We start from the raw sequence: 57,671 nt of genomic DNA, 5'->3' as shown, positions 1-57,671 counted from the left end.
AAAAGTGTAAATTAAAAAGGGCCGTAAAACGGCCCAAGGGGGTTTATCTGTGTTGTAACGTCCTTGTAGCATCCTTGCTAACACTACCTCCTTGTAGTGTAGACATCCTTATCTATTCCACATAACATAAGGATTTTCTAATTAATTTTCAAATAAATAATCACTTTAAGATCTTTATTGAAAACTAAGTCCTTGATCAGATCATTAACAACACACATTACATAGATTAACAAAGTTAGAATTTATTACAATGGGCGTTTGACGGCTTCAGTTTTAACTTACACGCTTTTGAGTAAAGACTTACAGGCGCTAAGAGATGAATTGAGCAGGCGACGCTTAAAAGAAATTAATAAATAGAATTATCTTTTAATTGAGCTAAAAAAATTTCCTTATGTTTGTATTTATTTAAAATACAATGGAATAGGATTCATGGTTTAATAACCATTTTTTTATAGATATTTCTTTTCCTTTATAGCCACCTAAGTTTTTTTGGGCAACAACTCGGTGACAAGGAATCAATATCGGAAGAGGATTCGCTCGGCAAGCATTACCAATAGCCCGCGCCCCCGTGTTTAAATTTTTGGCGAGCGTTCCATAACTAACAGTTTTTTGTATAGGGATTTTACTCAAGGTTTGCCAAACTCGTTTCTGAAAAGGGGTTCCTTGTAATTGACAGGATATATTAAATTGAAAGCTGGGATGTTTAAAATATTGATTAAGCTGATTGACGATGTCGCACAGAACTTCTTCGTTAGGTTGAATTAATGCCTTATCATCAGTTAAGAAATCAAGCTGTGTAAGTAATTGACAGGTAGTGGATATCCCTAGTTTACCAAGGGGGGTTTGGATAATAGCTTTATAAAACATTTATCTTATTATTCTCTTCGTGCTTGAATTTTTGTCTGTGTTGCCGCGTTCGCAATCCTTATGTATCTTAGTGAATAAACGAAAGCTATTTCATTATTGCGGCACTTGCCAAAAATCCCCTTGGTGTGAGTATATTTATGTAGAGATTAAAGCTTTTGGTATGCCAACAATAAAAATATAGTTGGCATAGGTTATGGGCATCTATTCTATAGAATTGTTATTACTAACTTCCTCTTTTGAAGTTTGCATAGTGGTTATTAATTTTTCTTTAATACGCGCTGCTTTACCGCGAAGGTTACGTAAGTGATATAGTTTTGCTTTTCGAACGTCACCACGTCTTTTAATTTCTATGCTAGCCGTTAAAGGACTATAAAGAGGAAAAACTCGTTCCACCCCTTCACCATGTGAGATCTTTCTTACTGTAAAGGCAGAGTTGAACCCACGATTACGTCGAGCAATAACAACTCCCTCAAAGGATTGTAATCGTTCACGTGTGCCTTCTTTGACTTTAATTTTAACTGCAACTGTATCTCCAGCACGAAAGTCGGGAATGTCCTTTTTTGATTGCATTTGTTCTTTTTCAATAGTCTGTATGAGATTGCTCATCACTAACTCCAAATTTTATTCGCTATTTTCACGGATGAATTCGGCCAATAATACCTGCTCTTGCTTGCTAAGTATATGCTTTTTTAATAAATCAGGTCGGCGTTGCCAGGTTCTTCCCAAAGCTTGTTTTAAACGCCAACGAGCAATGGCGGTGTGGTCTCCCTGTAGCAAAACATCAGGAACCTGCTGTTGTCCATCTATCTTTGCAGGGCGGGTATAGTGTGGATAATCTAATAGAGCCGAACTAAAGGAATCTTGTGAGGCGGATTCCATATGGCCTAATGCCCCTGGTTGTAGGCGGACTATCGTATCAATAAGGCACATCGCGGCGAGCTCGCCGCCACTCAAAATAAAATCCCCTAAAGACCATTCCTCGTCGACTTCACTGTTTATAAGACGTTGATCGATGCCTTCATAACGACCCGCAATTAAAATAAGTCCTTTACGTTGACTTAATTCTTGAGCCGCTACTTGATCGAATCGCTTTCCTTGAGGGGATAAATAGCTAACTAGAGGAGCCGAGTGTAAGGTCTGTTGGCGTGATTTTGCCATTTTTATTGCAGCAAGTAATGGCTCAAACTTCATCACCATGCCAGGTCCGCCTCCGTAAGGACGGTCATCGACAGTATTATGTTTATCTTCTGTAAAATCCCGGGGATTCAAATGGGATATTTTTATCAACCCTTTTTTTTGCGCGCGCCCAGGTATGCTTAAATTCAAAGGGCTAAACATTTCAGGAAATAGGCTAATAATTTGGATATCCATCAAAATTCCGCATCCCAATCGACAATCATAGTTTTATTCTCTAAATCGATAGACTTAATGGTTTGATCTAATAAAAAGGGAATTAAATGCCTTTTTTTATCAGTGATTACCAATACATCGTTAGCACCCGTAGCAAAGATAGCTGAGATTGTGCCGAGATAAATGTTTTCACAGGTATAGACTTTTAAGCCTTCTAAATCTATCCAGTAGTATTCACGCGCTGTTAAGGGAAAGAATTTTTGTCTATCAACATAGATTTTATAATTTGTATAAAGACATGCTGATTCAGGTGTTGTACAGTTGGCGAGTAGTGCTAATATCTGTTGACCATGAAGACGGCAATCTATTATTTCAATTAGAATAGCTGGGGAAGAGGATTTATTAGGTGCTTCTAAATACCAGGGTTGATAATCGATAATATTACTAACAGGTTCTGTATAAGAATTAATTTTAACCCACCCTTTGACACCGTAAGGTTTTCCTATAGTACCTACTAAGACCTTTTTTTTCGTCATTTTTACCTCTTTTACTCAATGATAGGCATTTTATTAAGCATCTAATGCAGAGAGGTAGTCTTGATTTAAGGAGATGGTAATATATTACTCACACAGCAGTGGAATTTTTGTCAAGTGCCGCGCCCATGTGGGGCCGGGTATATAACCAACCATGATTTCGAGTTGATTGGCGACACAGACAAAAATTCAAGCGCGAAGACTATATTAAGCAGCTATCGCCTGGTTGTTAGTTTGCTTAGTATTAGCTACTTTTCTAGCCTTTTTCAGAAGACTTTGGACTTGCTCTGAAGGCTGAGCCCCTTGGGATAACCAATAGTTAACCCTATCTTCTGTAATCTTTAGCTCTATTTCTTTACCTGCAGCAACAGGATTATAAAAACCTAAACGCTCAATGTAGCGTCCATCACGGGGTTTTCGGCTATCTGTTACAACAATGTGATAGAAGGGGCGCTCTGTACGGCCTCCTCGTGCTAAACGAATGGTAACCATGGAATAAATTTTCCTCTCTATTTATACTGTCTATTTAAACGCTCAATTGAGTGAGATTACGTTAATAGCAAGTATTTTAATAAGCTTGCCAGATTGAAACCTCACCGAATTCTACGCAAATTTTATTAATTTGGGAAGGCTTTTATTCGGGTTTCTGCTATCGAGGGTAATGGTTCTGTAGTCCTTGTAGAAGTTTCGTCATTGAGCCAGGCTTAGACAAACGCTTCATCATTTTTTGCATTTGGTTGAACTGCTTTAATAGTTGATTAACATCTTGAATTTGGGTTCCTGAGCCAGAGGCGATACGACGTTTTCTGGATCCCTGGATAATGTCTGGGAAAAACCTTTCTTTTTTAGTCATAGAGTATATGATTGCTTGCATTTTTGAGGTTAATTTTTTATTCAGTGTATTTTTAGCGTTAGCCAATAAAGCAGCATTATTGCCATCAGGAAGCTTTCCTAAGAGTTTCTCCATTCCTCCCATATTGTCCATTTGTATGAGCTGATTTAAAAAATCCTGCAGATCAAATTTTTTACCTTTTTGTAATTTTTGATTGAGTTTTTGTACTGCTTTCTGATCGCTATGACGTTGTACTTCTTCAACTAAGGAAAGGACATCACCCATACCGAGTATGCGCGAAGCAATTCTATCAGGGTAAAAAGGCTCTAGAGCCGTTACTTTTTCGCCTGAGCCGATAAATTTAATCGGTTTACCTAAAATAAATTTTATAGATAAAGCAGCCCCTCCGCGCGCATCACCGTCCATTTTACTCAGAATAATCCCAGAGAGGGGGATTATTTCATCAAAACCTTTTGCTGTTTTTACAGCATCTTGACCCATCATGCTATCGAGTACAAATAAGGTTTCTACGGGATTACTAATAGTATGGATAGTGTGCACTTCATCCATCATGCCGGTATCAATATGCAAACGACCGGCTGTATCGATAATAACAACATCTACCCCTTTATTACGGGCGGCTTGAATAGCAGTTTGAACGATATAAGTAGGGGTTTGTGAGGCGTTACTCGTATGAAAAAATATACCGATACTTTCGGCCAAGCTTTCAAGTTGTAAAATAGCGGCAGGGCGATGAATGTCGGTGCTAGTCACTAAAACCGATTTATTTTTTTGTTCTTTTAACCAATAAGCTAATTTTGCAACCGTTGTTGTCTTTCCCGAACCTTGTAATCCGACCACCATAATTACAACCGGTGCTTGTGTGGAAAGATTTAATTCGGATAAATCATTACCCATTATATTAGTTAAGGTATCACTGACAATTTTTATAAAGGCTTGACCAGGCGCTAAGCTTTCTGTGACTTTTTGTCCAATGGCGCCTTGGCGTACTTGTTCGATGATTGTTTTAACAACAGGGTAGGCGACATCTGCTTCTATTAAAGCTTTTTTTACTTCACGTAGACTTTCCTTAATGTTATGTTCACTTAAGCGGCCTTGGCCACGAATGTTTTTAAAAGATTGTTTTAATCGAGCTGTTAAGTTGTCAAACATGATTTTATAGTGATCCTGGATTTATCATAATTTTTAAAAAAGGCTAAGCCTACGCGAAGTAGTACAGTAGAGAGCCTGAGTAATAAGAGGCATGATGAATGACCAAAAAAATTCTGCTATTGTTATTGTACCAGTTTAGCTGAGGAGTGAGCGAGTTTCATTATGGCGCCCTATGCTGATTTAATTCATATTTTTCTTTCGACTCTTGCACTGATTGTTTTGGTTACCGCGTCACTCCAAGCATTGTTATTGGCTAGCCAAGAATGGATGCTTAAGCATAAACAAGCGGTTGGATTTATTCAATATTTCCCACCTTTAGAAGTGATGGAAACCTACCTTTTTAAGCTAATTGCTATCGCTATCATTTTACTGACTTTAGTTTTGGCAACGAGCATGATTTTATTCCATCCTGTTTTTGAGCATCGCTTGTGGCAAAAAATACTTATATCATTGCTAGCCTGGGGGGTACTTTTAATGCTATTAATCGGGAGAAGTTATTTTGGCTGGAGAGGAAAAATTGCGATTAGCTGGACACTAATTGGCGCTAGTTTGATTGGAATTGTTTATTTAGGAGCAATTTTTTTCATGCCTAATGTTTAAAGGATGAGACCTAACGCATGCATTATTCATTTGCATTTCTTGTTGGTTTATTAGTTTTTTTATTACTAGCGGCTGTATTTTTTTCATTGGCAGAAGCAGCCATGTTATCTATAAATAGGTACCGATTGCGCCATTTAGTGAGGCATCATAACCTGCTTGCTAAACGTGTACAGGACTTATTAAAAAGACCGGATCGTTTGCTTGGGGTTATCCTTTTATGCGGAACTTTTGCTGATATTCTTGCTTCTGCTGTCGTTACGTTGCTTGCATTACATTATTTTTCGACATCCGGTGTTTTTTTAGCAACCTTAGCACTTACTTTTGTGGTTTTAATTTTTTGTGAAGTAGCGCCAAAAACTTTAGCAACCTTATATCCCCAACCGATAGCGTTGTTTGCCGTTTGGCCTTTAATTATTTTATTACATATTCTATATCCTTTTGTTTGGCTAACCAATTTATTAGCGAATACTACCTTACAACTACTTGGAGTAAAAATTCCGAAATTGACGGTTGAACAATTATCTCGCGAAGAATTAGCGAGTTTATTACGCGAGGGTACTGGGCATATGCCTAATGATTATAAAAATATGTTACTCAAAGTACTTGAGTTAGGCAAAGTAACCGTAGAAGATATTATGATTCCTAGACAGGAAATTATTGGTATTGATATTAATCAGTCTTGGGAATCGATTTTAAAGCAATTAATTAAGAGTGAATATACACGGTTACCGATTTATCGAAATTCTGTTGATGAGATAATAGGTATTTTACATTTTCGAAAAGTTTTAAATAGTTTAAGTAAACAACAATTAAGTAAGGAAGTATTAATCGAGGCGGCAGAAGAAGTTCATTTTATACCTGAAGCAACGGCTTTAAATAGTCAATTGTTAAATTTTCGTCGTGAGAAGCATCGTATTGGTTTGGTTGTCAATGAATATGGTGAAATTCAGGGACTGATTACCTTAGAAGACATACTAGAAGAAATTGTTGGTGAATTTACTACTGATATGGCTTTAATGCGCCGTGCCGTTTCATTACAAGCAGATGGAAGTTATTTGATAGACGGAGGAATTGCATTACGCGATTTAAATCGTCAATTAAATTTAAATCTACCATTACGAGGCCCTAAAACTTTAAGCGGATTAATTATTGAGACACTTGAAGTGATTCCCAAAGTAGGGACTATCTTTCAGTTTGAAAATAAAACGATGGAAGTTATTTTGATTAAAGATAATATGATTAAAACTGTTAAAATATTTCCAAGTCACCCTGTTTTATCTAAAAATATTTAAAATATTTTCTATTAAATTTATTTTTTTGAAAAAAAATAAATAGTTGATATAATTACTTACGGATATTTTTATTGAATTAATTTTTTTAGAAGGCTATGAAATGATTCGAAAAGTTACAGGGATATATGCTACTTATTGTACAAGAAATTCAACTCCATTAGGGCTGGCGAAAAAAGCTTTGTATTGGCAAAAAACGAAAGAATTAGGATCAACCACATTAACTTCAACTCCTTTTGATAATAGTGAAAAGTCTTTATCAGATATGAACCAAGGCTTAACAGGAAATCAAGATAACGTAGGAAAAAATTTAAATTTTTTCTTGAAAAGTTTGTCAAAAGCAACGGTAACAGAAAACTCTATAGAAAATCCTATGTCTAAATCGCCCGTGCCTACGAAATAATTCTTTTTCGAAGAGTAAAATTAAACTAGATAACGTATAAATACCCTTTATTTTAGAGAAAGAAAAATTAACACACTTTGAGGTTAAGGTAAGTTTATCCAAATGAGGCTTAGCATACGCCCTGTTATTTGGTCTCTGCGATAAGAAAAAAAACGAAGCTTGTCGGAATAAGTACAGGAATTACCTCCATAGATGGAGGTAATTCCTAGTTTCAGCAAACGTTGTTGGGCCAATTTATATAGATTGGCTTGCCATCTTTTGTTCTTTACAGGCTGAAAAGCTGTTTCAGCAGCCTGATCTTTGTCTATGAAAGACTGAAAAACTTCTTCTCCGACTGTAAAAGCTTGAGGGCCGATAGCAGGTCCTAACCAAACTAATATCTCTCTGGGTGGTAAATCTAATGCACGGATAGTATTTTCGATAATACCACTACTTAAGCCTTTCCAGCCTGCGTGAATGGCTGCGACACAATAACTGTTGGAACTACAAATCAATAGAGGTAAGCAGTCGGCGGTTTGTACGGCGCAAACCGTTTGTCCTGTTCTTGAATAAATAGCATCAGCTGCAAGGCTATCGATGGGATCATCAGCTGAAATAGCAGTGTTCCCATGTATTTGTTCTAACCAGATAATGGATTTTTTTAGATATAAGTACTTTTGTAGTAATTGGCGATTTTTAGTGACATCATCTAAATTGTCACCTACATGCATGGCAATATTTAAACTAATATAGGGGCTTTGGCTAACACCGCCTAGTCGAGTGGTAGTGTAGGCTTTGATCCAGCTTGGAGCGGGCCAATCAGGAATGATTAGATCAAGCATTGAATTTATCTTCTCGTAGACAGTTAATTAATTGCTTCATATCTTCAGGTAAAGGACTTTGCCATTCCATGGGTTGTAAGGTAATAGGATGTATAATACCTAAACATTGCGCATGTAAAGCTTGGCGAGGAAACTGATGTAAGCAATTTATCAGTAATTCACTGGCTTTTTTTGGTAAGTGAAAACGACCCGCATAGGTTTTATCACCTACCAAAGGATGATGAATGTGTGCCATATGCACACGAATTTGATGAGTACGGCCGGTTTCTAATTTTACTTTAATAAGTGTGTGATGATTAAAACGCTCCATGACTCGATAATGAGAGACCGCTGGTTTTCCGCTCAACAACTCAGTAACGGCCATTTTTTTTCTTAATTTTGGGTGGCGACCAATAGGTGCATTAATAGTTCCTCCAGCGATTAACAGACCTTGAATAACAGCGATATATTCACGTTTCATAGTTCGTGCTTGTAGTTGTTTGACCAATTTATCGTAGGCATTTAAAATTTTTGGAATGATTAATAGACCAGAGGTGTCTTTATCCAGGCGATGTATGATTCCTGCTCGGGGAAGTTTTTTGAGTTCAGGTAAATAATGCAATAAAGCATTAACAAGTGTTTTATGAGTATTTCCTACCGCAGGGTGGACAACTAAGCCCGCAGGCTTATTCACTACGAGTATCGCCTCATCTTCATAGATAATATCCAATGGGAGCTCTTCCGCATCCCAACTGACCTCCTCATTTAAGCTAGCCAAAATAGTAATTTTAGCACCCGCTTTTATTTTATCCCGTGGTCGTTTGAGTTCATCATCAACCCAAACTTGTTGACAACGAATCCATTGTTGTAAACGTGTACGAGAATAAGCAGGAAATAACTGACTCAAAATTTGGTCGAGACGCTTTTCTGCTAAATGTTCGGGGACAATTGCTTGGCAATTTATTACTTGAGCTGTGTTTTTCATAGAATATCGCTATAATGCTGACGGGAGCGATGCCTTTTTATTATGTCTTAATAGAGGATACTATCTATGTTCAATGTAGCAAGCAATCTTGAATCTAACGAACGCCTTTCACGTTTAGTGATTGGTATCGTTTTGCTGATTGGTGTGTTATTGGGTCTAGGCAAATTATTTGCATTTTTAGTAGGGGTTATTCTTATTATAGAAGCCATCATAGGTTGGTGTGGGATCCCTATTTTGGCAGAAAAATTTAAGCTAAATGAGATTTTCCGTAAAAAAGATAAAATGTAGAATTCTTAGTCAAATTAATAATAATAAATTAATTTGACTTTTTGGATGTTAGATAAAAGAATAGAAAGTTATTTCGCTTATTCCTTCCTTCACTTTAAAAAAGGGAATAAAGCACAGCTTTATTGAAAAGTATTGTGAAACTATTTAAATTTATTTTAGTGAGTTTTATATTGGCTATGCTGAGCGCATGCGCCAGCCACTCTAACGATCCATTTATCGCTTTTAAAGGACAAACCGTTAATCAAATCTATCAAAATGCAAAAGAATCATTACTCGATCGGAATTTTAGTCAAGCGATTAAATCTTATGAAGCATTAGATGTATTATATCCTTTTAATCGTTACGCCGAAAAAGCTCAACTAGAATTGATATATGCATATTATAAAGATGGAGATGCACCCTCAGCGAAAGCCGCAGCAGAACGTTTTATTCATTTATACCCCCATAGTCAACATATTGACTATGCATACTATATGCAAGCTATGGCGGATATGGATCAAGATAGAGGTTGGTATTTACGTTATGTGCCTATTGATCTTTCTTTGCGAGATCCAGGTACTATGCGTTTAGGATATCAAGAGTTTGCTGAGTTGATTCGTCTTTTTCCAGATAGTCGATATGTTCCTGATGCCCGTCAGCGCATGATTTACTTGCGCAATTTATTTGCAAGTTACGAATTACATATTGCTGATTATTACTTCCAAAGAAAAGCCTACGTTGCTGCAGCAAATCGTGCCAATGAGATTATACAACGTTATCAGGGGGCGCCAGAAGTTAAAAAAGCTTTAATTATTATGATTAAGTCTTATCGTATTTTGGGTTTAGAAGGATTAGCGAGCGAGAGTTTAGCGGTGTTTAGGCTCAATTACCCGGATGCAGATTATGTGAATATTTAAGTGTTTGAATATTCACATCCTTTAGCTAGATAAAAATCCTGAAGTAATCGGATAGCGACGTTCTCTACCAAAAGCTCGTGGCGTGATGCGCGGACCCAGTGCTAATTGTCGGCGTTTATATTCATTCTTGTTAACTAAATTGATAACTTTTTGTGCTACTTCTCTAGTGAATCCTGCTTTAACAATGTCATCTACACTTTTATCTTGCTCGACATAGAGTTCCAAAATAGGATCAAGTTGATCATAGGGGGGTAGAGTGTCTTCATCTTTTTGATTTTCGAAGAGCTCAGCAGAGGGTGGGCGTGTCATTAATGAGCTAGGAAAAATATGCTCACTATTACGATAAGTAGCCAGTTGATAAACGCGAGTTTTAGATACATCCTTAAGGACTGAAAATCCGCCGACCATATCTCCATATAAAGTACCATAACCGACTGCTAGCTCACTTTTATTCGTACAATTTAATAGGAGGTGTCCTTGTTGATTAGATAGAGCCATCAGTAATATAGCACGACAACGTGCTTGGATATTTTCAATGGCAAGTCCTACAGGAGGATGTTTCGGATCTAAATTTAATGTAGTTAAAAAAGCTGAAAAACTCGGTTCAATGGATAATGTATTAACATGCACGCCTAATTTATTAACAAGGGCTTGTACAATATGTTGACTTAGTTTAGATGTGTAACGAGAGGGTAAAAATACGGCGTGAACACGATCTTTTCCTAAAGCATCCACTGCAATAGCTAATACTAAAGCAGAATCGATACCACCGGAAAGACCGATTAAAACCCCCGGAAAATGATTCTTATTAACATAATCACGCACTCCAAGGATTAAGGCTTTATAGATAATTTCATTCGTTAATGGTTGGGATAAAAGAGTTTGTGGTACAAATTGAGCCAATGAATTAATTTTGAGATCGACTAACCATAAGGTTTCTTTAAAAAAACCGGCTTCGGCGACAAGATGTCCCTTAGCATCAAGTGCTTGAGAACCACCATCAAATATTAAATCGTCTTGTCCGCCTATCCCATGCACATAAAGTATAGGCAAGTTTGTTTCTTTTATACGGTCGGTGGTTACTTTTAAACGTTGCTTGGCTTTTATATAATCAAAAGGAGAAGCGTTAATGCATATTAATAATTGTGCACCATTTTCTTTGAGTATTGAAGCAGGTTGGCTATACCATAGATCTTCACAAATTAAAATACCTATATGTAAACCTTTTATTGTGAATAAACCACCTGCATTTCCAGGTATGAAATAACGATATTCATCAAAGATACCGTAGTTGGGTAAACATTGTTTGTGGTAGGTACTAACAATTTTTTTATTTTCAATTAGGCTTGCTGCATTATAAATTCCTTTAGAACTAAAATCGGGATGACCTAATAAAATAGCGATATCTATTGATTTTTTTTGAATAATTTTTAAAGCGTGTTGGATTTGATTTTTAAAATCTTCACGTAAGAGTAAATCTTCAGAAGGATAACCACTTAATGCGAGCTCAGGAAAAATCAACAGATCAGCTGAAACTTGCTTGGCTTTTTGTATACTATCTAAAATTATTTGTGTATTTCCTTTAATATCACCTACTAAGAAATTTAATTGTGCAACGGCAATGCGGAATATTGTTGACATAATCACCTCGAGCTTATTTTGCCCAACGCATTAATATAATAGCGATGAACATAAAAATGAGTATAGGAAGTAGTGCCGCTAAAAAGGGCGGCCATTGATAGACAATAGCGAATGGACCAAAAAAATTATTTAAGAGATAGAAACCAAATCCTACTGCAATTCCTGCAATAGTCCTCAAACTGGTCGCTAAAGTTCTTAAATGTTTAAAAGTAAAAGGAATAGCCAAACAAAGCATAACCCATATGGCAGCAGGCTGTAGTATACGTTGCCAAAAAGCTAAAGAATATTGACTAGTATTTAGAAGATTTTTTTTACGATAACGAATATAATCATTAAGTTGTCTTAAAGACATTTCTTGTGGTTGAATAATAGAGATATTTAAAAGTTTTGGACTAAAAGAAAATGGCCAAATTTCATGTGCAATATGTCTGGCTTTAATTTTTTTTAGGCTAATGAGACTGGTTGCAATATCATAGGCATGCCATTCATTTTTTTCATAATTAACCTGCTTGGCAAAGCTTGCTTTCAGTAGATTATTATTATCATCAAATTGGTAACGGCTCACTTTATTTAAATGAGTTGGATCCAAAATTGATTGAATATATATATAATTATGTCCATCTCGAATCCAAACAGCCCCTTGTTGGGTCATTAGGGTTTGTCCATTTGTGGTAAGAAAGGATTTATGATTTTCTGCTAGCCGAGCAGCGCGTGGCGCTAAACCTTCCCCAATCAAAACCGTTAGGAAAACCATCAGCAAAGTCGCTTTAATTAAACTCCAAGCCATTTGATAAAGAGAAACGCCACTGGAATGTAATATCATTAACTCACTATGCTTTGCTAAAACGCTTAAACCAAGAATACTACCCAGCAAAATAGCTACTGGGAAAAAGCTGTAAAATTGGGATGGTAGAGTGAGTAATACATAATAAAAAGCACTGGCTAAAGTATAGTGGCCATATCCAATATCACGTGTTTCAGCAATTAATTTAATAAGCGAAAACAGGATTAACAATATCCCAAGTACAGAAAGGGTGGTACTGATAATGGTTCTGCCTAAATAGCGATCGATGATTTTCATTGTCTTAGCTTAAATAAACGGAATAAGTGATATCTGACCCTATTCCATCCCAAAGCATAACACCAGGCAAATATTATGGTAAGAATGAGCAGACCATGTATCCACCAAAGACCCCAATCATAAGAAATATCTCCATTTTCTATCCAATTACGCCCTACCAGTAATAAATTAAGGTACATAATATAAATGACTATAGCGGGTAATATATGAAGATATTTTCCTTGTCTTGGGTTAACTCGGCTTAGTGGTATCGCTAATAAAGCGAGAAGTAAAATTGAAATAGGGGCTGAAAGTCGCCATTGTAGTTCAGAAAAATAGCTGGCTTTATGAGCTTGACTCGCATTCCATAAAGTAATACTCGACAAGGCATCATCTTGTTGTTTATTAGCTGCGGTAGTTTTTAAGTCGATACGTATTCCGTATTTTAGAAACTGCGTAATATAATATTCTGTTTGGCCAGGTATTCCTTGGTACCGTTTTCCATTTACCGCGACAAAAAAAGGTTCTTTGGTGATAGGAGTGATCATTTGATAACCGCTATTAGCACTAATTATAGTCCAAGGTGTTATCTCTGAAGATAATTTTTGTGAATTTGTTTGTGCTAGGAAAATGTTTTTTACTGATTTGTGATCAGCGGAGACACTTTCCACATAAATGATGCGATGACCTCCATTAGTTTGTTGAAAACTGCCGGGTTGCACGGTCTGTAATTCTACGGCTGTCCCAGTTTGAGTCAGCAATTTATTTCGATAACTTAATAAAAACGGGTTTAGCCAAAGATTTAAACCAGCGACCATAAAAGTTAGTAAGAAAATAAAGGGTAAGCTTAAGCGAGTTAATTGGCCCAAACTAAACCCACAGGCATTCAGCACAGTCATCTCATAATCGGCATAAAGGCGACCATAGGTGAACAGTATGGAAAGAAATAGGCTAAAAGGAAGAAGTATTGCTAAAAATCGAGGAGACTCCAAAATTATCAGCTTCCATAAGATACTTGCCGCAAATTTTCCGCCGGCTACTTGATTAAGATAATGAACAAATTCATTGCTCATTAAAATAAGGAATAAAAGGCTAGTAATGAGAGAAAGGCTAGCCAGTAACTCTCGAGTTAAATAACGAAAAAGAATCATTTTGTAGGTTAAAGGTAGAAGAATTTAAATTATTTCACAAAGAAGATATTGAATCTAGCAAATAAGTGTAATTTAGGTAAACTGGTCTATTAATAAAATAATTTGAGGTGGCTATGCAATATTCTATCAACTCAGTTGATCTCATTAAACAAAAGAGTGATTGTTTAATCGTCAATATTTTTGAAGGTAAGCGACTCTCTCGATCGGCGCAGTTATTAGATAACCATAGCCAGGGCTATATCCAAAAAATTTTAGAAAAAGGTGATTTAATAGAAGAGTGTGGTAAAAGCCTCATGCTTTATAATGTCCCTGGAATTTCTGCACCTCGAGTACTTCTGGTTTATTGTGGAAAAGAATCCGATTTGTCCTTAGCGGATTTTCGTAAAGTGATCAGTTGCATGGCATGTATACTTAAGTCTATGCAAATTGATGAAATAACAAGTTTTTTAACTGATATTTCCATTGAAGCGTGTGATCTTGATAGACAAATCCGCCAAAGTATCGAGCTTATTGAAGATTGTTTTTATTGCTTTGACGAATTAAAAACAGATAAGAAAAATAAAATCTCTCCACCTAAGCGATTTATTTTTAATCTTCCAAATTCTGCAGAACGGGTGAATGTTTCAGAAACAATAAAACAGGCTACAGCAATTACGCAAGGAATAAAATTAACTAAAGATCTAGCCAATCTACCCGCTAATTTATGTACACCCCATATTATGGCTGAGCAAGCCAAAAAATTGGCAAATGATGCAGGACTTACGATAAACATATTAGATGAAGCGGCGATAAAAAAAGAAGGTATGGGGGGGTTATTAGCCGTTGCGCAGGGTTCAGAAGAACCTGTCCAGTTTATTACTTTAGAATATCTTGGAACCTCAGAGCAAAAGCCGGTTGTATTAGTCGGTAAAGGGGTCACTTTTGATTCGGGTGGAATTTGCTTAAAGCCTGCTGTTGGTATGGAAGAAATGAAATATGATATGTCGGGTGCCGCTAGCGTCATGGGGATATTAAAAACCATTGCTCAACTTAAGTTACCTATTCATGTGGTGGGTATAATGCCATTAACTGAAAATTTACCCAGTGGTACTGCAGTGAAACCTGGAGATGTGATAAAAACATTATCAGGACTTAGCGTAGAGGTTATTAACACGGATGCAGAAGGCCGTCTAATTTTGGCGGATGCCTTAACTTATAGTGAACGTTTTAATCCAGATGTCGTTATTGATATGGCTACATTGACGGGTGCGATTATTGTCGCATTAGGTGCAGTAGCGACAGGTATGATGAGTAATAATATGGAACTTGCTCTGGAAATCGAAAAAGCAGGCCAACAAAGTCAAGATAGAGTATGGTCATTACCTTTATGGGATGACTACCAACAACAAATCGACAGCAATATAGCAGATATTTCTAATGTGGGTGTGGGTGGTGGCAAGAGTATTACTGCAGCTTGTTTTTTATCTCGATTTACTAAAAAATTACACTGGGCACATTTAGATATTGCTGGAACAGCTTGGAAAAGTGGGCCAGAAAAAACGGCGACGGGTCGACCAGTCACTTTAATAGTTCAATTTTTATTGAATCGGTGTAAAAAATAACAAGAAATAAATGTTCTTCTTAAGAGTTTTTTTAACCCATTACAGAATTAATTAGGATAGGGTGAACTATAAAATGGTGCCTTTCCTTTTTTAGATTAATGGGTTTATAAATTACTCATTGCATAATCATTTTATTATTAATATAATAATTTAAAAGGAAATGCCAAGTTAGAGTAGAAATGAAAAACTTTGTGCTATTAAGATCTCAGCAAGGATTTAGCCTAATCGAAGTAATGGTTGCTGCGACAATATTAAGTATTAGCCTAATAGGTTTTGCTCAAGCTCAATTATTGGCTTTACAGGCTGCCGAACATGCTTACTTAATCAATTTGGCTAATTTAAAGAATATAGAATTGGCTGAGGGTTTTAAAATTTGTCGATCTCGGCGATTTTGTTTCCAGCCAGTATTAACACTATGGAAAAATGAGATCCAAGAAAATTTTCCAAAAGGAATGGGACTGATTTCAAAATGTAATTTATCTAACTATCAAAGCAAAATTCAATGGTTCTCTAGTTTTTCTAAATTTCCATTGTCTCTCGATTTATTATTCAGTGCATGAATAGGATAGAGCAAGGGTATAGCTTGCTTGAATTAATGGTAGCAATAAGTTTATCTTTATTTCTTAGTATGGGAATGATAAATATTTTTATTCATAATAAAAATATTTATCATTTAACCCAGGGTTTAAATACTATCTCAACCAAAGCACGAATGGCGTTTCACTTACTTAGTCATGACATTCGTATGGCCGGTTTTATTGGTTGTGTCCGTTTAATCGATAATCTACCATTAATAAATATCCATTTAACAGCCGATACTAGCTTAGTTGTTTGGCATAAAGGATATACTACAGCAAAGTTAGTCTTACCTAACCTCGCGCGGTATCAAAAGGACAGTGATGCTATTTTAATTCAATTTCTGGATCCTAATACCTTTCCGGTAAAGGAAGCTAAATCTAGTCATATTGTTTTGGCACATAGAGTGGTTTTTCAACCTAAAGATGTTTTACTCATCAGCGATTGTCAACATGCAGAATTTACTCATTGGAGTAATATTCATCTGACGTATAGCTACCAAGTAGATAGTGAAATTGGGGTTTTTAATAAAATTATTTATTATATTGCCGATACAGGACGTAAGAGTGAAACTGGACAGAAAATTTATGCTTTATATCGGCGTAATTTAAATCAATCTTTTTACAAACCCATAGAATTAATAGAAGGGATAAAAAGAATGACAATACGATTAGGCATGCAAAATAATGATGGAACTTTGTATTACAGAAATGCAAATGAGGTAAAACATTGGGCAGATGCACGTAGTGTAGAAATTAGACTATTATTAACAAATGGTAAACAGCTCGAAAAGGAATGGAAGCAAATAATAGGCCTACGTGAACGATTAAACGATAATTAAGTTGGTTTGGATTCCAGAGAAACTAAGGGATATAAAATTTTACTATTCGATGTTAATAAAAGTACTAAGCAACAAGGATTTATATTAGTGACAGTATTATTTTTTCTTTTTATCACGTCGTTAATGACGGTATCTATATTAAGTCATTCTTATTTAGAATTAGGTATAAGTCGAAATCTGCTTATTGCTTCACAGCAGTTCCAGGCGGCAGAAGCAGGATTAAAATTGACCGAAAGTTGGCTAAAAAGTCGTTCAACACCTATTTTCGCGCTGCATAAGCGCTTTAATTATGCAGGTTTTCAAATTAGCTCAGAGCTTAGACGACATAGAACCTCCTATTGTATTAACCAAAGTCAAGCTTATATTTATGACGTTATTGTGCAGGCAAAACAAACTACCTCAGGTGCGTTGAGTTTACAAACTACGTACGCAATTAAAACAAAAAACCGTTGTCAGTCGGGAGACCTAGCATTAACAAAAACTGGACGTAGCTCTTGGCGAGAATTAAACAGTTTATCTTAAAGTTATCAAGTAAGTGGATGTTTTCAATTCTGTTAGGCTGAGACGAAAAGCGCTGTTTTTTGAGAGTAGCGTAACGGAGCATACATGCAGTATGTGAGTAACGAGACGCAGAAAAACAGGTTTTTTAGACAGCATCATGCAATTGAAGATACCCTCTAAGTTTGCTACCTAAATTAAGGGGTAACTATGTGGCTAATGATTAGCATAATTTTTTTTATCTTTGCCTTGATAATAATAGTCCTTAGCTTACGCTCATTGAGACAAGCTTTCCTAGTAAAACCTTTTCTAGCTTACTTAAACACGATTCTTCCTCCCATTAGCGCAACAGAAAAAATTGTTCTAGAAGCAGGTGATATGTGGTGGGAAAAAGATTTGTTTCGTGGGCATCCAAATTGGATAGCTTTGCATGATATTCCTTTATCCAATCTAAGCAATGATGAACAAGCTTTTATCCATAATCAAACAGAAATACTTTGTAGCATGCTTGATGATTTTAATATTTTAACAGTGGAGCATGATTTACCATTTTCTGTTTGGGAATTTTTAAAAAAACAAAAATTTTTTGGTATGGTCATTCCGAAAAAATATGGAGGATTAGGTTTTTCTGCGTTAGCACACTCTTCAGTAGTATTAAAGATAGCTACTCGATCGGTTAGTGCGGCTGTTAATACACTCGTCCCCAATTCTCTCGGACCTGCTGAATTATTACTTCATTATGGAACAGAAGATCAAAAAGATTATTACTTGCCTAGGCTTGCTAAAGGAGAAGAAATTCCTTGTTTTGCATTAACTTCGGTGGATGCGGGTAGTGATGCAGCAGCACTTAAAGATAAAGGGATAGTCTGTAAGGGAATCTATCAAGGTAAAGAAATGCTAGGTATACGGCTCAATTTTAATAAACGCTACATTACTTTATCGCCTATCGCTACGGTTATAGGTGTTGCTTTTAAACTAATGGATCCCGATCAATTGCTGGGAGAAAAAAAACAAATAGGGATTACGGTTGCTTTAGTGCCTTCCTCATTAATGGGGATAGAAATAGGTAAACGCCATTCGCCCATGGGTTTAGCCTTTATGAATGGCCCTATAGTAGGTAAAGATGTTTTTATTCCCATTAGTTTTGTTATTGGTGGCGAGAAAATGCTGGGTCAAGGTTGGCGGATGTTAATGGAATGTTTATCTATAGGTCGTGGTATTTCATTGCCGGCTGTCAGTGCTGCACAGGCCCAGTTAGCTTATCGCATGACAGGGGCTTATAGTGTATTAAGGGAACAATTTCATTTATCGATTGCTCATTTTGAGGGAGTCGCTGCGGCTTTAGCGAGAATAGCAGGGTTAACTTATTTAATTGAAGCGGCACGTCGATTTACGGTGACTGCAGTTGACGCTTCGTTAAAGCCCGCATTAGCATCATCAATAGCAAAATATCACATGACTGAATTTGCACGCATCATTATTAATGATGCAATGGATATTCATGGTGGGAGGGCTATCCAAATGGGGCCTCGTAACTATTTAGCACAAGGATATATTGCAATACCGATATCGATTACGGTGGAAGGTGCGAATATTTTAACTCGAAATCTTATTTTATTTGGACAAGGGGCAATACGTTGTCATCCTTATTTAAGAGATGAAATGCAAGCGATAGAAAAAAAAGATATTGCTAGTTTAGATAAGTTATTAATTCATCATGTTTTTTATAATATAAAAAATTTATTAAAAACATTTTTATTTGCTTTCGGCTTAGGTCGATTTTTTGTGCAGACACCTATAAAAAAACTCGGTTATTATTATCGACAAGTTTCACGTTTATCAACAGCTTTAGCGTTAGTGACTGATTTCACCTTAATAATTTTGGGTGGAAATTTAAAACGTAAAGAACGTTTATCGGCGCGCTTGGGTGATGTGTTAAGTTATCTTTATATCGCATCTAGTGTCATGCGTTATGTACAAGAATATCCACTATCAAAAGAAGACGATGTTTATGCGAGTTGGGGATTAGATTATTGTCTTTATCATGCTCAGTATTCATTTGATAAATTTTTTAATAATTTCCCTAAACCGTTTCTAGCTAAACTATTAAAGTTTATTATTTTTCCTTTAGGGCGACCTTATCAATTACCTACTGACAAACAAGATATGCAGTTAGTTTCTGTGATGACACAAACGAGTACATTTCGCGATCGTATGACTCAAGATTGTTATTTAGGAAAAAAACCAGAAGACCCAACAGGACGTATGGAAATTGCTTTTAATGAATTTAATAAGACGCAGGCAATTCGTGAAAAATTAAAAAAAGGTCGATTTAATCGAAAATTGGATAGTGACCTACAGTTAGAAAATGCTTTAAAAGAAAAAATTCTCACCCATGCGGAAGTAGAACAATTTCGAGTAGCTAAAAAATTTCAGCAAGATGCTATGCAAGTGGATGCTTTTTAATAGCTATTTTTTTGAAGGCATAAATGATTAGCTTACTTGCACATTCGATTACACTCGGTATATTAAAATAAAACTAAGCTTAACTACTTAAAAAATGCTTTAGGAAAATGTTTATGCAAGCACTAGATCGATCAAATTTTGCACGATCAGTTTATATTGTGGATGGCATGCGTACCCCCTGGTTGAAAGTACGGAGAGGTCCTGGAAATTTTTCGGCTTCTGATTTAGCGGTACAAGCAGGAAGATATTTATTAGCACGTCAAACCTTTACACCTGATCAATTGGACGAAGTAGTTACTGGTTGTGTTATACCAAGCTCGGATGAGACTAATATTAGTCGTGTCATTGCATTACGCTTGAGTTGTGGTAAAGCCGTACCTGCTTATACAGTACAGCGGAATTGTGCTTCAGGTATGCAAGCTTTAGATAGTGCAGCTTTAGATATCGCTTGTGGGAGGTACGATTTAGTATTAGCAGGTGGTACAGAGGCGATGAGTCAAGCTCCTCTACTACTAAGTCGAGAAATGACCGCTTGGTTTGCTGAATGGAATTTAGCCACATCTTTTTTAGCTCGTTTCAAGCTACTCACTCAATTTAAATTAAAATATTTAAATCCAGTTATAGCCTTATTACATGGTTTAACGGATCCTATTGTGGGTTTATCCATGGGGCAAACTGCTGAGGTTATTGCACATCGTTTTGGGATTACTCGTGAAGAAATGGATAAATTTGCTTTACAAAGTCACCAACGCTTAGCAGCGGCGCAAGATGCTGAAATTTTTAAAGATGAAATCAATCCGATTTATGATAAACAAAGTCTTTATTATTCTTTTGATAATGGTTTGCGCCGTGATACGAATCTAGAAAAATTAGCATCACTGACTCCTTTTTTTGACAAGCCTTTTGGATTAGTAACAGCTGGAAATAGTTCTCAAGTTACTGATGGTGCCGCTTTTTTAATTTTGGCGAGTGAAGAGGCAGTAAAGAAATATCAATTGCCAATTTTAGCGCGCATTGTTGATGTGGCATGGGCAGGTGTCGATCCGAGTGAAATGGGTTTAGGTCCTGTACATGCTGTAGCAACACTTTTAAAAAAACAAGCACTCACTTTTGAAAATATCGATTTTTGGGAAATTAATGAAGCATTTGCAGGTCAGGTTTTAGCTTGTTTGGCTGCCTGGCAGGATACTCAATATTGTAAAAAACAACTGGGTTTAACTGAAGCTTTAGGCAAAGTAGATCAAGCAAAACTTAATATAGACGGCGGAGCCGTTGCTATGGGTCATCCCGTGGGGGCTAGTGGTGCACGACTAGTTTTACATTTGGCACATATTTTAAAAAGAAAACAAGCACATTTTGGTGTGGCAACACTTTGTATTGGTGGTGGGCAGGGTGGTGCACTGTTACTTGAAAATATCGATAAAGCTAAAACGGGAGTATTCTAATGGAAGTAAGCTATTTAAATTGGCGATTGCAGCAAAAAGAGCATGTTCTTTGGCTGTATTTCGATAAAAAAAATAGCTCTAGCAATAACTTAGATAAAAACGTATTAACGGAATTAAGTTCGATCATTAAAGATATAACTCATAATGAATCAGTGCGAGGGTTGATCATTATATCGGCTAAACCAAATGGTTTTATTGTAGGTGCTGATATTCAAACAATTAGCCAATTAAAAACCAAAGAAGAGATTTTTGCGTTTATTCGGCAAGGACAAAAGGTGTTTGATGCATTAGCGGCACTTAATATCCCTACAGTAGCCTTAATTAATGGGTTATGTTTAGGAGGAGGCTTAGAACTTGCTTTAGCTTGCGATTATCGCATTGCTATAAATGACAATAAAACACGTTTAGGTTTGCCTGAAGTGCTGCTCGGAATTCATCCAGGTTGGGGAGGGACAGTACGTTTGCCACGCTTATTAGGGGGACCTTCTGCATTAGAATTAATTTTAACGGGAAAAACAATTTCACCTTATGTGGCAGCTAAATTAGGTTTAATCAATAATGCTGTTCCATTACGACAAGCTGAACGAGCGGCTTCCTATTACGTTTCAGTAAAAAGTAAAAAAAAGAATCATTTTTTTGCATTAAATTGGAAGAAAATAACTAATTATCATTGGATGAGAAATATTATAAGCAAAATTGTGCAACGTCGTTTAAGTATCAAAGTTAATCCTAAACATTACCCTGCGCCTTACGCTGCACTTCATCTTTGGCAGAAATACGGTGTCAATAAACAAGCATTTTTACATGAAGCAGTCTCTTTAAGTGAGTTAGCGTTGACTCCTACAGCGAATCATTTAATTAGAGTCTTTTTTTTAAAAGAGCGCTTAAAGAAATTAGGAAAAAAAGATACTACATCTTTCAAACAGGTTCATGTCATAGGCGCAGGAACAATGGGAGGAGATATTGCTGCTTGGTGTGCTTTGCAAGGATTGCAGGTAACTTTACAGGATAGAGAAGCGAAATATATTGCTCCGGCTATGGCAAGAGCTTACGCATTATTCCGAAAACGATTAAAGTCACCACGCGCTATCCAAGCTGCAATGGATAGATTAGTCCCTGATCTAGCAGGTTATGGTATACGCCGTGCGGATATTATTATTGAAGCAATATTTGAGGACTTAATAGTAAAACAAAATTTGTTTCGCCAATTAGAGAATCAAATTAAATCAGATACATTATTGGCAACCAATACATCGAGTATTATTTTAGAAGATATCCAACAAGGGTTACAACGTCCAGAACGTTTAATTGGTTTACATTTTTTTAATCCTGTAGCCAAAATGCCTTTGATAGAGGTGGTGCAATCGGCTATTAGTGCACCCGACAGCATAGAAAGGGGCTTGGCATTCGTTCACCAAATTAATCGCTTGCCTTTACCTGTTAAAAGCTCTCCGGGATTTTTAGTCAATCGTTTATTAATGCCTTATTTGATGCAATCTGTATTGTTGTTGCAAACTGGAATTCCTGCGCCAGTTATAGATAAGGCAGCTGTAGATTTTGGTATGCCGATGGGACCTTTAGAGTTAGCTGATACGGTAGGCCTAGATATTTGTTTAGTGGTGGCTAAGATTCTCAGTCAATCTTTAGGAAGCGTTGTGCCTGAAGGTTTAGAAAAAATGGTTGCTAATAAGGATCTAGGGCGAAAAACGGGTAAAGGCTTTTATCGTTATAAAAAAGGTAAACCTATTAAAGAAAAAATTCCTGAAGACTATAAAGCACCAACGAATTTAGCGGATAGTTTAATTCAGCCGATGATAGATGAAGCTAAAAAATGTTTGGAAGAAAAAGTAGTTGCAGATAGCGATTTGATCGATGCTGGAACTATATTTGGTACAGGATTTGCTCCTTTCCGCGGTGGTTTGATGCAATACGCAAGAGAGAAAGGTGATTTGTAGGCCTCTGTAATGTAAAGGCTATTTTTCTTGTTGTAAACGTTCGATGCGTAATTCCAAAGGCGGATGGCTTGAAAATAAGGCGCGAAAACCACCACTTTTATGTGATATTTTTAAAGTTGATAAAGAAGGGGCTCGAGTATCTTCAGGTACCATTGCTTTTTGTAATGCACGTAATGCTTCAATCATTTTATCACGGCCTGCTAATAAAGCGCCGCCTTTATCAGCGCGGTATTCCCGATGTCTGGAAAAAGCAGCAACTAAAATACTGCCTAAGAATGTAAATAGAATATCAAATACCATCGATAGCATAAAAAACATCGGTCCAGGTCCGCTTATCGATCCTTCATTATTATTGCGTCCAGCAGATCCTACAGAGATCACATAAGCGACAATACGTGATAAAAAAAGTGCAAAAGCATTAATTACACCTAATATGAGTGTCATGGTAACCATATCACCATTAGTAACATGAGTGATTTCATGTCCTAATACTGCTTCAATTTCATCGGAGTTCATTTTTTGTAGTAAACCACTAGAAACAGCCACTAAAGAATTATTTTTAGTGGGGCCTGTAGCAAAAGCATTGAGCTCAGGTGAATTGTAAATGCCTACTTCAGGTAAAACCTTTAAGCCAGCTTTTCGTGCTAAATTATGGATAACTTCAAGGATATTTTTTTCTTCACCAATGGCCGCATTAGGATCAATAATTTTTAAATTCATGCTTTTTTTAGCAATAAATTTTGAGGTAAAAAGTGAAATGAAAGCTCCTGCCGTACCCCACAAAGCGCAAAAAATAGCTAAAGATAGATAATTAATTCCGTGAGAGGTGAGATAACTATGTAGACCTAATAAATTGGTAACAATAGAAATAGTAGCAATAACTAAAATATTAGTGCCTAAAAATAATAAAATACGACTAAACATAAAAATAATTCCTCATGTAGGGGATCATTTTACTCATTTCATAGTGTAGCAGTTAATTCATTGAAAAAGAAAAACCCCGCAGAAGCGGGGTTTTTTATAAAACTGAACGACAGGTGAAGGGAATTTACATCATTCCGCCCATACCACCCATTCCGCCCATACCACCCATGCCACCCATATCACCACCAGGAGCACCAGCACTTTCATCCTTCTTAGGAGTTTCAGCAACCATGCATTCTGTAGTAATCATGAGGCCAGCAATAGAAGCTGCATTTTGTAATGCAGTTTGGGTTACTTTAGTAGGATCTAAAATACCCATTTTTATCATGTCACCGTATTCACCGGTTGCTGCATTGTAGCCGTAGTTCCTTTCTTCACTATGCAGTACTTTATCAATAACCACGTCAGGAAGTCCGCCAGCATTAGCAACAATTTGACGCAAAGGTGAGCGCATTGCTTCAGCAACAATACGAATACCATGTGCTTGATCAGGGTTAATACTTTTGAGATTTTTTAAAGCGTTTAACGCACGAATTAAAGCGACACCACCACCAGGGACTGTACCTGCTTCAACTGCGGCACGCGTTGCATGTAGTGCATCTTCTACACGTGCTTTCTTTTCTTTCATTTCCATTTCAGTCGCAGCACCGACTTTAATGACAGCGACACCACCGGATAGCTTAGCTGAGCGTTCCTGTAGCTTTTCTTTGTCGTAGTCAGACGTGCTTATTTTAATTTGTGCGTCAATCTCATCTATTCGAGATTGGATCATACTTTTATCACCTTGACCGTCGATGATAGTGGTATTGTCTTTGTTCACAACAACACGCTTAGCAGAGCCTAAATCGGTTATAGAAGCTTTCTCAAGCATCAAACCACATTGTTCGTCCATAACATTTGCTTTGGTTAAAAAGGCGATGTCTTTTAGCATTTCTTTACGACGGTCACCAAAACCAGGTGCTTTTACAGCGCAAACTTTGACAATACCACGAATGGTATTAACGACTAGGGTTGCTAACGCTTCACCTTCTACATCTTCTGCAATAATAAATAAAGAGCGGCCTTCTTTAGCGACGCTTTCAAGTACAGGTAACATTTCACGAATATTAGAGATTTTCTTATCCACTAATAAAATATAAGGATTATCCAATTCGCAAGCCATGCTTTGTTGGTTGTTGATGAAGTAGGGTGAGAGATAGCCTCGATCAAATTGCATGCCTTCTACTGTATCGAGTTCGTTTTGTAAGCCGGAACCATCTTCTACGGTAATGACTCCTTTTTTACCCACTTTGCTCATTGCCTTGGCGATAATTTCACCAATTGCTTTATCAGCATTTGCCGAAACAGTACCTACTTGCGTAATCGAATGGTTGTCATCACAAGGTTCCGAAATAGTTTGTAGCGCTTCTATTGCCGCAGTTACTGCGGTATCAATACCTCGTTTGAGATCCATTGGGTTCATACCAGCCGCAACAGCTTTCATTCCTTCACGTAAAATAGCCTGAGCTAGTACAGTAGCAGTGGTTGTACCATCACCTGCTTCGTCTGAAGTTTGAGAAGCCACTTCTTTGACCATTTGTGCGCCCATATTCTCAAATTTATCTTTGAGTTCAATTTCTTTTGCAACTGATACACCATCTTTTGTAATGGTAGGAGCACCGAAACTTTTGTCTAAAATAACATTTCGACCTTTAGGACCTAAAGTTACTTTGACAGCTTCTGCTAGTATATCAACACCTCGTAGGATAGAAGCACGTGCATCTACACCAAATTGTAAAACTTTTGCAGCCATTTTATTAATTCCTCTGAATAAAAATAAGGGTTAAAATTGTGATTAATCTTTGATTAATGCCAAAACATCATCTTCACGCATGATGAGATATTCTTTACCATCAAGTTTGATTTCAGTTCCACTATATTTTCCAAAATATATTTTATCGCCTACTTTAATGCTTAAAACCTGAACTTGACCTGATTTCAAGCGTTTACCATTTCCTACAGCGACTACGGTACCTCTAACTGGTTTTTCTTTTGCAGTGTCTGGAATAACAATACCACCTATGGATCTTTCTTCTTCTTCATCACGTTTGACAAGAATGCGATCGTTCATAGGGACTAAATGTTCAACTAAAGGTTTTTCTAATGCTACACTCATGCAGATTTCTCCTTAAGAATTACTGTCAAAATGAGGATATTAATCAATTAACCCCTCAGCAGCAGGGGCTAATCATAATGATGTTTGATAAAGAGTACAACTAAGTTAACTTTACCACACCAACATCACTCTATATGGGGAGCATACTAAGAAAATTCAAGTCATAGATGCCAAAATTTACAGGATTTTAACTTATTTTTGGGGTGCTTTAATGACAAACAAAATCACTGTCCAAACTAAAGATTCGCCTGTGTTAGTAAGTAGGTATTATTCTTACATAGCGTAATGAACAGATTATTTTAGTCCATCTTATCTCACTAGAAGCGCTATGGAATGGTAAGTTTTACGCTTGGGAGGCTAGATAGAAATAGAGCAATTATGGTTTTAGATTAAATTAATCTGTGTTACTACAAGCAGTTTTCTCGATCACAGTAGTAGAAGGGTTATTAAACTTGTCACGTAAGTACCATAATAAGCCTAATCCAGGCAGACAAGCGGCAAGAGATAACACAAAAAAAACTGGCCAACTGTAATAAGTAACAATAAGACCGGCTAAAGGGCCAACGAAAACTCGTCCTGCGCTTGCTAAAGCTGAAAATAAGGCGAATTGTGTAGCGGTATAACGGTGATTACATAAGCTCATCAATAAGGCGATAAAAGCAATACTCGCCATGGCATTACAAAAGCTATCTATAGAAATAGCAAAAACTAACCAATGGTAATTATGCCCTACGATAGCGAGTTGGAGTAAAGCTAAAATAGCCACCGCTTGTAAAATACCAAAATAGAGTAAGGCACGAAATAAACTAATACGTGCCATTAAGACACCGCCCGCCAGAAGGCCTAGCATGGCTGCAAAAAAACCTACACCTTTATTGACAAAAGCTACCGTACTTAAAGAAAAACCTAAGCCGCGAATGAGAAAGGGTGTAGTTAATGAAATGCTGAGTGCATCGCCAAATTTGTATAACACAATAAATAATAAGATCAGCCAGGCAGATTTTCTGCTTAAAAATTCTTTAAAAGGATCAATAATTGCTGCGCGTAGAGAGCTAGGGGGATGTTTTTCTTCTTCATCAACAGGTTCTTCACCAAACCATGCACCAAAAAGACCAATAGCTATTAAACCTGCCATCAGCAGATACGTATTACGCCAGCCAATATATTCAGCTAAAGCAAGTGCTGCTGCGCCAGAAACCAACATAGCCGCTCTATATCCCCAGCTATAGAGTGTGGTTCCTAAGCCTCGCTCGTTAGGTTTGAGAATATCTGTTCGATAGGCATCGATAGCAATATCCTGTGAAGCTGAAAGAAAAGCAACTAGAAAAGCAACTGTTATTAATAACGAAGCACTGGTTTGAGGGTTCGCTAGAGCCATGATAGAAATGGCTGCTATCAAAGCTAATTGGATAACGATGATCCAGCCTCGCCGTCGTCCTAATAGAGGAGGTATCCAACGATCAAGCAAGGGTGCCCAAAGAAATTTATAAATATAAGGTTGACCAATTAAACCTAAACTGCCAATAGCTAGCAAACTGGCACCGGTGACTGTAAACCAAGCTTGGAGTGTGCTCGAGGTTAATGCGAGTGGTAAGCCAGAGGAAAAACCTAGTAAAAAGGTAGAAAACAGATTGCGTTTACTGAGTTGATTCGGAGACATTTTTTTCCTAGTCAAAGAGAAGAAATTTAGCTTCTCTTATCTAAATCAGTATTAAATAATTTTATTGACATGCTAGTAATCAGCGTCAGCGATGATGCGTGGGCGGCCACCTGCGCCATATTGTACTAATACATGTTGTCCGCGATTAAAAGTTGGCATCGATGCTTGTACGACAGAAATTAAAGAATTATTTCTGAGTTTAACGACATATTCAACACCCGTTTGTGTTGAAAGCCCTTTTTGTATTTGGTTGCCCGCAAGACCACCTAATAGGGCGCCGCCGATACCGCTTGCTAAACTACCTCTTCCGCCACCTATTTCGGAACCTGCAATAGCACCTAGTGCACCACCTGCTATGCCTCCCACACCCAGTTCACTGTCTCCAGTTACCTTTACAACGCGACTGCTTCTCACTACGCCCCTAACAACGCGGTGGACTTGCCCGGCGCTAGTTGTGGTGTAAACGTTAGGCGATAGTGAAGATGCACAACCTGTTAAAAACGATAGGGCTAGGATAGATAGTAAGCAATGAATGTGAAACTTCATATGAACCCGTAGAGGTTGGATATTATTCTAGTGTAATGTTTAAGTAAATAGTTTGAATAGTCATTTAAACTTATTAAAAGCTGATATTATTAGATGTCACTCTGCCCGTCAATGTATATTTTAATCCCTTAAAACCAGCTTATTCTTGCCAATAATTAACAAATATCTTTGTGAGTTCGATTTAGCTATTTTATTATACTAATAACTCACGACTACGAATAGCTTTGCCTTCGAGGAGATAGTTTAGAGCAAGACGAAATAAACGTTTTGCATCTAATAAATGGGTGGGTGTATCCCATGATTCATGATGCATCGCTAAAAGAGAGGCGCCAGAAAAAATGGATTGTTTAGGTAGTGAGTTATTTAAGCAAACAACCAAACCTTGACTCGGAATAAATTGATAAGATTGATGGGGTAAAAGAGCTTGATTAGTTAAACTATCTTTATTCAAATATAAGGCATAACCCAACTCAGCTAATAATTTTTTTTCAAATAAACGTAAAGCAAGAGCGGGATTGTCAGGTAAGCTACACAGCGCTGTTTGATAAGCTTGGAATAACTGCGGATAAGGATCGTAGCGGTAAAGTAAACGGATTAATAGTTCATTGAGATAAAGACCGCATACTAAAAGCTTACCTGTTAAATGAGGAAGAAGAATAGGATTAGGTTCTGCATTGAGTAAATTCATGAGATCAGTTTTTCCGCGCCAAGAAAGTAGCAATGGCACAAAGGCTTGTAGTGATCCTTTGAAGCGTGATTTTTTCCCGCGTACTCCACGCGCGCCTTTTGCAATTAGGTTGATTCTGCCTTGCGAGACGGTGAATGCGTCTATTAATAAACTAGTGTCTCGATAAGGTCGGGTGTGTAAAATATAGGCAGCTTGCAGTGGGTCGGTGCTTAACATGGGACTAAAAGATAAAAATAATGAATAGACTCTATGTACTTGAATTTTTGTCTGTGTTGCGGCTCAATTTGCAATCCTCTAGCTTATAGACACAGATTGCTATAGGGTCTTGGTACTTGCCAAAACCCGTCTTGTATTTTTCTTACACAAAAAATAAACTTTAATCTTTTGTGTAAGAAAACTTCCACTTCTTATGGAAATCCAGTAATATTAGCCTATATAGGTGTTTTAACAGTGCGTTCATCAATATATAGGGATGACCACTTACTAAGCAATGCCAACAACCGAATCTAAAAAATAATCTTAGCTGAAAATGATCGTGACAACATTCTTTAAATTGATAATAGGAGCAACCCTTGGCTGAAATTATTGTTATTACATCGGGAAAGGGTGGTGTCGGTAAAACGACAAGTAGTGCTGCAATGGCGGCAGGCCTTGCATTTCGTGGATTTAAAACAGTCGTTATTGATTTTGATATTGGTTTGCGTAATCTCGATCTGATTATGGGCTGCGAGAGGCGTGTTGTTTTTGATTTTGTTAACGTGATTCGCGGTGAAGCAAATATTAAACAAGCCTTAATTAAAGATAAAAGACTTGAGAATCTTTATATTCTACCTGCCTCACAAACCCGTGACAAAGATGCCTTGACCAAAGAAGGCGTGGAAAAAATTTTAGAAGAACTCAAAAAAGATTTTGATTATATTCTTTGTGATTCACCCGCCGGAATAGAACGTGGCGCAACATTAGCAATGTATTTTGCTGATACCGCTATAATTGTCAGTAACCCGGAAATTTCCTCGGTCAGAGATTCTGATAGAATGCTAGGAATCTTAGATAGTAAATCTCGACGAGCTGAACTAGGTCTTGATCCGGTTAAACAACATTTACTGCTAACACGATATTCATTAACACGAGTAGAAAGAGGTGATATGCTCAGTGTGGATGATGTATTGGATATATTATCTATCCCTTTATTGAGTGTTATTCCAGAGTCGCAAGCAGTATTACGCGCTTCTAATGCAGGTGTTCCAGTGACGTTGAATGGAGAAAGCGATGCACATCAAGCTTATGCAGATGCTGTTTCTCGTTTATTAGGTGAAGAAATACCTTTTAAATTTACTAAACTAGAGAAGAAAGGTTTGTTACGTCGTCTCTTTGGTCGTGAGGAGATAGCAACATGAGCTTGTTAAATTATATTTTTAGAAATAAACCTAAAAATACGGCAACGCTTGCTAAAGAGCGTTTGCAAATTATTGTTTCTCATGAGCGTAGAACAGAGAATAACTCCGACTTTTTACCAAAATTACAACAGGAATTGATTGAAGTTATTGCTAAGTATGTTGATATCGATCAAGATCAAGTAAAAGTTGAACTGGAACGAACGGGAAACTGTTCAATATTAGAATTAAATATAACGCTACCTAATGCAGAAATAACAGTAGGCAGTGGCGCTTAGATATTTCCTTATTTATTTCACAGGAATTAAACGTTTTTCTCCGGGTTTTGATACGGCTACATACACTAGACTTGCTTCTGAAACCTTAATTTTTTTTGATGAACTCACACCCTCTTGGTAACGTTCTGCATAGACTTCCACCTCAATGGTGACTGAAGTTTTCCCTACGGCAGAAACTTTGGTATAAAAACTGGCAATATCATAGATAAACAAAGGCTGTAAGAATTTTAATTCCTTGACAGCAACAGTAACAACAGCTCCCTTTGCACGCTGTGCAGCGGCAATAGCTCCAGCAATATCGATTTGTGACATCAACCATCCTCCAAAAATATCGCCGGCTTTATTGGCATCATTAGGTCTAGTTTTTACACGTAAGGTAGGTTCTAGCAAATTAGTAGTCATCTCTATACTCGGTAGAATCAGGAGTTTAAGTATAGCAAAAAATTCTTAATTGGATTTTTTATATTAATATAGCTTTTCCATCTTTAAATAGCCCTCTGCGTTTTTCAAAGTTTTAATGATAAAATTAACAGCCTCATTTTTACTTCAAAACGTTTAAAAAATTATGACGATGGTACAAATATCACCGAAGAATTAGGTCACTCCGATGAAGAAACTATGGTTTCAGGATCGATTTAGCGAGTTACTGTTTAAACTAGAGGAAGATTTGGAAGAGTTAAAGAAGGAGGACGAAGAAGCTATTTTAGATCAAGAAACTAAAAAAGAGCATAATGAAAATTTAACAGAACCGAAAAAGAAAATAAAAAATCTGATGAAATTAGAAGATGAAGATAATGAAAAAGGGCTTTTCGGTTATCATTTTAAAGAATTGGAGAAATTTAAAAAAATTTCAACCCTCCCTTAAGTTCAAATTAAGCATATAAAATGGTTTTTTAGTACAGCGCTTTTTGTTTTAATGAATGAGATGCCAGAAAGTTTTGATATCAAACCCATCGAGATTTATAATTGTATGTTAGATCGCGTGCAAATCAAATCTAAACAAGATTTTCATAAACATTTCCAATCCATCGGCCATTCTAGCTTTATGGAATACTGATAATATGTAATGGTTACTTAATGTGACAGTAAGCACGACCGAATAAACGGGTAACTTTCACATTAAGTTTGAACCACTACACAGCTACTACCTACTTTATTTTCTTTTAAGTCTTTCGTTACTATATAAAAAAAACTATCTCTTTAAATTCTGATTGATAATTCCCTTCAAGATTACAAGAGGTAGTCTAGTTTTTTTTAAGTCCTCTCATCTTATGACCCAGCATGAGTAAAGTGAATCGAATTTTTATAAGCTTATAGATATTATTTTACTCTGTTCTTCAGTATTTGATGAAGTGAATGTTGTCACTGAATGAGGAAACAACGTAGATTTGAATGCTCCATCTAAAGTATGAATGGCTTCTTCTTCTTGCCAGCGCACTCCTATCTCCTCAGGAGTTCTATAAGGGATTAATGTTTGTATCGAAGGCGGAGCTTGTTCTAGTTGAATAGAAATAGGAACCTCATTATCGCTTTCGTTAATTGTTATGATTGTTAATTTTTCACTTTCAGCCTTAAAAGCAGAGACATAAAGCGTAGAAGCAAGCTGCGAACTATTCGTTGTAATACGACGATAGCCTTCTTTAACATATCTAGAATAATTACCCATAACATCGTAGACTTTGGTTAACTGATAGCTACCTATACCATCTGAAGAAATTAATGCTTGATTACTTTTACCTCCATACATTCCTAGCCAAAAAATATAGGCATTAACATTTTTTACCGCTAAAAATTTATGTAAATTAATTGCTGCTTGCAAACCTTCTTTCATACTAGGATCGAATTGAGGTGTGCCGCAAGATTCAGTAATCCAAGCAGATTGATACCCGGATGGTAATTGACCAACTGGATTCGTATCATAAACTACCTCTCCTTTTAAATTTGGTAATGAATAAGCATGACTCGCCAAGATATCAATATTTTTTTTATCTTTTATAAACCAAGAAACTAAATTGAGCATGATGCTATTGAATCCCCAATTAGCTGATTCGCCTACCATGACTTTTGTCTCTAAATTGCGTTGCTTAAAAATGGGTTTCATATGTTTTTTGACAAAGGAAGCGGTATCAGAAGGAAGCCAAAGACAAACGTCCCACGGAGAGATGATGTTTTCTGGCTCATTTTGGGGAGACATGGCAAAAATGGACAGTCCTGCTTCTTCATAGGCTTCAATATAATCAGCTAAAAAATTAGCAAATTCAGTATAATAGTTTTTAGATAATTTTTTGAAAACTGTTTTCATATAATAGGGCGGACTCCAAACACTAGGCACTATTTTTATATGAGGGTTTTGTTGTTTGGCATTTTTTAACACCCAAAGTTGGGATCGACGTTCTACTTCATCTTGATCAGGATTATCAAAATAAGGGTCATTGGGAGGGATATCTAAATTAGCTTGCATATCAAAATTTCTTTCGCCGGGTTTAGTTGAAAAATTTGGGTGAACTTCTGTTCTTACAATAGACAATTGCAAGTCCTGGAATAAAGCTTTCATGATATCCTCACGTTTTTCATCTCGAAAAAAAGGGATTTCACGCCCACCAAAGCAACCAAATCCTTCGATAGTTTGATGTGTTTCTAAGTAATCAATTTTTATAGTTTGTGTCATATAAAACCTCAATTTTATAAAAAATATTAGTTTATTATACTAATAACATAAAAAATTAACGCTTATATTATCTAGTACTTATTTTTCCATGCTTATGAGAAAACGCATTTTGATCAGAATTTTCATGCTAAGCTTTGGGGGCTGAACCCAGAGTTTTACATATTCTCATGTCGGCCTTTTTTCAAAATCAGGGGTGGTTCTGCTAGCCGAAGGTATTTAATTCCTTGAACTTGGCAAATGTATAGATTTTCGAGATCTTTAATGGGTATATACCCTTTATCTAACAGGGTGTGTGAAAATTTTGTAGATTCCAGGAGTTTCGCGCCAAGTATTTAAGCTTACGCCAAAATGAGTTTTAAATTTTTAGAGATAGAATTCGTTCTCGTTTTCTTACCGAACTGTATTAAGTAACCGTTATCTAACTTTAATCTCCCCTTTTTAGACTCAAAGCCAACTTCTGGTCGTGAGAAATGACCTATATCCTAATCGATTACTACGACGTTCAATTTTTCTATAAATTGTTGAACGATGAAAGCCTAATTGTTAGCTATTCTAGCTTTATTTATTCTTCCTTTAAAAGATGGTTTATTGCATTCCATCTTTTTTTCTTATTATTAATTTTTTGTTTATTAACGAATTAAAGATGTTTTTGCACTGCCAAAAGAACAATTTGCATCTGCTAAGTCATTAGTCAGTATTGGATTAGATTGCAACTGACCTCGATAAGAACATAAATCGATAACATAAAAGAATATTTTTTTTTGTATTCCGCTTAACTTTCTAATGCTATCAGTAAGGAAAACGGTATTTTCTATGTTATCTAAAACGTTATCCGAACAGTTATCTAATTTGCTATCTTTAATGTTATCTACATGTTTTATATGTGTTATCTGAATGTTATCTGTTTTGTTATCTATAGTTTTATTCGTTACCTGTTTGTTATCTGATATGTTATCTAAATTGTTATCTGTTACGTTACCTGAATCAATGGGGACAATTGCTTTCTTTACACATGTTGATAAAGTCCTTTTTTGCTGAAATATCAGTTTTAATAATATCCGGAGAATTATCGACTTTTTTCCTGTTTTAAGTGCAGCAAAAAAGAGAAAGAGCAGTGTTTTGGGTGAAAGTTTTTCTCCAGAGGTTAAGCGGATTCAATTATCTCCTTCGCCTTTGTCATTAGAAAGTCCTTTTAAATCTTAATAATATATAATCAAAAAATAGAATTAAATAGTTGATTGGGTTTGTTTTAGATAGTTAATAATATCAAGAGGAGAAGCGATACTTGCGCTTGCATTCCAACTATTCATATCTTCTTTATCGCTGATATATCCATAAAGTGCGATAAAGCTATACATGCCGGCCGCATTAGCGGCTTCAATATCACGCTTAGCATCACCCACATAGACACAATTTTCCGGAAGGCAAGCAATGCATTTGCAGGCATGTAATAAAGGCTGAGGATGAGGTTTACTATATTGAAGCGTATCTCCGGCAATAATACATTTAGCTTTACTAAGTAGTCGAAACTTCTTTATTAAATGCTTAGTTAAAAGAGTAGATTTATTAGTAACGATGCCCCATGGCCATTTTTCTTCTTGCAAGTAATTAATTAAATTTTCTACGCCTGGAAATAAATGAGTATGCACGCAAATATGTTGGTGGTAATAATCAAGAAATTGGGTGCGCAAAACAGGAAAAGTGGGATCTTTTACTGTGACCCGTAATCCTAGATTTAGTAAACCCGCTACTCCGGAAGATATAGCAGGTCGAACTTCATCTATGGATAAAGGTTTTACGTGTTGTGATTTTAAAATTTGATTGAGAGCAGCCGCTAAGTCAGCCGCAGTATCTAGTAAGGTTCCGTCGAGGTCAAAAAGTATTCCATTTATTTTTGCATGTTTTAATGTTGAATATGGCATGACTTAAGACCGTTTCCTAAAGGCAGCAAGATAATTGACTTGGATATCTTTTCCTAAGGCATAATGTTGGCTTAGGGGATTGTAGTGGATGCCTTGGAATTTTTGCAGGATCAAATTAGCTTGCCGTGCTGCCGTAGCTAACTCAGAGGGGCGGATAAATTTTCTATAATCATGTGTTCCTCGAGGTAAGAGTTTTAATAAATACTCCGCACCGATAATTGCGAATAAATAGGCACGTGGATTACGGTTTATAGTAGAAAAAAAAATACTAGCGCCTGGCTTAGCCAGGTTGCTACAGGCCTGTATGAGCGAGCAAGGGTCAGGAACATGTTCCAATAGTTCCATGCAGCATACGACATCAAAGGACTGGCTATGAGTTTTAGCGAATGATTCTGCATCAGTAAGGAAATATTTTATCGAGAGCTGATTTTCGATAGCATGCTTTTTTGCAACGGTTATAAGGTCATTACTTTTATCAATACCGGTGACTTGAGCGCCTATTTTAGCCATTGCTTCGGACAATATTCCTCCGCCACAACCGATATCGATTATTTTTTGACCTTGTAAAGCGTGTTGTGCGTGTATAAACTCTAAGCGTAGGGGGTTGATGGCATGTAAGGGTTTGCATAGGCCTTCAGCATCCCACCATTGCTCAGCCATAAGTGTAAATTTTCTGATTTCTGCTGAATCGCTATTAATAGCTGACATAAAAATTAGATTGTTTTCATTGGTTTTTTGCAAGGAGCGTATTACAATGAGCTAGTTTACTTGACCCCTCATAATGTGTCTATTGGTTATAAACAGGAGTGTAGGAATTTAGGATAGCTTGCCAACTTGTATGGGGAATTTGTTATCACTCAATCTTTATAGCTCAATATGAACAACCTTACTAACCGTGTTTATAAATCGATCATAGATAAGATTTTAAGATTTGCACTACAAAAAATTCCAAAAGAACAATCTCAGTTATTTACTGCTTTTGCCAAGCAATATTATACCCATACTGATTTAGAAACATTAAAAAGCCGCTCCGCAGAAAATTTAGGAGCAGCGCTTGCTGCCCATTGGGGTCTGGTTTACCGACGTTTGCCTGGCGAAGCAAAGATTCATATTTATAATCCTAGTCTTGAAAAAGAGGGTTGGGAAAGCAAGTATAGTATTGTTCAAATTGTTGCTGAAGATAAGCCTTTCTTAGTCGATTCCACTCGAATGGAGATCAATCGGCAAGGGTTTAATATTTTTTTCAATATTCATTTCGGTAATATAAAATTACGCCGTGATAAACAGGGAAAAGTAATAGAGGTTTTACCTTATGACGCAATAGCAGACAAACAAACTGAAGCCTTAATTTACTTAGAAATTGATAAAGAGGCGAATACTGAAACTCTCAATAAATTAGCTAAAAAACTGGAAAAGGTATTAGAACAGGTTAGTTTAGTTGTAAACGACTGGCCAGAAATGCGATCCAGAATGCAAAGTTGCTTGAAAGAACTAGAACAAAATTCCCCTCCTTATGATCCAGAAGATGTTGCGGAGTCTAAAGATTTTTTGGCTTGGTTGTTGAATGATCATTTTACTTTTTTAGGCAGTCGCGATTACGATTTGAGCAAAGATCATAAGACACTGCGCATGGTCAAAAAATCAGGTTTAGGTGTTTTAAGAGATGAAACCAGAAGCAAAGAAGAGAAACCTTTAACTGAATTACCGCCTGAAGCACGTCGTTTAGCTTTCTCCCCCCAAGTACTTGTTATTTCTAAAACTAATAGTAAATCCAGAGTGCATCGTTCTGTTTATGCTGATTATATTGGCGTTAAACGTTTTAATGAGCAGGGAGAATTAATTGGAGAAAGACGTTTTATTGGCCTTTATACTTCAACAGTTTATCATAGCGATCCACGCAGCATCCCATTAATACGACGTAAGATACAATTAATTTTACAAAATTCAAATCTACCTTTAAAAGGCCACGCTGGAAAAGCGTTATTAGATATTCTCTCTAGTTTACCGCGAGACGACTTATTCCAAGCTTCAGTCAAAGAGTTAACCCAACTCGCTTTAGGTATTTTACATATCCAAGAGCAAAGAACAGTCCATCTATTCGTTAGACAAGATAATTATCGACGCTTTATTTCTTGTTTAGTTTATTTGCCGAAAGAGCAATTAAATACTGAACTACAACGCCAGATGGAAAAAATCTTGGTGCGTGAATTCTCGGGTATTGAAATTGGCTTTTCGACATTATTTGGAGATTCTAATCTAGCACGTATCCATTTTTTAATTCGAACTGATCCCAAGAAAGATTTAATCTATGATGTTAAAAAAATTGAGGCGCAACTGACTGAAGTCGCCCGTTCTTGGAAAGAAGAATTGCGCCAAGCTTTGATTGAATATTACGGTGAACAAGAAGGCGCGCGCCTATTGCAAAAATATATGTATGCTTTTCCTAGCGGATATCGAGATACATTTTCCGCAAATATAGCCGTACATGATATTGAACAATTAGAAAGAATCTCTTCAGAACATCCTTTGGAAATGAATTTTTATCCATCGACGAATGAAAAGGGTGTTCCGTTAAGATTTAAATTATTTCAGGCAGGCAAGCCCATCATTTTGTCTGATGCCTTGCCAGTGCTAGAAAATATGGGGCTATGCGTTATGGACGAATGGCCACAAGAAATTACCTTACCGGATGGGCATCGTATTTGGATTAATGATTTCGGTGTAAAACCCGTCCATATTGACGACGTAGATGTTTCACAGGTAAAAGAAATTTTTCAAGAAGCGTTTAGCAAGATATGGTCTGGCGAAGTCGAAAATGATGGCTTTAATCGCTTAATATTGGCTGGCCAATTAACTTGGCGTGAAGTTTCTATATTAAGAGCTTATACGAAATATCTTCGTCAAATCGGTGTGCCATTTAGTCAAGCTTATGTTGAGACGGTGGTATCGCGAAATGCAGGTATTGCTAAAATTTTAATTAAATTATTTAAATATTATTTTGATCCGAGTCGACAAGATGAATCCGGAAGTGTAACGGCTAGTCTAGAAAAAAGTTTACAGTCCGCATTGGATGCAGTCGTTAGCCTAGATGAAGATCGCATTTTGCGAAACTTATTTGAAGTCGTTCGAGCTACTTTGCGAACTAATTATTATCAAACCGATCATCAAAATAAACCTAAACCTTGGCTAGCACTTAAGTTAAATCCTAGTCAAATTATGGATTTACCATTGCCAAGACCAATGTATGAAATTTTTGTGTATTCTCCTCGTGTTGAGGCGGTTCATTTAAGGGCTGCGAAGGTGGCCCGTGGCGGCATTCGTTGGTCGGATCGAAGAGAAGATTTTCGTACAGAAATATTAGGTTTAATGAAAGCTCAGCAGGTAAAAAATGCAGTGATAGTTCCTGCAGGTGCCAAAGGGGGCTTTGTTTGTAAACAATTACCAGAAAATACGGATCGTGAAGCAGTGATGAACGAAGTAATACGCTGTTATCAAACTTTTATGCGAGGTTTATTGGATTTAACCGATAATTTACAAAATAATGTTGTCATACATCCTAAAGATGTGGTGCGATACGATGAAGAAGATCCTTATTTAGTCGTTGCTGCGGATAAAGGCACGGCAAGTTTTTCAGATATTGCTAATGCCATCGCGGCGGAATATAACTTTTGGTTAGGAGATGCATTTGCTTCGGGTGGTAGCGTTGGTTATGACCATAAAAAAATGGGGATTACCGCTCGAGGGGCATGGGAGTCTGTTAGAAGGCATTGTAGAGCATTAGGTTTAAATCCTGATAAAGATGATTTTACCGTTGTGGGCATTGGTGATATGTCAGGTGATGTTTTTGGTAATGGGATGCTGCTCTCTCATCATATTAAGCTTGTCGCAGCATTTAATCACATACATATATTTATCGATCCTAATCCAGATTCGGAAAAAAGTTTTCAAGAGCGAAAACGTTTATTTAATTTACCGCGCTCTACTTGGAAAGATTATAGCGCCAGTTTAATTTCTAAAGGTGGTGGGGTTTTTCTACGCTCCCAGAAATCTATTGTATTGTCTAGTGAAATTAAGAAACTATTAGATATCAATCAAGATTCTATTGCACCAGACGGATTAATTCGTACCATATTAAAAGCCAATGTAGATTTATTATGGAATGGAGGTATTGGTACTTACGTTAAGGCATCCAGTGAAAGAAATGCAGATGTCGGTGATAGAACTAACGATAATTTACGTATTGATGCCAAAGAATTACGCTGTCGTATTGTTGCGGAAGGAGGTAATCTGGGTTTAACACAATTAGGTCGTGTTGAGTATGCTTTGAATGGCGGATTAATTTATACCGACTTTATTGATAATTCGGCGGGTGTAGATTGTTCGGATCATGAGGTTAATTGTAAGATTTTGTTGAACGCAGTGGTGGCTGCGGGTGAAATGACTTTTGATCAGCGTAATTCGTTATTAGCAGAAATGACCGATGAGATTGCTAAACTCGTTCTTTACGATAACTATTGTCAAACACGTACCATTAGTTTAGCGGCGATGCATGCCCAGCAAGAATTAGAATTTCATCGCCGTTATATCCAAGAATTAGAGCGGCACGGTAAATTAGATCGTTCTTTAGAATTTCTACCCGATGAGAAGGCTTTATTGGAAAGGAAAGCATTGGGTAAAGGATTAACGAGTCCCGAAATTGCAGTATTACTTGCCTATACCAAAATGTGGGTAAAAGCGGAATTACTGGAAATGCATTCTTTAGAAGAAGATTATTTAAAACGTGTTTTGGAGTCTGCATTTCCAAAACTCTTGCGCGGTCGTTTTTCTAAATTTATGCAGCAACATAGTTTACGTCGCGAAATTATCGCAACCAAGATTAGTAATGCCATGGTAAATGATATGGGCATTACCTTTGTGTTTCGTTTAAAAACAGAAATTGGTGCAGATATTGCCTCTATTGCACGCGCATATGCTGTTGCACACCATGTGTTCGGTTTCTCTGAGTTGCTTGGGTTAGCAGAAAATCTAAGTGATGATGTTACACCGGCCACTCGTTACGCAATTATGCGTCAGTTTAATCGCTTAATAAGACGTGCAACACGATGGTTTATCTATAATTATAAAGATCAATTAACCGATATTTTAGGGATGGTCGATCGATTTAGGCAATCGATAGTTACACTGAGTAAAAATTTACCCAATTTACTTGTTGGAGAAGAACGAGAGTACTGGGAAAGAAATATTCAGGGATTTATCGAAGCCGGTATATCGGAAGATATAGCTAAGCGTATTGCTAATGTGGATCATGAATATGCTTTGTTAGACATTATTGATGCGGCGCAGAAAAATAATTTGGCCTTGCAAGATGTAGCGGGGCTGTATTTCATGGTGGGTGAAAGATTTGGATTTACTTGGTTGCGATCCCAGATTATGAAGATAATAATTGAAACTTTATGGGATAATTTAGCGAGAGTGATCTTATTGAATGATCTCGATACACAACAACGGCATTTGACGGTTGTTATTTTACACTGTGTTATTGATAAACAGGTTAATAATGAAATCTGCTTGGAACAATGGGAGACAGACAATCAAGGTTTTATTAAGCGCTGGGAGCAATTCTTAGCTGACTTACGTAGTACAGGTGAATTGAAATTAATGATGTTTTCAGTGGTTATTCGAGAATTGGTCAGTATGGTTGACGCCTCTAATGTCTCTAAAGTAATAAACTAGATTAGCTAATTGGTTACTTAAATATTTTTTTTCCCAACTATTTTTTAATTAAAAAATTATTATCCATTCTAAATATAAATATCAAAAATTTAAATTAAATAATAAAATTTAATAATTATTCTAAATTCAATTTCTGAAAAACTTTTTATTTTAAAATACTTTTCATATGTTTAAAATGGTAATATAATTTACCTTGTGTGAATTCTTACAACAAAAATGGAATAAAAAATGTTAATTCTTTCTACATTTAATTCGGATTCTCTTCAATCTCCTCTTCAAACTTTATTTGAAAAATTTACTTCTGAGTCTATAACTATAAAATATAGTAATAAAAATTTAATGGGAGATCTTTTAAGTTTAAATTCAAATCTAGAAAAATCCTATGCTATTTTATTGAGATTATTTGATTTTATAGAAGCAGAATCGTTTATCGACGAGACTAAACTAACAGAGCATTTAGATATTATTCTAGCGCAAATTACTAAACTCAAGCACGAGAAAGGTTCCCCTTTCATAGTTTTTTTATGTCCAAGTCAACCCAACTCACAATTAGAAAGTATAGAAAAATTATTCTTAGAAAAATTAAATAAAAATAAAATTCATACATTGACCATAGCTGATGTTGAAGAAAAATATGGAATAATTAAATTTGATAACCCTACGGGAGATGACACACACACTCCTTATAATCCTAAATTTTATAGAGCTATAGCCTGCTTATTGGCAAGAAAATTTCATGCAATTAAACAAAAACCTTGTAAAGTTATTGTGGTTGATTGTGATAATACTTTATGGACAGGGGCTGCAGTTGACGATGATGATGCTAAAAAAAATATAGTATTTGAAGAGTATAATATTTTATTACAGAAATATTTAGTTAAACAACAAGAAAAAGGAATCATTATTTGTTTGTGCAGTAGAAATGCTAAAGAAAAAACGGTTTTAGATGTTTTTAAACAACGCCAAGCAGACATGTTTTTAAAAATAGATCATATTACCGCATATAAAATAAATGAGGAACTTAAATCTAAAAATATTAAAGAGCTTGCAGTAGATTTAAATCTTTTTCCCGATGCTTTTCGTTTTATCGATGATAATCCCACAGAAATTTACGACGTAAGCCAAATTCCAGGTGTTCTATGTATTACTATGCCGCGAAATTTGGAAGAATATAAAAATCATTGGGCTTTTGATATAGATGAGCATGCCGAAATAACTGAAACAGACAAAAAACGAACTGACCTCTATAAACAAACTGAAATTAAAGCAGCGTTAGCGACAAGATTTTGCGATCCTGTGGAATTTTTAAGATCTCCGGAGCTAGGTCAAACTATCATTATTAATAAAATTAATTCTATTGACACTGAAGATGATAAGAAGGTCATTGTAAGAGTGAATGAATTATCTGGGAGAACGAATCAATTTAATTTATTCCCTGAATCTAAAGCCAAAGAAATTAATGAAATAAACTCGATAGTAAAAAATGATGAAAGAGAAATTTTTATTGGCAGTATCAAGGATAAATTCTCTACAACTGAAGATATTACGGCTATAGCAATAAGTAGTTTAGACCGAAATAGTTTAACTATTAATAGTTTTTTTGTTAGCTGCAGAGTCTTTCGTAGAGGGATGGAATATGAGATGTTGAAGTACATAGCTCAATTTTCTCAAGAAAGGGGTTTAAACAGTATCAAGCTTAATTTTAAAAAATCTGAAAAAAATAAGCCAGTTAGTAGTTTTTTAAATATTTTAAGCGAGCAAACCGATAAAGATCCAATTTTCAGATATTTATGTAATAAAGTAGAGAATTATACTTGGATACATAATAGTCTTAAATTTTTATTTAAAAAATTAAATATTTGTTTGGATTTTAATTCACTCGAATTACATGAAGAGTTTACTTTAACATTGCCTACTCTCAAGGTAATAGAATTAGATATAGATTCTTTGATTCATGCATCCTTAAATCTCTCTCCAGGATTAGAAAAAGAACAACAAAATAAAAAAATTACCTTCAATAGCAACGAAGTCAGTGAAAATTATTTATTAGAATTAAAAGAAATGACAACTTTTTTGCTGTTAAATGACTTTTATATAGATAACAACACGGAAATGCTTTTTTTATCTAAATTAGAGAATTTAGAGAATAAAGTAATACAAATATGCAATCATTATTTAGGTAAAGCAGGACAAGATAAATCTTTAGTTGCGCGTGGTTTGGATTCGCTTAAGGCTACAGAATTACGTTACTATTTGTATAAAAATGAAGGGATAAATATTACTATTCCGATATTGTTATGTGAAAAAACAACTGCTTTTAGCTTAATTGAATATATCGAAGAACAAAAAATATCCCTTGAAGTAATAGAACAAAATGATAATTTTTATAATCGGATTTTACCTGTTTCTTTTCAACAGCAAAGAATTTGGTTCGCTGAACAGCAAGAATCAACTGATAATAGCGCCAATTGTCATATGACAGCGTGTTATAAAATAAATAAAAAAAATTTAGATATTCAACGATTAGAAAGAGCTTGCCAGAAACTCATAGAGATGTACGATATATTTGGGGCCTCTTTTTCTTATCGAGAGGGTAGATTAACACAATCAATTTTACCACCTGAAGCGAGACATTTAAGCTTCCACATTAAAAAGCTAAAATTGGAGATCTCCTTAGAAGAAGCTATACAGCTTGAAATTAGTCAACCTTGGAGTATGGAGAGTAAAGATCCACTGATACGTTTTGTTATTTTTGAAGCGACTAAAAATTATTATATTTTTATTCATGTGCATCACGCGATTTTTGATGCCGTTTCGCTTAAAAATTCTCTAGATACTTTATCCAAAATATATCGGGATAGTATAATTTCTAATTCTTTCAAGTTAACGGATTATCCCCCTCAATATATAGAATTTATTTACCATCAGCAGAAAAAATTTGAAGATGAAACTTATCAAGCGAGGGCATTAACCTTTTGGAAAAATACTTTAGCAAAAATAGAAACAGTAACCACATTACCCACTGATCAATCTTTATCGACATTCAAACCAGCGACTGAACAAGCAGCTGAACGATATACATTTTCTTTAACGCTCGAAGATTTATTAGCCTTAAAAGATTTAGCTCAATCAACGGGTGTTACGTGTTTTAGTGTGGTTAATGCTTTGTTTAGCCTCTTAATTGCTTCTTATACTTATCAAAAAAATATTACATTGATAACAGCTACGAACGGGAGAGGCGAACACCCCTCTTTCGATAAAATGATTGGTTTTTTTATCAATCTAGTAATTCAGCAATTTGATTTAGAAGAAAACCTATATTTTGATAAGTATCTTAAACAGAACAATAAAAAATTCTTAGTGAGTCAAGAATTTCAAGACATTCCTTTTGGTAAAATACAGGAAATTTTATTAAAGCAAGGGATTAAAGATATCTTATTAAGTCCCGCATTTATTTATCAAAGTTATTCTATTCCGGAGTTAAAACTGAATGGAGAAATAGCAGAATTAGAATTACCTAAGCAACCCATAATTTTTGATATGAGAAAGACATGCCGCTTTGGTCATTTCACGCTTTTTGCTCAGGAAAATCAGCAGGAATTAAATTTTGTCATTGAATATGCTAATGACTTGTTTAGTCTATCTTTTATAGAAGGTTTTGCTAAGAATTTTATACATACAATTAGGAGCGTTTGTAATGATCCTAATCAAAGATTGCAAGAAATATCGGTGGTTTGTGATGAAGAACGAACCCAATTAATTAGATTGGGCAGAGGTCCGAAACTTGATTTTGCTAAAAATGATAATCTAGTAAGCAAATTTCAGCAAATTGTTGAAAAATATTCTGAGAATAATGCACTTTATTATAATGAAATCAGGCTTAGTTATCGTGAAGTTGATAATCAATCGACACACTTGAAGCATGTTTTAAGTACAAAAGGAGTAAAGCAAGGCAGTTTTGTAGGGATTTTCTTAGAAACCAATCACTTATTTTTTATCGCAGAGTTAGCGATATTAAAAATAGGCGCTGTTTTTATTCCCCTTTCTAAACACGATCCCTATGATCGCCTAAAATCAATTATTGCAAATGCAGGAATTGTTTTTTTCATCTTGGATATTACTGAAGATTTATTTAAAAAAAATGTTCAAATAGATAATTTAATTTGTATTAATATTAATGAGCGTACTTCAGAGCATAGTTTACTTCATAACTCACCTGCACTGACCACTACGATGGAAGATAATGCCTGTATACTTTATACATCGGGATCTACTGGCACTCCAAAAGGAGTAATACTATCCCAAAAAGCTTTATTTCGTGTGATAAAAACACTGTGTTATATGGTAGAGCCGGGTGATAATATTGCTCAAACAGCGAATCAGGTCTTTGACGCGGCACAACTTGAATTCTTACTGGCATTTTTAAATGGCGCTAGCTTGGTTATCATTGATAAAAATATTTTGCTTAGTGAAAATCTATTTACAAAGGAATTATCAGATAAAAATATTAATGTAATATGGTTAACAGCCGGGTTATTTAATCTCTATGCTCTTAAATCCCCTGAAATATTCAAAAAGGTAAAATATTTAATGAGTGGTGGGGATGTTGTGGATAAAAAAGCAGTTGAGCAAGTTTTGTGCTTCAATCCAAATTTGCAATTTATGAACGGTTATGGCCCTACAGAAACAGGTATTTTCGCATTAACTTATATGGTAAATAGAGAAAATTTAAGCGAATTTTCTACGGTGCCTATCGGCAATCCAACTATTGCTGGTACGCAAATCTTAATTTTGAATAGGTTTAATGGGTTAGCACCATTGGGCGCAATAGGTCAGTTGGGTATTTCAGGAGAAGGTTTGGGAGCCTATCATAATAATGAAACCTTACAAAAAAAATGTAATTTGCCTTATCCTAAAAACTCAATTAATGATGCATTCTTGGAGGGAGAAAAGTTTGTTACTCTGTATATGTCAGGAGATAAAGTTCAGTTTAAAAATAATAATATATTATTTTTAGGTAGGATAAATGATGAACAGATAAAAATCCGAGGCAATTTAGTATCCATGGCTGAAATTAAAGATGCCCTTGAAAAACATCCTGCTATAAAACAGGCTGAAATAATATATAAGAAAATAAACGATAAAAATAAAGTTCTAGTTGTTTTCTATACAAAAAATGAAGGAGATATAAACCCAAATAAACAGGAGTTACTTCAGTTTTTAAACACTAAATTATCAACAGCAATGATTCCAGTTTATTATGAAAAAATAAAGAAATTTCAACTGACAGCCAATGGAAAACTAGATAGAAGGGCTTTATCTCAGTTGCCTTTAACTATCAACGAAGAAAGTGATAGCGATAAAGAAAATATGTCGGAAAAATCAAAGAAAATTCAGAAAAAATTATTATCGATATTTAAGATGATATTACCTTTTTCTCCAACTTTGGATAGTGATTTTTTTGATATAGGTGGGAATTCTATAGAAGCTATTCAGTTATTAGCTAAAATTGAAGAAGTTTTCGGTAAAAAAATTTCTTTTAATATGTTACGACAAAATTCTAGTATACGATCGTTATCTCATGCTTTAGAGCATGCTGACTATTCAGAAAATGATTTGCTATCCCTTTTATATAAAGGAAGCGATGAAAAACTTCCCCCTATTATTTTTATACACCCTGCAGGGGGTGGTTTATTTTGTTTCAACAAATTGATAGATGCTTTGAAGAAAACTCAATTGCCTAATTATTGTTATGGTATAGAAGACCCAGTCATACTTGATCGGCAGGTTAAAAACTTAAGTATTCCGGAAATGGCAAAAAATTATCTTAAATACATTGGTGAAAAAATTAAAGGACCTTTTATTATAGCGGGTTATTCTTTCGGAGGAATGATTGCTTTAGCAATGGCATCTCAATTAGAAAAGCTTAATCAAAATTGTTTGGGTGTTATTTTGCTAGATACCTGGGTTGTATCGTGTGCAAGCAAAAAACTTCAAACTGCTTTGTTGGTGCCTGTTTTAGAATATTGTAATGAGGTCATAAAAAATGTAAGTGCTAATCCTAAAGTTAAGAATGTAGAAAATTTAATTCAACCTATGATAAAGCAATGTGAATATTATCAAGATATTGGTTTTAAATTTAGACCCGATAAACTCTCTTTAACTCCTATAAGGTTATTCAAAGCAACGGATTTGGATAAGTTTAGGGATATGGAAAAAGAAACCGAATCTAATTTTTTAAAAGATTTTGTCGGTGAAAAATTTGAAGTAAAGCCGGTTGAGGGTAATCATTTTAATCTGCTTGAGGAGAGAGCCGGATTAGCTACATTAGCTATGCAGATTGTGGAGTTTGTTGAAAAAATCTCTCGATCAACTTATAACGCTAATATCAGAAGTTTACCTTTCTTTTCAATTAGCAAACGGGATGTTAACCTAATAAATAGTATCACGAAACCTCTTAGTCTTAGCAATTAAAACAATATGCTTTCTAAACTTTTTGGAACATAATAATGAATTTTCAACTTATCTTAGATGTATTACCTTTTTCGGTTTACTGGTTAGATAGTAAAAAAAAGTTTTTTAGAGGAGGTAATCAACATTTTCTGGCATCATTAAAAATAAATTCTTTATCAGAAGTAATAGGTAAACCAGTATCTGGTTTTTTTTTGAGTGATTATCTAAGGATAGTGAATGATTTACTTAATAAAAGTATTAAAAATAAAGATAAGAGTTTTTCTGCTGTTTACTACAAATTAATTAATGATCAGGAGGAGCCTACGTTAATTCAATGTACTTCGGTTATGTCAAAAAAAGGATCGATTACTATCTTCAGTGAAACTTATCCAAGATTAAATGATTTTAATCAATATTTATGGGAGGAAAATGAAAAATTAACTGTTTATTTAAATAATATCATTGAAAATGTACCTGCAAGTATCTATTGGAAAGATATCAATAGCGTTATTTTGGGTGGGAGTAAACTACATAGCGAATTAACTGGATTTACTAATACGAGAGCTGTTATCGGTAAGACAGACTTTGATTTCCCTTGGAAAGATCAAGCAGAAAGGATACAAGAAAACGATCGTTTTGTAATGCAAAATAATCAAATGGTGAGTTTTGAAGAAAGGGCTAGATTATCCGATGATAGGATGCATGTTTTTTTGACTCAAAAATCACCGTTAAAAGGAAAATTTGATAAAACAATAGGAGTCCTAGGAGTCTCGATTGATATCACAGAGCTTAAAAATACACAGAAAAAATTGCAAAAATCGAAATTATTAGCCGATGCGGCCAATCAAGCTAAAACTGAGTTTCTTGCTAATATGAGCCACGATATTCGCACCCCTTTAACAGGAATCATCGGTTTATCGCAATTACTTCAGCAACGTTTAACAATATTGGAAAATAAAGATGATTTACGTTTGATGTACAAAGCCAGTAAGCAGTTATTAAGTTTACTTAGCAATGTACTTGATGTTGCTTCTCTAGAAAACGTTAACGAAGCTCAGCTTAAGATCGAGAGTTTTTCTTTACAAGCTTTAGCAGTATCTTTGCAAAATCTATTATTGCCATCAGTAAAAACTAAAGGACTCACCTTGCAGATAAATTTGGATGTTTCTACCAAAGAAAATATAGCGAGTGATCAAAATAAATTGGAACGTATTTTACTCAATTTAGCGACTAACGCGATTAAATTTACCGAACAAGGGAAAGTGGTTGTAACTATCAAAGAATTAGTATTATTACCACAGCAATCAGATGGGGTATATATTGAGTTTACTATCAGTGATACAGGTATAGGCATTCCCGCTAATAAATTGACGTCCGTATTTGATCCTTTTTTTCGAATAACACCTAGTTTTGAAAAAACAGATCAAACGGGTTATGGCGTTGGTCTTTATATTGTAAAAAAATTCATTAACCTGTTAGGTGGCGAGATACAAGTAAAAAGTGAAGTGGGTGTGGGAACAAGCTTCACTTTTACCTTATTTATGAATTTAGCGAAAAAAAATAAGCTTTTAAAATTTAAAAATAAGAATTCTGAGCCTTTTGTCTTTTTAGAAACATATAAATTAGCCGAAACAAAAAAAAATATAGCAGCGCAAGCACAAACCAAAAAAAAAGTAATAAAAAAAAATATTTTATTGATAGAAGATGATCTTTTAACGATTAAATTTTCTCAAGAACTGCTTACTCAAGCGGGATATAACCTAACGGTGGTATCGACTATGCAAGAAGCATTAGCTTTTGCAAAAAACCATACGTTTGATTTAATTATTGCTGATTTGGGCTTGCCTGGTCTTAGTGGTAGTGAAATTGCTGTTTTATACCGTTATTGGGAACGTATTAATCAAAAACCGATGACCCCAATTGTTACCTTAACCGCTCATGGAGAAGGTAAATTTAAGGAAGAATGTTTAGCGGCAGGTATCAATGAAGTATGGTTAAAACCCTTGACTAAAGAAAAAATAAAAAAATTAGATAAGTATTTCCAAGATAAAAAAATTAATGTCATTGAATTTAATCCTATGCCCAAACAGTCAAAACCAATTAAACATGAGTATAATGTAGAAGAAAATAATTTAATCATAGAGAAGGCTAATTTACTCGACATTATTAATTCATACCCTATCTATGATAAGAGCATTAGTCTTAAAAATCTGAGCGGCAATGTTGATCTGTTCAATGAAATTATAGAGATGTTTAAACAATCTATTCCGGATCATATCCAAGAACTTGAAAAGATCTATCAATTAAAGAATTGGGAAACTATCGAAAACATAGTGCATAAAATAAAAGGCGGGGCATGCTATGCAGGGGCAATCAGATTAAATCATCTATGTAAAAATTTTCTACGTTGCTATTTAACTGGCCAGTCACAACAGTTAGATACACTCTATGCTTATCTAGTTATTAGCTTAAAGGAAACCTATCAAGCACTCGACGCATAAGAATTAGCCTCTAAAAAGAAAAAATAACTTTTTTCTTGCAATTCCCCAATATATTTCTTAATAAGCTTTCTTTTCATATTAACTATGGCAAAATACAAAGTGGTTGCGGTTCTTTTGTCACAGCAAAAAGTTTTTTGTAAGGGCCGCGAAATGAAACAACCTTCGTGTTTATAATCGACATGAAGATTCTGGACTAAGCAGCAACACAGACAAAAATTCAAGTGCGAAGAGTATATGCCATCTTTTATCCATCTGCATCTTCATACAGAATATTCTTTGATTGATGGCTTGATTCGTATAGATAAGCTTGTAGCTAAAGCCGATGAGCTATCTATGCCTGCTATTGCAATAACGGACTTATCCAATTTATTTGCAACGATTAAATTTTACCAGACGGCGATTAAAAAAGGTATTAAACCCATAATCGGGGTTGAATGTTGTGTAAAAAATGACCTGAATTCCGATCGAGGATTCCAATTAATTTTACTTTGTCAAAATCAACAGGGTTATCGAAACTTAATTCAATTAATTTCACGTGCTTATTTAGAGAATCAACAGGAAGGTCAACCTGTTCTCAAAAAAAGTTGGTTTGCAAATTATTCTGCTGGCTTAATTGCCTTATCTGGAGCGAGAGAAGGCGATATTGCTTCCTGCTTAATGAAAAAAAACAAGCCATTAGCAGCAGAATATTTACAGTTTTGGCTAACGTTATTTCCCAATCGTTTTTATTTACAGTTGCAACGTTTAGGTCGCCCTTTAGAGGAAGAATATATCGGATTGGCTATAGAGTTAGCAACAGAGTTCAATGTTCCAGTAGTTGCTACTAATGAAGTATGTTTTATTGCAGCTGAAGATTTTGAAGCGCATGAAGCCAGGGTTTGTGTTAATAATGGCTATACCTTAAATGACCCTAAGCGACCTACGATTTATACCGATCAGCAATATCTTCGGTCTATCGAAGAAATGGTTGAATTATTTGCGGATATTCCATCAGCATTGACCAATTCAGTTGAAATAGCCAAACGGTGTAATCTAGAAATTGAACTCAATTCATCTTTCTTACCTAATTTCCCTATTCCAGAAGGAATGAGCGCAGAAAAGTTCTTAATACAAGAAGCACAACAAGGCTTGATACACTATTTAGAGAAGCGTTCTAAATCTTTTTTGCGTTTATCTCAGATTGAGAATAAAGAATCTAAGTTATCTACGCTAACTAAAACCAATGTGGCGCAGCAACAGCTTGTTAATTCCAATGAATTAGAAAACATTTATTTTGAAAGACTACAATCCGAGCTCAAAGTGATCAATTCAATGGGTTTTGCAAGTTACTTTCTCATTGTGGCTGACTTTATTCGTTGGGCAAAAAAAAATCAAATTCCCGTTGGTCCGGGTAGAGGTTCTGGAGCGGGTTCTTTAGTAGCTTATGTGCTGCAAATTACGGGGTTAGATCCTCTGCAGTATGATTTGCTTTTCGAACGTTTTTTAAACCCTGAGCGTATCTCTATGCCAGATTTTGATATTGATTTCTGCATGGAGGGGCGTGATAGGGTTATTGATTATGTAACGGAGCGTTATGGGCGTGATGCAGTTTCACAGATTATAACGTATGGAAGTATGGCCGCCCGTGCAGTCGTTAGAGATGTAGGGCGGGTTTTGGGCTATCCCTATGGTATGGTGGATAAAATTGCCAAATTAATTCCTTTTGAGCTGGGTATTACTCTCGAAAAAGCATTGGATCAAGAAGATGAACTAAAACATCGCTATGAAAATGAAGACGAAATAAAAGTATTAATTGATTTAGCAAAAAAATTAGAAGGATTGGTGCGTAACGTAGGTAAACATGCCGGCGGAGTAGTGATTGCTCCTTCTAGATTGACAGATTTTACACCACTTTACTGTGAGCCAGGAGGAATGCATTGTATTACTCAATTTGACAAAGATGATATTGAAAAAGTGGGTTTGGTAAAATTTGATTTTCTAGGTCTACGAACTTTGACCATCATAGATTGGGCAGTACAGGCGATTAATGCGAAAAAATTATCAGGAGAGTCTTTACTTGATATCACAGCCATTCCTATCGATGATGTCAGCACTTTTGCCTTATTAAAGGCTTGTAAAACTACCGCTGTATTTCAATTAGAATCGCGAGGGATGCGCGATCTCGTTAAACGATTACGTCCAGATAGTTTTGATGAGATTATTGCTTTAGTCGCTTTATTTCGTCCAGGACCTTTACAGTCTGGAATGGTGGATGATTTTATTAATCGTAAACATGGACGTGCCCAAGTTCAATATGATCATCCTTTTTTAGAACCGATATTAAGTTCAACTTATGGAATTATTTTGTATCAAGAACAAGTGATGCAAATTGCACAAGTGCTAGCAGGTTATACCTTAGGGGCTGCGGATTTATTGCGTCGAGCCATGGGAAAAAAGAAATCGGAAGAGATGGCGCAACAAAGAACTATTTTTATAAAAGGTGCAGAACAGAAAGGCATAGATTCTTATTTAGCAAACCAAATCTTTGATTTAATGGAAAAATTTGCAGATTATGGATTCAATAAATCACATTCGGCAGCCTATGCTTTAGTTTCTTATCAGACAGCTTGGTTAAAAGCGCATTATCCCGCGGAGTTTATGGCCGCTGTATTATCATCCGATATGGACCATACCGAAAAAGTAGTCACTTTTCTGGAAGAATGTCGCTTAATGAAATTGAATATATTGCCACCGAATATCAATCATAGTGACTATAAATTTACCGTAGATGATTCTAATGGTTCGATTCGGTATGGTTTAGGTGCAATTAAAGGTTTAGGTGAAGGTGCAATAGAAATGCTCATAGAACAACGTCAACAACAGGCGTTTAGTGATTTATTTGATTTATGTCACCGCGTTGATTTACACAAACTAAATCGTAGAAGTTTAGAAGCCTTAATTTTTTCAGGTAGCTTAGATAGTTTTGGTGTAAATCGAGCCAGTCTTTTAGCTAATATAGAAGCCGCTTTACAAGCGGCAGATCAGAAATCATGGGCAAAAGTTTCAGGTCAGAAGGATTTTTTTGGGCTTGATATGGTCTCTCATGCAAGTCAAATGGTGAATCAAGAGGATTGGCCAAAATTACAGCGATTACAAGCTGAAAAGGAAGTCTTAGGTTTTTATTTAAGTGGCCATCCTTTAGAAGGTTATGCTAAGGAATTATCCCATTTTATCACTCTATCTTTAAGTGAGTTAACTGCCAAAGCAGGTCATCAAATTACCATTGCCGGTTGGGTACTGACCATTCGTTCTTTATGGACCAAACGCGGTGATCGTATGGCTGTTCTTAATTTGGAGGATGCCAGTGGACGTTTAGAAGTGACTTTATTTAGTGATACTTATGCTAAATATCGTGAAAAGTTGAATAAGGATAAACTATTAATCATTGAAGGAGAAATTCAACGCGATGAATACACTGGTAATACGCGGATATTAGGGAAAAAAATTTTAGATATCAGTGAAGCACGTGAAAGCTATGCAAAAAACCTACTGATTAAGCTTTCTAAACCTATCATTAAGCCTGGGCTACTTGAGGATTTGCAAAAAATAATGAGCAATTTTTGTCCGGGTTTTTGCCCTACTCGTATTGCTTATTATCATCCTGAACTAAGGACACAAGTTTATTTGAGTTTGGGTGATAGTTGGAAGGTAAAGCCTGAAGATGATTTGTTGAAGGCGCTACGTGAAAGCTTTGGTGAAGAATCTATCAGTATTCAATATTAATTTAAATAGAGTCGTATTCTTTAGTTAAGATACGAATTTTACAATGTTTGCTGAGAGGATTCGAGTTCAGGCGGGACACTTTTTTCATAGCCTCTTAATATATCGAAAAATATTGAACTGCGTAGCTAGGCCAACGAGTAAAACTGGCAGAAACACACTATATAGATTATTATCCCCTTTGATTTCATGTATTTCTGATGGCTAAGCGATGGTTAAAAATGGGAAAGTAGTTGAAAACCAACGATTCCAACGGCAACACGATAAATCTAAATTGATCCGTTTAAATTCTCAATTGCCTTCAAAAGGGTGGTTTTTTAAATTTTCATTGAGTTTGTTACTGGTATTAAGTTTTATCTTATTATGGCAAAAATTAGCTGATCCAAGTTATTTCCCTATCAAGAACATTAAAATTAGTGGTGACTTAACGTATGTTAAGCAAAGTCATCTGCAGGAAATTATTTTGCCCTTTATAGCAAAAGGGTTTTTTCGTTTAGATAGCCGAGGATTGAAAGAACACATTTTACATGAACCGTGGATAGCTAATGTAACTATAAAACGGTTTTGGCCAGATACGTTAGCGGTAAGTTTTGTTACTAAAAAACCTATCGCTTTTATTGGAAAATATGGTTTAGTGGATGAACAAGCTAATATTTTTATTCCAGATAATGAAGATTTTAAAGGATTAGATTTGCCCACTTTTATGGCACCTGTCGGTAAACAAAAATATTTATTACAAATCTATACCGCGATGAAGCCCATGTTCGCAAAATTAAACTTAAAAATTAAATTGTTAAAACTAGTGGACCAACAATATTGGTATCTGAAATTAAATAATGGATTATCAGTTTATTTAAGTCGAAGTCAACCTTATATACAATTAGAACGGTTGATAGATGTTTATTCTGATGTTATCGCAAGTAAAGTATCTATGATAGATTATGTGGATCTTCGCTATGCTCACGGTATGGCAGTAAAATTTAAGAAACGAATTGCTTAGAAAAAATAGGTTACCTAATTCGAGTGTTATTTGATTTATAGAGAACAGTTTACAAAAAAATAGCGTAATGGTCTATATCCTAACTATGAAGTCAAAAATGAAGTTTGAAAAGATCTAGAGAATTTAATTGAAGGTGAAATAATATGGCAAAGAAACCGACTAAGAATTTAATTGTAGGTTTAGATATTGGTACATCCAAAGTTAATGCCTTGGTGGGTGAAGTAAAGCCCAATGGTATCGAAATTATTGGTATGGGAATTTATCCTTCATTAGGATTAAAGCGTGGTGTAGTAGTCAATATCGATGCAACGGTTGATTCAATTCAACAAGCAGTAGGTGAAGCTGAATCAATGGCAGGGTGTCCAGTTCGAAGTGTGTATACGGGTATTGCTGGAAATCATATACGAAGTTTGAATTCTCACGGAATTGTTGCCATTCAAAATCAAGAAGTGACACATGCGGATGTTGAACGTGTGATAGATGCTGCGAAAGCAGTCGCTATTCCAGCCGATCAAAAAATATTACATATTTTGCCACAGGAATTTATTATTGATAGCCAAGAAGGTATTCGTGAGCCAATAGGAATGTCAGGTGTGCGTTTAGAAGCTAAAGTGCATATGGTAACAGGCGCGGTTAGCGCGGCACAAAATATCATTAAATGTATTCAACGCTGTGGTTTAGAAGTTTCAGAAATAATTTTAGAGCAACTTGCTTCAAGTCAATCTGTTTTAACTGAAGATGAGAAAGAATTAGGTGTGTGTTTAATAGACATTGGTGGAGGAACAACGGATATTGCTATCTTTACTGAAGGAGCTATACGTTTTACATCAGTTATTCCTATTGCGGGTGATCAAGTCACAAATGATATTGCCGTTGCATTAAGAACGCCCACACAAAGTGCAGAGCAGATTAAAAGAAGACATGCCTGTGCTTTGCCAGAACTAGCAAGCCCAGATGAATTAGTCGAGGTATCCGGAGTGGGAGATCGACCTGGACGCACGCTGACTAAACGTGCTTTAGCTGAGGTGGTGGGGCCACGTTATGAAGAGCTTTTCCATTTAGTGAAGGCAGAATTATATCGTAGTGGTTTTGAAGAATTTCTTGCGGCAGGGGTGGTATTAACCGGTGGTGCTTCTAACGTCAACGGTAGTGTCGATTTAGCAGAAAAGATTTTTAAGTTACCCGTGAGACTCGGTCACCCACAATATATTACTGGAAATAACGAGGTAACGACGAATGGTATGTATGCGACCAGTACCGGCTTACTATTATATGGCTATCAACAACAATGCGAGCAGCGAAAACCTAATGTTTTATTTGGTAGAAAAATAGCACGTATAAAAAATTGGTTATGCGAAAATTTTTAAATAATACTGAAATCCTTAGGAGTTAACTATGAGCACCGAATTTGATTCCCCCAACACACCTGTTCAAAATGCCATTATAAAAGTGATTGGTGTCGGTGGCGGTGGTGGGAATGCACTTGAGCATATGTTGGCACAAGACATCACAGGTGTTGAGTTTATCTGTGCTAACACCGATGCCCAAGCATTGAGAAATTCTTCAGCGGAGTGTTTGTTACAATTAGGACAGCAAATTACTAAGGGTTTAGGTGCGGGGGCAGATCCTGAAGTAGGCCGACTAGCGGCAGAAGCAGATAGAGAACGTATTCGATCGGCATTAGAAGGTGCCAATATGGTTTTTATAACTGCTGGGATGGGTGGAGGAACGGGTACGGGTGCTGCACCGGTAGTAGCGGAAATTGCTAAACAAATGAAAATTTTAACCGTTGCGGTTGTTACTAAACCTTTTGAGATTGAAGGTAAGAAGCGTTTGCGCTTAGCCGAAGAGGGAATTAAACAACTGAGCCAATATGTCGACTCATTGATTACGATTCCTAATAATAAATTAATGAGTGTTTTAGACAAAGATATTAGTTTTTTAGATGCATTTAAAGCGGTAAATGATGTATTATTTGGCGCTGTCAAAGGAATTGCCGCTTTAATAACTCGCACTGGTTTAATTAATGTAGACTTTGCAGATGTTAAAACAGTGATGTCAGAGATGGGTATGGCGATGATGGGAACAGGTATAGGCACAGGTCCTGAAAGAGCACGTTTAGCAGCAGAAGCCGCTATTGGAAGCCCATTGTTAGAAGATATCGACTTAGCAGGAGCACGCGGTGTACTCGTTAATATAACAGCGGGACCGGATTTATCAATGCGAGAGTTTGGAGAAGTTGGTGAAGTTATTAAGAAATTTACTTCGGAAGAAGCTAATGTGGTTATTGGCACTGTAATAGATTCTGAAATGTGTGAAGAATTACGTGTGACCATAGTGATAACAGGTCTTCTTGGACACCTTTCTACTGGAGTATCAGGAGGAGTAGGGGATTCAAGTCTTGTTAGAGCGGCTGACGGTAGTTTAGATTATCATCAGTTAGAACGCCCTACGGTATTGCGCAAACAAGGTGTCGTTACTTCAAGTAAATCCACAGTAGATAGTAGCGCAACTGATATTGAATATTTTGATATTCCGGCTTTTTTACGTAGACAAGAAGAGGTTTCTTAAGAGTGTCCAGAAAAAACAATTCAATTCAAACTTCGCGTGCGCTAAAACAACGTACATTGAAAAACGTTATTAAAGCGGCAGGGATCACATTGCATAGCGGTGAAACAGCTATTTTAACTTTGCGACCAGCACCCATTAACACCGGAATTATTTTTCGACGGCTAGATTT

General features: G+C 35.9%; 45 protein-coding genes (1 of these 45 running past the window's edge). 24 read left to right on the top strand and 21 right to left on the bottom strand.

Annotated features, from left to right (window positions below; all coding sequences use genetic code 11):
* Nucleotides 1–405: 405 nt before the first annotated feature.
* From ACICP9_RS05300 to ffh, 6 genes are all read right to left on the bottom strand, one after another.
* The gene (locus tag ACICP9_RS05300) at nucleotides 406–867 is read right to left on the bottom strand and encodes a methylated-DNA--[protein]-cysteine S-methyltransferase (RefSeq protein WP_395497347.1); all 462 of its coding nucleotides are present in this window, start codon (nucleotides 865–867) and stop codon (nucleotides 406–408) included.
* 201 nt (nucleotides 868–1,068) lie between these two features.
* On the bottom strand, nucleotides 1,069–1,473 hold the full coding sequence (gene rplS, locus ACICP9_RS05295) for a 50S ribosomal protein L19 (RefSeq protein ID WP_071662658.1): 405 nt from the start codon (nucleotides 1,471–1,473) through the stop codon (nucleotides 1,069–1,071).
* 15 nt (nucleotides 1,474–1,488) lie between these two features.
* Entirely contained in the window at nucleotides 1,489–2,244 is a 756-nt protein-coding gene (gene trmD, locus ACICP9_RS05290) for a tRNA (guanosine(37)-N1)-methyltransferase TrmD (protein WP_395498932.1), read from the bottom strand.
* Complete coding sequence (gene rimM / locus ACICP9_RS05285; RefSeq protein WP_071662656.1) at nucleotides 2,238–2,753, bottom strand: ribosome maturation factor RimM; 516 nt, start codon at nucleotides 2,751–2,753, stop codon at nucleotides 2,238–2,240. Before rimM ends, trmD begins: the two co-directional genes overlap by 7 nt.
* A 204-nt stretch (nucleotides 2,754–2,957) precedes the next feature.
* Entirely contained in the window at nucleotides 2,958–3,242 is a 285-nt protein-coding gene (rpsP, locus tag ACICP9_RS05280) for a 30S ribosomal protein S16 (RefSeq protein ID WP_071662655.1), read from the bottom strand.
* A 157-nt stretch (nucleotides 3,243–3,399) separates the two neighbouring features.
* The gene (ffh, locus tag ACICP9_RS05275; protein ID WP_395497344.1) at nucleotides 3,400–4,755 is read right to left on the bottom strand and encodes a signal recognition particle protein; all 1,356 of its coding nucleotides are present in this window, start codon (nucleotides 4,753–4,755) and stop codon (nucleotides 3,400–3,402) included.
* A gap of 162 nt (nucleotides 4,756–4,917) precedes the next feature.
* Here ffh and ccsA point away from each other — a divergent pair, with 162 nt between their 5' ends.
* From ccsA to ACICP9_RS05260, 3 genes are all read left to right on the top strand, one after another.
* Nucleotides 4,918–5,355, top strand: a complete 438-nt coding sequence (ccsA, locus tag ACICP9_RS05270; RefSeq protein WP_395497342.1) for a cytochrome c biogenesis protein CcsA — start codon at nucleotides 4,918–4,920, stop codon at nucleotides 5,353–5,355.
* A 17-nt stretch (nucleotides 5,356–5,372) separates the two neighbouring features.
* A complete protein-coding gene (locus ACICP9_RS05265) occupies nucleotides 5,373–6,647 on the top strand; it encodes an HlyC/CorC family transporter (RefSeq protein WP_395497340.1) in 1,275 nt (424 codons plus the stop codon).
* Nucleotides 6,648–6,747: 100 nt separating this feature from the next.
* Entirely contained in the window at nucleotides 6,748–7,047 is a 300-nt protein-coding gene (locus ACICP9_RS05260) for a hypothetical protein (RefSeq protein WP_071662651.1), read from the top strand.
* 83 nt (nucleotides 7,048–7,130) lie between these two features.
* Here the strand turns inward: ACICP9_RS05260 and pgeF are convergent, their stop codons facing one another.
* Nucleotides 7,131–7,868 carry a peptidoglycan editing factor PgeF gene (pgeF, locus tag ACICP9_RS05255; RefSeq protein ID WP_395497338.1) on the bottom strand — a complete coding sequence of 246 codons (738 nt, stop codon included), beginning with the start codon at nucleotides 7,866–7,868 and terminating at the stop codon, nucleotides 7,131–7,133.
* Nucleotides 7,861–8,832: a 23S rRNA pseudouridine(1911/1915/1917) synthase RluD gene (gene rluD / locus ACICP9_RS05250; protein ID WP_395497336.1), complete on the bottom strand. Its 972-nt coding sequence runs from the start codon at nucleotides 8,830–8,832 to the stop codon at nucleotides 7,861–7,863. The genes pgeF and rluD overlap by 8 nt, the downstream gene beginning before the upstream one ends.
* Nucleotides 8,833–8,898: 66 nt before the next feature.
* On the opposite strand from rluD, the gene ACICP9_RS05245 reads away from it, so the two are divergent.
* Complete coding sequence (locus ACICP9_RS05245) at nucleotides 8,899–9,120, top strand: YgaP-like transmembrane domain (RefSeq protein ID WP_071662648.1); 222 nt, start codon at nucleotides 8,899–8,901, stop codon at nucleotides 9,118–9,120.
* A 134-nt stretch (nucleotides 9,121–9,254) separates the two neighbouring features.
* A complete protein-coding gene (locus tag ACICP9_RS05240) occupies nucleotides 9,255–10,016 on the top strand; it encodes an outer membrane protein assembly factor BamD (protein WP_395497334.1) in 762 nt (253 codons plus the stop codon).
* Nucleotides 10,017–10,037: 21 nt separating this feature from the next.
* Here the strand turns inward: ACICP9_RS05240 and ACICP9_RS05235 are convergent, their stop codons facing one another.
* The 3 genes from ACICP9_RS05235 to lptF are packed head-to-tail and all read right to left on the bottom strand — an operon-like array spanning nucleotide 10,038 to nucleotide 13,868.
* Nucleotides 10,038–11,657, bottom strand: a complete 1,620-nt coding sequence (locus tag ACICP9_RS05235) for an NAD+ synthase (protein WP_395497332.1) — start codon at nucleotides 11,655–11,657, stop codon at nucleotides 10,038–10,040.
* 13 nt (nucleotides 11,658–11,670) lie between these two features.
* On the bottom strand, nucleotides 11,671–12,738 hold the full coding sequence (gene lptG / locus ACICP9_RS05230) for an LPS export ABC transporter permease LptG (RefSeq protein WP_071662646.1): 1,068 nt from the start codon (nucleotides 12,736–12,738) through the stop codon (nucleotides 11,671–11,673).
* On the bottom strand, nucleotides 12,735–13,868 hold the full coding sequence (gene lptF, locus ACICP9_RS05225; RefSeq protein ID WP_071662645.1) for an LPS export ABC transporter permease LptF: 1,134 nt from the start codon (nucleotides 13,866–13,868) through the stop codon (nucleotides 12,735–12,737). Before lptF ends, lptG begins: the two co-directional genes overlap by 4 nt.
* A 113-nt stretch (nucleotides 13,869–13,981) precedes the next feature.
* On the opposite strand from lptF, the gene ACICP9_RS05220 reads away from it, so the two are divergent.
* The 7 genes from ACICP9_RS05220 to ACICP9_RS05190 all read left to right on the top strand — a co-directional run bounded on the left by ACICP9_RS05220 (nucleotide 13,982) and on the right by ACICP9_RS05190 (nucleotide 23,250).
* Nucleotides 13,982–15,469 (top strand): leucyl aminopeptidase, encoded by a 1,488-nt coding sequence (locus ACICP9_RS05220; protein WP_395497330.1) that lies wholly within the window; start codon nucleotides 13,982–13,984, stop codon nucleotides 15,467–15,469.
* 179 nt (nucleotides 15,470–15,648) lie between these two features.
* Nucleotides 15,649–16,029 carry a prepilin-type N-terminal cleavage/methylation domain-containing protein gene (locus tag ACICP9_RS05215; protein WP_395497328.1) on the top strand — a complete coding sequence of 127 codons (381 nt, stop codon included), beginning with the start codon at nucleotides 15,649–15,651 and terminating at the stop codon, nucleotides 16,027–16,029.
* On the top strand, nucleotides 16,026–16,886 hold the full coding sequence (locus ACICP9_RS05210; RefSeq protein ID WP_395497326.1) for a PilW family protein: 861 nt from the start codon (nucleotides 16,026–16,028) through the stop codon (nucleotides 16,884–16,886). Before ACICP9_RS05215 ends, ACICP9_RS05210 begins: the two co-directional genes overlap by 4 nt.
* A gap of 87 nt (nucleotides 16,887–16,973) precedes the next feature.
* Nucleotides 16,974–17,408, top strand: a complete 435-nt coding sequence (locus ACICP9_RS05205; protein ID WP_395497324.1) for a hypothetical protein — start codon at nucleotides 16,974–16,976, stop codon at nucleotides 17,406–17,408.
* A gap of 195 nt (nucleotides 17,409–17,603) precedes the next feature.
* Complete coding sequence (locus tag ACICP9_RS05200) at nucleotides 17,604–19,850, top strand: acyl-CoA dehydrogenase (protein WP_395497322.1); 2,247 nt, start codon at nucleotides 17,604–17,606, stop codon at nucleotides 19,848–19,850.
* A gap of 113 nt (nucleotides 19,851–19,963) precedes the next feature.
* A complete protein-coding gene (locus tag ACICP9_RS05195; protein ID WP_395497320.1) occupies nucleotides 19,964–21,295 on the top strand; it encodes an acetyl-CoA C-acetyltransferase in 1,332 nt (443 codons plus the stop codon).
* A complete protein-coding gene (locus ACICP9_RS05190) occupies nucleotides 21,295–23,250 on the top strand; it encodes a 3-hydroxyacyl-CoA dehydrogenase NAD-binding domain-containing protein (RefSeq protein ID WP_395497318.1) in 1,956 nt (651 codons plus the stop codon). Before ACICP9_RS05195 ends, ACICP9_RS05190 begins: the two co-directional genes overlap by 1 nt.
* 18 nt (nucleotides 23,251–23,268) lie before the next feature.
* Here the strand turns inward: ACICP9_RS05190 and htpX are convergent, their stop codons facing one another.
* The 6 genes from htpX to recO all read right to left on the bottom strand — a co-directional run bounded on the left by htpX (nucleotide 23,269) and on the right by recO (nucleotide 29,439).
* Nucleotides 23,269–24,174 carry a protease HtpX gene (gene htpX, locus ACICP9_RS05185; RefSeq protein ID WP_395497316.1) on the bottom strand — a complete coding sequence of 302 codons (906 nt, stop codon included), beginning with the start codon at nucleotides 24,172–24,174 and terminating at the stop codon, nucleotides 23,269–23,271.
* A gap of 124 nt (nucleotides 24,175–24,298) precedes the next feature.
* On the bottom strand, nucleotides 24,299–25,966 hold the full coding sequence (gene groL, locus ACICP9_RS05180; RefSeq protein WP_395497314.1) for a chaperonin GroEL: 1,668 nt from the start codon (nucleotides 25,964–25,966) through the stop codon (nucleotides 24,299–24,301).
* Nucleotides 25,967–26,008: 42 nt separating this feature from the next.
* Entirely contained in the window at nucleotides 26,009–26,329 is a 321-nt protein-coding gene (gene groES, locus ACICP9_RS05175; RefSeq protein ID WP_395497312.1) for a co-chaperone GroES, read from the bottom strand.
* Between the two features lie 394 nt (nucleotides 26,330–26,723).
* Entirely contained in the window at nucleotides 26,724–27,989 is a 1,266-nt protein-coding gene (locus ACICP9_RS05170) for an AmpG family muropeptide MFS transporter (RefSeq protein ID WP_395497310.1), read from the bottom strand.
* A gap of 72 nt (nucleotides 27,990–28,061) precedes the next feature.
* Nucleotides 28,062–28,403, bottom strand: coding sequence for a glycine zipper 2TM domain-containing protein (locus ACICP9_RS05165; RefSeq protein WP_395497308.1), 342 nt, complete (start codon nucleotides 28,401–28,403; stop codon nucleotides 28,062–28,064).
* Between the two features lie 325 nt (nucleotides 28,404–28,728).
* Entirely contained in the window at nucleotides 28,729–29,439 is a 711-nt protein-coding gene (recO, locus tag ACICP9_RS05160; protein ID WP_395497306.1) for a DNA repair protein RecO, read from the bottom strand.
* Nucleotides 29,440–29,795: 356 nt separating this feature from the next.
* Between recO and minD the strand changes: the two genes are divergently transcribed.
* Entirely contained in the window at nucleotides 29,796–30,620 is an 825-nt protein-coding gene (minD, locus tag ACICP9_RS05155; RefSeq protein ID WP_395497304.1) for a septum site-determining protein MinD, read from the top strand.
* Nucleotides 30,617–30,895 carry a cell division topological specificity factor MinE gene (gene minE / locus ACICP9_RS05150; protein WP_071662631.1) on the top strand — a complete coding sequence of 93 codons (279 nt, stop codon included), beginning with the start codon at nucleotides 30,617–30,619 and terminating at the stop codon, nucleotides 30,893–30,895. The genes minD and minE overlap by 4 nt, the downstream gene beginning before the upstream one ends.
* A gap of 12 nt (nucleotides 30,896–30,907) precedes the next feature.
* On the opposite strand, the gene ACICP9_RS05145 is transcribed toward minE, so the two are convergent.
* A complete protein-coding gene (locus ACICP9_RS05145; RefSeq protein ID WP_395497302.1) occupies nucleotides 30,908–31,297 on the bottom strand; it encodes an acyl-CoA thioesterase in 390 nt (129 codons plus the stop codon).
* A gap of 265 nt (nucleotides 31,298–31,562) precedes the next feature.
* Here ACICP9_RS05145 and ACICP9_RS05140 point away from each other — a divergent pair, with 265 nt between their 5' ends.
* Both ACICP9_RS05140 and ACICP9_RS05135 read left to right on the top strand, forming a co-directional pair.
* On the top strand, nucleotides 31,563–31,760 hold the full coding sequence (locus ACICP9_RS05140; protein ID WP_395497300.1) for a hypothetical protein: 198 nt from the start codon (nucleotides 31,563–31,565) through the stop codon (nucleotides 31,758–31,760).
* 60 nt (nucleotides 31,761–31,820) lie between these two features.
* The gene (locus tag ACICP9_RS05135) at nucleotides 31,821–31,952 is read left to right on the top strand and encodes a hypothetical protein (RefSeq protein ID WP_395497298.1); all 132 of its coding nucleotides are present in this window, start codon (nucleotides 31,821–31,823) and stop codon (nucleotides 31,950–31,952) included.
* Nucleotides 31,953–32,198: 246 nt separating this feature from the next.
* Here the strand turns inward: ACICP9_RS05135 and ACICP9_RS05130 are convergent, their stop codons facing one another.
* The 3 genes from ACICP9_RS05130 to ubiG form a co-directional block, all read right to left on the bottom strand.
* Complete coding sequence (locus ACICP9_RS05130) at nucleotides 32,199–33,563, bottom strand: glycoside hydrolase family 30 beta sandwich domain-containing protein (protein WP_395497296.1); 1,365 nt, start codon at nucleotides 33,561–33,563, stop codon at nucleotides 32,199–32,201.
* 1,226 nt (nucleotides 33,564–34,789) lie between these two features.
* The gene (locus tag ACICP9_RS05125) at nucleotides 34,790–35,485 is read right to left on the bottom strand and encodes an HAD-IA family hydrolase (protein WP_395497294.1); all 696 of its coding nucleotides are present in this window, start codon (nucleotides 35,483–35,485) and stop codon (nucleotides 34,790–34,792) included.
* A 3-nt stretch (nucleotides 35,486–35,488) separates the two neighbouring features.
* Nucleotides 35,489–36,193, bottom strand: a complete 705-nt coding sequence (gene ubiG / locus ACICP9_RS05120) for a bifunctional 2-polyprenyl-6-hydroxyphenol methylase/3-demethylubiquinol 3-O-methyltransferase UbiG (protein ID WP_395497293.1) — start codon at nucleotides 36,191–36,193, stop codon at nucleotides 35,489–35,491.
* 168 nt (nucleotides 36,194–36,361) lie between these two features.
* On the opposite strand from ubiG, the gene ACICP9_RS05115 reads away from it, so the two are divergent.
* The 8 genes from ACICP9_RS05115 to lpxC all read left to right on the top strand — a co-directional run.
* Nucleotides 36,362–41,218 carry an NAD-glutamate dehydrogenase gene (locus ACICP9_RS05115; RefSeq protein WP_395497291.1) on the top strand — a complete coding sequence of 1,619 codons (4,857 nt, stop codon included), beginning with the start codon at nucleotides 36,362–36,364 and terminating at the stop codon, nucleotides 41,216–41,218.
* Nucleotides 41,219–41,446: 228 nt separating this feature from the next.
* A complete protein-coding gene (locus ACICP9_RS05110) occupies nucleotides 41,447–47,692 on the top strand; it encodes an HAD-IIIC family phosphatase (RefSeq protein WP_395497289.1) in 6,246 nt (2,081 codons plus the stop codon).
* A gap of 35 nt (nucleotides 47,693–47,727) precedes the next feature.
* Nucleotides 47,728–50,172 carry an ATP-binding protein gene (locus ACICP9_RS05105; protein WP_395497287.1) on the top strand — a complete coding sequence of 815 codons (2,445 nt, stop codon included), beginning with the start codon at nucleotides 47,728–47,730 and terminating at the stop codon, nucleotides 50,170–50,172.
* 234 nt (nucleotides 50,173–50,406) lie between these two features.
* Nucleotides 50,407–53,934, top strand: a complete 3,528-nt coding sequence (gene dnaE, locus ACICP9_RS05100) for a DNA polymerase III subunit alpha (protein ID WP_395497285.1) — start codon at nucleotides 50,407–50,409, stop codon at nucleotides 53,932–53,934.
* A gap of 208 nt (nucleotides 53,935–54,142) precedes the next feature.
* Nucleotides 54,143–54,931, top strand: a complete 789-nt coding sequence (locus tag ACICP9_RS05095) for a cell division protein FtsQ/DivIB (protein ID WP_071662623.1) — start codon at nucleotides 54,143–54,145, stop codon at nucleotides 54,929–54,931.
* A 143-nt stretch (nucleotides 54,932–55,074) separates the two neighbouring features.
* Entirely contained in the window at nucleotides 55,075–56,298 is a 1,224-nt protein-coding gene (ftsA, locus tag ACICP9_RS05090; protein WP_071662622.1) for a cell division protein FtsA, read from the top strand.
* A 28-nt stretch (nucleotides 56,299–56,326) separates the two neighbouring features.
* Nucleotides 56,327–57,502, top strand: coding sequence for a cell division protein FtsZ (gene ftsZ, locus ACICP9_RS05085; protein WP_071662621.1), 1,176 nt, complete (start codon nucleotides 56,327–56,329; stop codon nucleotides 57,500–57,502).
* Nucleotides 57,503–57,525: 23 nt separating this feature from the next.
* Nucleotides 57,526–57,671: the start of a UDP-3-O-acyl-N-acetylglucosamine deacetylase gene (lpxC, locus tag ACICP9_RS05080; protein WP_071663008.1), read on the top strand. It continues 784 nt past the right edge of the window; the window shows 146 of its 930 coding nt (coding positions 1–146); its start codon is at nucleotides 57,526–57,528; its stop codon lies beyond the right edge, outside the window.

This window comes from Rickettsiella endosymbiont of Litargus connexus (genome assembly GCF_964277335.1).
GTDB lineage: Bacteria > Pseudomonadota > Gammaproteobacteria > Diplorickettsiales > Diplorickettsiaceae > Aquirickettsiella > Aquirickettsiella isopodorum.
The sequence above is the reverse complement of the archived record's forward strand: the minus strand, read 5'-3'. Positions and strand labels throughout refer to the sequence as shown.

What these genes read in the sequence shown, in the direction of transcription:
- recO (WP_395497306.1), bottom strand. Translation starts at nt 29,439, where the DNA reads ATGTTAAGCACCGACCCACTGCAAGCTGCCTATATTTTACACACCCGA.
- ACICP9_RS05260 (WP_071662651.1), top strand. Translation starts at nt 6,748, where the DNA reads ATGATTCGAAAAGTTACAGGGATATATGCTACTTATTGTACAAGAAAT.
- rplS (WP_071662658.1), bottom strand. Translation starts at nt 1,473, where the DNA reads ATGAGCAATCTCATACAGACTATTGAAAAAGAACAAATGCAATCAAAA.
- lptF (WP_071662645.1), bottom strand. Translation starts at nt 13,868, where the DNA reads ATGATTCTTTTTCGTTATTTAACTCGAGAGTTACTGGCTAGCCTTTCT.
- ACICP9_RS05265 (WP_395497340.1), top strand. Translation starts at nt 5,373, where the DNA reads ATGCATTATTCATTTGCATTTCTTGTTGGTTTATTAGTTTTTTTATTA.
- ftsZ (WP_071662621.1), top strand. Translation starts at nt 56,327, where the DNA reads ATGAGCACCGAATTTGATTCCCCCAACACACCTGTTCAAAATGCCATT.
- ACICP9_RS05110 (WP_395497289.1), top strand. Translation starts at nt 41,447, where the DNA reads ATGTTAATTCTTTCTACATTTAATTCGGATTCTCTTCAATCTCCTCTT.
- ACICP9_RS05215 (WP_395497328.1), top strand. Translation starts at nt 15,649, where the DNA reads ATGAAAAACTTTGTGCTATTAAGATCTCAGCAAGGATTTAGCCTAATC.
- ACICP9_RS05105 (WP_395497287.1), top strand. Translation starts at nt 47,728, where the DNA reads ATGAATTTTCAACTTATCTTAGATGTATTACCTTTTTCGGTTTACTGG.
- ccsA (WP_395497342.1), top strand. Translation starts at nt 4,918, where the DNA reads ATGGCGCCCTATGCTGATTTAATTCATATTTTTCTTTCGACTCTTGCA.
- ACICP9_RS05170 (WP_395497310.1), bottom strand. Translation starts at nt 27,989, where the DNA reads ATGTCTCCGAATCAACTCAGTAAACGCAATCTGTTTTCTACCTTTTTA.
- ACICP9_RS05300 (WP_395497347.1), bottom strand. Translation starts at nt 867, where the DNA reads ATGTTTTATAAAGCTATTATCCAAACCCCCCTTGGTAAACTAGGGATA.
- ACICP9_RS05195 (WP_395497320.1), top strand. Translation starts at nt 19,964, where the DNA reads ATGCAAGCACTAGATCGATCAAATTTTGCACGATCAGTTTATATTGTG.
- minE (WP_071662631.1), top strand. Translation starts at nt 30,617, where the DNA reads ATGAGCTTGTTAAATTATATTTTTAGAAATAAACCTAAAAATACGGCA.
- ftsA (WP_071662622.1), top strand. Translation starts at nt 55,075, where the DNA reads ATGGCAAAGAAACCGACTAAGAATTTAATTGTAGGTTTAGATATTGGT.
- ACICP9_RS05145 (WP_395497302.1), bottom strand. Translation starts at nt 31,297, where the DNA reads ATGACTACTAATTTGCTAGAACCTACCTTACGTGTAAAAACTAGACCT.
- ACICP9_RS05220 (WP_395497330.1), top strand. Translation starts at nt 13,982, where the DNA reads ATGCAATATTCTATCAACTCAGTTGATCTCATTAAACAAAAGAGTGAT.
- ACICP9_RS05115 (WP_395497291.1), top strand. Translation starts at nt 36,362, where the DNA reads ATGAACAACCTTACTAACCGTGTTTATAAATCGATCATAGATAAGATT.
- groL (WP_395497314.1), bottom strand. Translation starts at nt 25,966, where the DNA reads ATGGCTGCAAAAGTTTTACAATTTGGTGTAGATGCACGTGCTTCTATC.
- ACICP9_RS05245 (WP_071662648.1), top strand. Translation starts at nt 8,899, where the DNA reads ATGTTCAATGTAGCAAGCAATCTTGAATCTAACGAACGCCTTTCACGT.
- groES (WP_395497312.1), bottom strand. Translation starts at nt 26,329, where the DNA reads ATGAGTGTAGCATTAGAAAAACCTTTAGTTGAACATTTAGTCCCTATG.
- ubiG (WP_395497293.1), bottom strand. Translation starts at nt 36,193, where the DNA reads ATGTCAGCTATTAATAGCGATTCAGCAGAAATCAGAAAATTTACACTT.
- ffh (WP_395497344.1), bottom strand. Translation starts at nt 4,755, where the DNA reads ATGTTTGACAACTTAACAGCTCGATTAAAACAATCTTTTAAAAACATT.
- lptG (WP_071662646.1), bottom strand. Translation starts at nt 12,738, where the DNA reads ATGAAAATCATCGATCGCTATTTAGGCAGAACCATTATCAGTACCACC.
- ACICP9_RS05135 (WP_395497298.1), top strand. Translation starts at nt 31,821, where the DNA reads ATGCCAGAAAGTTTTGATATCAAACCCATCGAGATTTATAATTGTATG.
- ACICP9_RS05210 (WP_395497326.1), top strand. Translation starts at nt 16,026, where the DNA reads ATGAATAGGATAGAGCAAGGGTATAGCTTGCTTGAATTAATGGTAGCA.
- dnaE (WP_395497285.1), top strand. Translation starts at nt 50,407, where the DNA reads ATGCCATCTTTTATCCATCTGCATCTTCATACAGAATATTCTTTGATT.
- ACICP9_RS05095 (WP_071662623.1), top strand. Translation starts at nt 54,143, where the DNA reads ATGGTTAAAAATGGGAAAGTAGTTGAAAACCAACGATTCCAACGGCAA.
- rluD (WP_395497336.1), bottom strand. Translation starts at nt 8,832, where the DNA reads ATGAAAAACACAGCTCAAGTAATAAATTGCCAAGCAATTGTCCCCGAA.
- ACICP9_RS05125 (WP_395497294.1), bottom strand. Translation starts at nt 35,485, where the DNA reads ATGCCATATTCAACATTAAAACATGCAAAAATAAATGGAATACTTTTT.
- ACICP9_RS05190 (WP_395497318.1), top strand. Translation starts at nt 21,295, where the DNA reads ATGGAAGTAAGCTATTTAAATTGGCGATTGCAGCAAAAAGAGCATGTT.
- rimM (WP_071662656.1), bottom strand. Translation starts at nt 2,753, where the DNA reads ATGACGAAAAAAAAGGTCTTAGTAGGTACTATAGGAAAACCTTACGGT.
- pgeF (WP_395497338.1), bottom strand. Translation starts at nt 7,868, where the DNA reads ATGCTTGATCTAATCATTCCTGATTGGCCCGCTCCAAGCTGGATCAAA.
- rpsP (WP_071662655.1), bottom strand. Translation starts at nt 3,242, where the DNA reads ATGGTTACCATTCGTTTAGCACGAGGAGGCCGTACAGAGCGCCCCTTC.
- ACICP9_RS05235 (WP_395497332.1), bottom strand. Translation starts at nt 11,657, where the DNA reads ATGTCAACAATATTCCGCATTGCCGTTGCACAATTAAATTTCTTAGTA.
- ACICP9_RS05130 (WP_395497296.1), bottom strand. Translation starts at nt 33,563, where the DNA reads ATGACACAAACTATAAAAATTGATTACTTAGAAACACATCAAACTATC.
- htpX (WP_395497316.1), bottom strand. Translation starts at nt 24,174, where the DNA reads ATGTTTAGTCGTATTTTATTATTTTTAGGCACTAATATTTTAGTTATT.
- ACICP9_RS05200 (WP_395497322.1), top strand. Translation starts at nt 17,604, where the DNA reads ATGATTAGCATAATTTTTTTTATCTTTGCCTTGATAATAATAGTCCTT.